We start from the raw sequence: 56105 nt of genomic DNA, 5'->3' as shown, positions 1-56105 counted from the left end.
CCTTGGGGGGTCCAGTTCAACACTTCGGCGTGTTCAAAGTAGAAGCGTTTTTGCACCAGCGGGTATAGCGCCTTGAACAGGCTTTCCTTGACCGAAAACGTCAAGGTGACCAGCAGCGCAATCTGATCTGCAGGCCCGGCGGCCATACGCACAAGCTCATCGGGAGTAAGGATTTCCTTGGCCAGGCGCCTGGCGCGTTCGAGACTGAGCAGGGTTTCCAGGTCGATGCCCAGGGCCTGCCAGTCACGTTTAAAGGCTACCAGTGCCCCGGCGCGGCCGTTACTGTGGGTGATGGCGCCGCTGATATGGTCTGGCCACACGGGCGCGCGGTCTTCACCCAGGCCGGGAGCCACGCAAGTGCCATCCAGTTGCCGCAGCGCTGCGCGGGCGCACAGGCGCCCGGCCAGAAATTCGGCTTGGCGTTTGGCCACTGAGCGTTGAATACTCGCAGGCATATCGATTGCACTGCGGGCAAAGTCGTCGTCTTCAAGCTGTGCCGGGATAAAGTCTGTGCTCAGCCACACACTGGCGGGCAGGACCTCTGGCAAGGGCCAGTCGTCACGCAATGGCGTGCAGCAGGCAGGCAGGGCGGGGAGTCGGTTCATGCCGGGCATTGTGCCGGGGCTTGGCCCGGCTGTGCAATTGTTCAGAGTATGTTCAGGGCACACAACTTACTGTGTGGCTAGGCTGTATGGGACACACGTCCTTCGAGACGCGGATTGGCTTGGGAGAGCGCGATGAAATTGCTGGTGGTTGAAGATGAGGCGTTGCTGCGCCATCACTTGCAAACCCGTCTGACAGAAAGTGGCCATGTGGTCGAAGCGGTGGCCAATGCCGAAGAGGCGCTGTACCAGACCGAACAGTTCAATCATGACCTGGCGATGATTGACCTGGGTTTGCCGGGGCTAGGTGGCCTGGAACTGATTCGCCAGTTGCGTGCCCGGGGCAAGACGTTTCCGATCCTGATTCTCACCGCCCGTGGCAATTGGCAGGACAAGGTCGAAGGGCTGGCAGCGGGCGCTGACGACTATGTGGTCAAGCCCTTTCAGTTCGAAGAGCTGGATGCGCGGCTCAATGCCTTGCTGCGCCGCTCCAGTGGCTTTATCCAGCCGACGATAGTGGCGGGGGCGCTGGTGCTCGACATCAACCGCAAGCAGGCGGTGCTCGACGGCGAGCCGCTGGCGCTGACCGCTTATGAATACCGGATTCTTGAATACCTGATGCGCCATCACCAGCAAGTGGTGGCCAAGGACCGACTGATGGAACAGCTGTACCCGGATGACGAGGAGCGTGATCCGAATGTGATCGAGGTGCTGGTCGGGCGCCTGCGACGCAAGCTGGAGGGGGCAAACGGCTTTAAGCCAATCGATACGGTGCGCGGCCTGGGGTACTTGTTTACTGAGCGCTGCCGATGATTCGTTCGCTTCGCGTTCGATTGATGCTGGCGGCAACCCTGTTGGCCGTGTTGTTTATGCTGGCGCTGTTGCCGGCGATGCAGGGAGCGTTCAGTCTGGCGCTCAAGGACGCCATAGAGCAGCGCCTGGCGTCAGATGTCACCACGCTGATTTCAGCGGCAAAGATGGAAAAGAACCGCCTCAAGATGCCGGCGTTGCTGCCCGATGAGCAGTTCGATCTGCCGGACAGTCGCCTGCTGGGTTATATCTATGACCGCGACGGGCACCTGGTGTGGCGCTCGCGGGCCACTCAGGAAGAAACCATCAATTACCGGCCGCGCTATGACGGGCGCGGCAACGAGTTTGCAAGTATTCGCGAAGATAACGGCGAAGAGTTTTTTGTCTACGACGTAGAGGTCAAGTTGCTCGGTGGCAAAAGTGCTGCCTTCAGCTTTGTCGCCCTGCAACCGATGCGCGAATACAACCGCACACTGGAAGGCCTGCGGGAAAATCTTTATCTGGGGTTCGGCGCAGCTTTGATTGTGCTGCTGGCATTGCTATGGATTGGTCTGACGTGGGGGTTACGTGCCTTGCGACGTTTGAGTCAGGAACTGGATGAAATCGAAACCGGCGAGCGCGACAGCCTCAGCGAGCAGCACCCGCGTGAGCTGCTGCGCCTGACCGGCTCGTTGAACCGCTTGCTGCAAAGCGAGCGCGAACAGCGCTCACGTTATCGCGATTCTCTTGATGACCTGGCCCACAGCCTGAAAACCCCGCTGGCGGTATTGCAGGGCGTGAGCGAAAGCATGGCCCAGCGCCCGGCTGACCGTGAACAGGCCTGGGTCCTGCAAAGCCAGATCGAGCGCATGAACCAGCAAATCGGCTATCAGTTGCAGCGTGCCAGCTTGCGCAAGAGTGGTCTGGTACGTCACCAGGTCGAACTGCTGCCGGTGGTACAGAGCTTGTGCAATACGCTGGACAAGGTCTATCGCGACAAGGGGGTCAAGGTCAGCTACGACATCCCTGAGCTGAGCCATGTGCCGATCGAGCAGAATGCCTTGTTGGAATTACTGGGCAACTTGCTGGAAAACGCCTACAGGCTGTGCTTGAGCCAGGTACGTATCAGCCTGCACCGTAACGTTCACGGCATTGAGGTCTGCGTCGAAGATGACGGTCCTGGAGTGCCGCCGGATCAGCGTGCGCGCATCCTGCAGCGCGGCGAACGGCTTGACCGCCAGCATCCGGGGCAGGGCATTGGTCTGGCGGTGGTCAAGGACATCATTGAAAGCTATGACGCCACCTTGACCCTGGAAGATTCCTCGTTGGGCGGCGCGGCGTTCAGGATTTATTTCCCGGCGGGCTAATCGACGAACCCTGGTAGCTGCTACGGGAGTACGTGGGGTTCAGGCGGATATCCGCCACCTTCTGCGTTTCAACACGCCCAATGGGCGGAATTCCGCCAAACCCTGACCTGCAAAATATATAAGAATTTTCCTTCAAACTCAGGCGCCATAGGCTATTGCGCGGCATTTGCGCAATGTGGCCCACGGCTTGCAATAAGTGCGAGAGGGCTGCCGTAAGAGCAGCCCCAAAAACAAATCCCTCCAAGTACAGGAGGGTTCGCGCTTTAGGTGTCACCAGTCTCAGACGGAATGATGATTGAGTGATGCACTTGAGGAACTTTGCAATGACGACTCGTCAGCCACTGTACAAATCCCTGTATGTGCAAGTAATCGTAGCGATCGCTATCGGTATCTTGTTGGGCCATTACTACCCGGAAACCGGTGTTGCCCTCAAGCCGTTGGGTGATGGCTTTATCAAACTGATCAAGATGGTCATCGCGCCCATTATTTTCTGTACGGTGGTGAGCGGTATTGCCGGCATGCAGAGCATGAAATCGGTCGGCAAGACCGGCGGCTATGCCTTGCTCTACTTCGAAGTCGTGTCGACTATCGCGCTGTTGATCGGCCTGGTCGTGGTTAACGTGGTTCAGCCTGGCGCAGGCATGCATATTGACGTGTCGACCCTGGATGCCAGCAAAATTGCCGGTTACGTGTCGGCAGGTGCAGACCAGAGCATCGTAGGCTTTATCCTCAACGTGATCCCGTCGACCATTGTTGGCGCCTTCGCCAATGGCGATATCCTGCAAGTGCTGATGTTCTCGGTGATTTTCGGTTTCGCCCTGCATCGCCTGGGTGCCTACGGCAAGCCGGTACTGGACTTTATCGATCGCTTCGCTCACGTGATGTTCAATATCATCAACATGATCATGAAGCTGGCGCCCCTCGGTGCGCTGGGCGCGATGGCCTTCACCATCGGCGCTTACGGCGTAGGCTCGCTGGTTCAGCTGGGTCAGTTGATGATCTGCTTCTACATCACTTGCGTGCTGTTCGTGCTGATCGTGCTGGGCGGTATTGCCCGCGCTCACGGTTTCAGCGTTTTGAAGCTGATCCGCTACATCCGTGAAGAGCTGCTGATCGTACTGGGTACGTCCTCGTCGGAATCGGCCCTGCCACGCATGCTGGTGAAAATGGAGCGCCTGGGCGCGAAGAAATCGGTAGTGGGTCTGGTGATCCCGACCGGTTACTCGTTCAACCTCGACGGTACTTCGATCTACCTGACCATGGCGGCCGTGTTTATCGCCCAGGCGACTGACACCCATATGGATATCACGCATCAGATCACTCTGTTGCTGGTGCTGTTGCTGTCGTCCAAAGGTGCTGCTGGCGTCACCGGTAGTGGTTTTATCGTACTGGCGGCAACCCTGTCGGCTGTAGGGCACTTGCCGGTAGCCGGTCTGGCGCTGATCCTGGGTATCGACCGCTTCATGTCCGAAGCCCGCGCCCTGACCAACCTGATCGGTAACGCGGTAGCAACCCTGGTGGTGGCCAAGTGGGTCAAGGAACTGGACACCGACACCCTGCAAACCGAGCTGAACTCTGGCGGCCGTCCGCTGGAGGATACCCGTCCGCAAGATGATCTGGGTGTGGCTGAAGGCCCGGCCCCGGTGTTGCTCAAGTAAGTTTGAGTGCATAAAAAAACCCGTCTTCGGACGGGTTTTTTTATGCCTGCTTATTCGACCCGGGTCAGGCCGCTGAACACCAGGGGGTTACGGCAGCGTCGACACAGGTAGCCGCGGCCTTGTTTGACCAAAGCGTGACGCTGGGCCGAAAACGGGAAGTCGCTGTCAGGGCAGGGGCAACGGTAGATATAGCGGGTGGCGCTGCGACGCTTGATGGCGTAGGTATGACAGCGATTGGGCGGCAGTTCGTACACCCCGCGCATGATTAATTGCCATTCTTCGCCGTGGGGCGAGATGCGCTCGCCAAACAGTTGATGGGCAACCAGGTGCGCCACTTCATGGGGGACGGTCTGCTTGAGGAAGTCTTCGCTGTTTTCACGGTACAGCTGCGGGTTGAAGCGCAGCAGGTTTTCATGCAAATGGGCGACCCCGGCTTTTTGCCCGCGCAGTTTGAAACTGACGACGGGGCGTTTGAAGGGGCGTTTGAAAAACACTTCGGCCTGTTGGAAACAGTCTTCGACGCGGGTATTGAGCAGCTCGGGCATGCGGTTCGGTTCTCCAGAGCCGGCGATTATGCCGCAAGCGCTGGGGTTGCGAACCTGTTGGCGCCCAATGGTCTTCATGAGCCCGTGGAAGCGAGCCTGATCGCGAACAGCAATCACGAGCAGGTTCGCTTCCACGGGTTGTGGCCTAGTTGGTGTAGATCGGCCCGACGCCCAGGCCCCAGACGATCACGGTGAAGGCCATGATCGCCACCAGCACCACCAGGCCCACCGCCAGCACCGAGCTGGAAAACAGGAAGCCTTCGTCCGGGTCGATGCTCATAAAGGTAGGCAGGCCCACGTACAGCAGGTACACCGTGTAGCAAATGGCAGCGGTGCCCACCATCATGCCCAGCCACATATGCGGATACAGCGCCGCCAGCCCGCCGATAAACAGCGGGGTGGCCGTGTAGGTGGCAAAGGCCACGCATCGCGGCAGGCTGGGTTGTGCATCGTAGGTACGGGCCATCCAGTGAATGAATGCGCCCATCACGGCCACGCCCACCAGCATGGCGGCGTAGGACAGCAGGGTCATCCACAGGGCGCTGTCCAGAGTCAGCATCACCGGCGCGCGGTTACCGATTACCCAGCCGACCTGGGTAGTGCCAATAAATGCAGAAATGGCCGGAATCGCTGCCAGAATTAACGTGTGCGTGAAATACATATGGCCGATGCTTTCTTCGGCATCACCACGGATTTCGCGCCACTCTTTATCGGGGTGGGTGAAAAGGCCCACAACGTGATGGATCATGGCTGTCGCTCCTGTATAAGACGCATCGCCCCCAGTGGGACGCGTGCCGGTCGCGCAGCCAGAACGTATTGAGAAGCAGACAGGCGTGCGGCCTTGATGACAAGTATAGGAAACCTGCCGCCCCATAACCTCGGCTCCTTAGAGCTTATTGTGCTGTCAGAGGCGGTCTTATCGCATTGGCGTCTTTAGGCAGGCAAGGGGTTCGTTGACCGGGTATTTTTCGGTAAAATCCCCGGCTTTTGGTCTTAACTCGCGGAATTGAAGCGCTATGGGCACTCACTCGGTCTCTCAAATCAAACTCCAGAAACGCCTGCGTCGATTGACCGGTGAGGCAATTGCCGATTTCAACATGATCGAGCATGGCGACAAGGTGATGGTCTGCCTGTCGGGCGGCAAGGACAGCTACACCCTGCTTGATGTGTTGCTGCACCTGCAGAAAGTCGCGCCGATCCAGTTCGAGATCGTGGCCGTGAACATGGACCAGAAGCAGCCGGGTTTCCCCGAGGACGTGCTGCCGGCTTATCTAAAGTCGCTGGGTGTGGAATACCACATCGTTGAAAAAGACACTTACTCGGTGGTCAAGGAGCTGATCCCCGAAGGCAAGACCACCTGCTCGCTGTGTTCGCGCCTGCGTCGCGGCACCCTGTACACCTTTGCCGATGAAATCGGTGCGACCAAGATGGCACTTGGGCATCATCGCGATGATATCGTCGAAACCTTCTTCCTCAACATGTTCTTCAATGGCAGCCTCAAGGCGATGCCGCCCAAGCTGCGCTCCGATGACGGGCGCAATGTGGTGATTCGTCCGCTGGCGTACTGCAACGAGAAGGATATCCAGGCCTATTCCGACTGGCAGCAGTTCCCGATCATCCCGTGCAACCTCTGTGGCTCCCAGGAGAACCTGCAGCGCCAGGTGGTCAAGGACATGCTCCAGGAGTGGGACCGCAAGACGCCGGGCCGCACCGAGAGTATCTTTCGCAGCCTGCAGAACGTGATCCCGTCTCAGTTGGCGGACCGTAACCTGTTTGATTTCGCGAGCCTGAAGATCGACGAAAGCGCAACGCCGCGTTTCGTCAACCTGCTCAATCTGTAAATTGCCGAGAGGAGAGGGCATGCGCGACTACAAATGGCTGCACGAATACTGTCTGAACCGCTTTGGTTCGTCAGCCGCACTTGAAGCCCAATTGCCTGTCCCGAGAACTGCGGAACAGTTGCGCCATATCAGCGATGATCGCTACCTGTCGACCCTGGCCCTGCGGGTGTTCCGTGCCGGGCTCAAACACAGTGTGGTTGATGCCAAGTGGCCGGTATTTGAAGAGGTTTTTTTCGGTTTCGACCCGGAGAAAGTCGTGCTGATGGGCGCCGAGCATCTGGAGCGGTTGATGCAGGATGCGCGGATCATTCGCCATCTGGGCAAGCTTAAAAGCGTGCCGCGCAATGCCCAGATGGTGCTCGACATTGCCCACGAGCACGGCAGTTTTGGCGCGTTTATCGCCCAGTGGCCAGTGACTGATATCGTCGGTTTGTGGAAGTACCTGGCCAAACATGGGCATCAGTTGGGTGGTTTGTCGGCTCCACGCTTTTTGCGCATGGTTGGCAAGGACACCTTTGTGCCAAGTTATGACGTGGTGGCCGCGCTGAACGCGCAGAAGCTGGTGGACAAGGCACCTACCAGCCTGCGTGACCTGGCGATTGTGCAGAACGCCTTCAACCAGTGGCACGCCGAAAGTGGCCGGCCGATGTGCCAGCTGTCACAGATGCTGGCGTTTACGGTGAATCACTAAGCCGCCGAGCAACTTCAATTGTGGGAGCGAGCCTGCTCGCGAAGGCCGTTCGCGAGCAAGCCCGCTCCCACAACAGCTGCATCACTCGCCGCTCAGGCGTCGATCCAGCTGGTAGCGCCAGCGCACAAACAGCAATGCACTGACAAATACCGCCACGCTGGCGGCGATCTCCAGCAGGCCGAACACCTGGCGGTTCGGGTCGAATGCCGCCAGCGCGCCCTTGATCAGGTACAGGTTGACCACATAGCAGGTGAACGAGTGCCCACGGGGGCTGCCCATCAGCATACCGGGTACCACAAACATCAAGGGCACCAGCTCGATCAGCAGGATCACCCACGGGCGCGCGCCGTGCAGGTTGGCAAACATCAGGTAATAAACACACAGCAGGGCGATCAGGCCAAAGAAGCACGCCAGGCTCACTACCCGCATCAGCCTTACCCGCGGCTGCAGCCACTCGATGGGCGGCAGCACTTTTGGCTTTTTAGCCACGGTTGCTCTCCAGTTTGCGGGCAATGGTGGCCAAACGCTGACCCAAGGCCCGGCACAGGGCGATTTCGTGCTCGTCCAGCCCGCGCTTGCCGTCGGCACCTGCGTGATGGCTCGGGCCATAGGGCGTTCCGCCTGCCGTGGTGTGCAGCAGGGCCGATTCGCTGTAGGGCAGGCCGGTGACCAGCATGCCGTGGTGCATCAGTGGCAGCAGCATCGACAGCAAGGTACTTTCCTGGCCGCCGTGCAGGCTGGCAGTGGAGGTGAACACACCGGCCGGCTTGCCCACCAGCGCGCCGGTCAGCCACAGGTTGCTGGTGCCATCCAGGAAGTACTTGAGCGGTGCGGCCATGTTGCCGAAACGCGTCGGGCTGCCCAGGGCCAGCCCCGAGCAGTTTTTCAGGTCGTCGAGGCTGGCGTACATCGCGCCTTCGTCCGGAATGGCAGGGGCCACGGCTTCACATTCGGCAGAAATGGCTGGCACTGTGCGCAGGCGCGCCTCGAGGCCGCCCTGTTCGATGCCACGGGCAATTTGCCGGGCCATTTCGCTGGTCGAACCGTTGCGGCTGTAGAACAGAACCAGAATATAAGGCGCACTCACGACAGGATCTCCAGGACTTTTTCCGGTGGGCGACCAATCACGGCTTTGTCGCCTGCGACCAGGATCGGCCGCTCGATCAACTTGGGATGTGCAGCCATGGCGTCGATCAGCTGCGCGTCAGTGAGACCGCTGTCTGCCAGGTTGAGGGCCTTGTACTCGTCTTCGCCGCTGCGCAGCAATTGCCGTGCGCTGATGTTCAGCTTGGCCAGCAGATCGCGCAGTTGGGCGGCGCTCAGCGGCGTTTCGAGGTAGCGCACCACGGTAGGGGTCAGGCCGCGGGCTTCGAGGAGTTCGAGCGCACCGCGGGATTTCGAGCAGCGCGGGTTGTGATAAAGCGTCAGATCGGTCATGTGCGGGTCGCATCTTGCGTAAGGTGGCGGCTATTCTACCTGCCTGACGGGCGCGCCTGAACCGTATGCGGTAAATGGCCGCTCGCTGATGTATTTTTGTATGTATTTACCGGGAAGGATCAACGCATGTTTAAGCGACTCATGGCAGCAGTTACCGTCTGCGCCACATTATTGCTGGCCGGCTGCGGAAATGATTATGGGGTCGATCAGCACGGACAGAAGATCGCCTCGGAGCGTCTGGACAAGCAATGGAAGGTCATCAACTACTGGGCTGAGTGGTGTGGCCCGTGTCGTATCGAGATTCCTGAACTCAACTCGCTGGAAAAACAGCTGCAGGGGCAGTCGGTGGGGGTGTTTGGGGTCAACTACGATGGTTTGCAGGGTAAGGAACTGAGCGACGCGAGTACCGCGCTGGGCATCACCTTTACCGTGCTGGCGCAGGATCCGGCGGAGGTGTTCGATTTGCCACGCAGCGAAGCCTTGCCGGTGACTTATATCCTGGATGAGAAAGGCAAGGTGCGGGCAACGTTGATGGGCGAACAGACGGCGGCCGGGGTGCTGGCGAAGATCAAGGAATTGAGAGGGGCCTGAGTCGAAGCCATCGCGAACAAACCCGCTCCCACAGGCTGGCACCAGTCTGTGGGAGCGGGCTTGCTCGTGATTCAAGCGCCGCGGTATCAGCCTTCTTCAGGCCAAAGCCGCAGCGGCTTGCCCTGTTCAGGCCAGAATCGCACCTGCTCGATCGGCGATATGTCCCAGCGCTGTACGGTCTGCAAGGCCTCGAAGAATCGCTGCTCCTGCTCCATCAACGCCGGCGCACAGGCCTTGCGGGTGCTGCCTACGCCACCAAAGGTCAGCTTGTCGCCGTCGAGGGTGTAAGGTGCGAACCAATGGTTGCAACCGCCACTGCCATAGGCCCGACCAGCATCGTCCAAGGTGACGGTCAGGTGGCTGTTGTCGATCAGCGGTCGTTCGCCGATCCACTCCAGCACGTAGGTGTGGTTTTGCTGCAACTTCACCGGATCACCCGCACACCCCGTCAGGCTTGCGCCCAGTACGGCCAGCAGGATCAAGCGTTTCATTGCGCGGCCTTTTGGCATTGCGGGCACAGGTGCTTGCTGCCTTCAGTGCTCCAGCCCAGCTCGGCAATCCGCGCCGTGGCTGCGGGCTTTTGCGCCTTGGTGCCGAGTTTGGCGTCGACTGCGAACTCGAACTTCAGCTCTTTGGCGCAAGCATCGCAGTTGACCTGCCATTCATGAATCGCCAATTCACCGAACACCGGCCCTTTGGTGACGGCAACCCACTGGCCACGCGGGTTGATCAGGTGGCGCACCTTGTCGACGCTCAAACGCATGGACAAGGTCTTGCTGCCCTTGAGGGACACAATCAGCACGTCACCGGCTTGAATCGAGCCGCCGTTGCCGGTGACTTGATACAGGCCCGGCGCCAGAGCGCGGCATTCAATCAGGGTGTGCTGCGGGTTAAGCAGGCTGTAGCGGAAATCGTGTTCGACCATGGGTCCTCCAAGTAAGTCGCTATGCTAGCACGCAGGCATCAAAGTCCAGACTCAACCTTCGATCAGGTTTTGCGCCGTACCGTTTCTCCAGGCTGCGATATTGCTCAGGGTCGTGCTGGCAATTGCATTCAACGCCTCGCGGGTCAGAAACGCCTGATGGGCCGTGATGATCACATTGGGGAAAGTCAGCAGCCGGGCCAGCACGTCATCCTGCAAGGGCAGGTCGGAGCGGTCCTCGAAGAACAGTTGGGCCTCTTCTTCGTACACATCCAGCCCAAGATAGCCCAATTGTCCACTTTTCAGCGCCTCAATCAGCGCCGGCGTGTCGACCAGCGCCCCCCGTCCGGTGTTGATCAGCATGGCGCCGTGCATGAGGGTGGCCAGGCTGGTGGCGTTGATCAGGTGCTTGTTGTCTGCGGTCAACGGGCAGTGCAGGGAAATGATGTGCGAACCGGCCAGCAGTTCGGGCAGGCTGACGTAGCGAGCGCCCAGCGCCAGCAGCTCGGCGTTTGGATAAGGGTCGAAGCACAGCAGCTTGCAGCCGAAACCGGCCATGATCTTGCCGAACGTGGCGCCGATCTGGCCGGTGCCCACCACGCCCACGGTCTTGCCCACCAGATCGAAACCGGTCAGCCCGTGCAGAGTGAAGTCGCCTTCGCGGGTGCGGTTGTAGGCGCGGTGCAAGCGGCGGTTGAGCGCCAGGATAAGGGCCACGGCATGTTCGGCGACGGCGTGGGGGGAGTACGCGGGTACGCGCACCACACTCAGGCCCAGGCGTTTGGCGGCGGGCAGATCCACATGGTTGTAGCCGGCCGAGCGCAGGGCGATCAGGCGGGTGCGGCCAGCAGCCAGTTGCTCCAGCACCGGAGCGCTGAGGTCGTCGTTGATAAACGGACAGATCACTTCGTAGTCATGGGCCAGTGCTACGGTGTCCAGGGTCAGGCGCGCGGGCTGGAAATGCAGCTCGTTACCGTCGTCTTGTGCGGCCGCGATGAAACTGTCGCGGTCGTAGGTCTGGCTGCTGAAAAGAATCGTGCGCATGGGGTCTTCCTTGGTCTGTAACTACAAATCGGCTTTTGTGGGAGCGGGCTTGCTCGCGATGGCATCACGGCGGTTTACCTGACATACCGCGCCGCCCGAATCGCGAGCAAGCACGCTCCCACACCATGATTTTGCTATGCCGTACTTCGTGCCTCTTTGGCCAAACGGGTGATGGCCTGATCCAGCTCGTCGAGGGCGGCGTCGGCGTTGGGGCTGGTTTGCTTGAGCAGGGTCTCGCTGCGCTGGCAGGCCGCACGCAATTGCGGTACGCCGCAGTAACGGGTTGCGCCGTGCAAGCGGTGGACGCGCTCGATCAATGCGTTGTTGTCTCTGGCCTCACGGGCCTGGCGGATAGCGTCGCGGTCGGCTTCCAGCGAAGCCAGCAGCATGGCCAGCATGTCGATGGCCAGGTCCGCCTTGCCTGCCGCCAGTCGCAGCCCCTCATCGTGGTCGAGGACGAGCAGTTGCGTGGTGTGACGGGCCGGTTCGTGCGAGTTGTCGCTGGCCTGATTGCGCAAGGCCAAGCCCGTCCACTTCAACACCACTTGGGCCAACTGCCGTTCGCTGATCGGTTTGGTCAGGTAGTCGTCCATGCCGCTTTGCAGCAAGGCGCGTTTTTCGTTGGCCATGGCGTGGGCTGTGAGCGCAACGATCGGCAGCGGCGTACAGTGGCGCTCGCTTTCCCACTGGCGCAGGACTTCGGTGGTCTCGCGCCCGTCCATGCCGGGCATTTGCACATCCATCAGCACCAGATCGAAATCGTGTGCCTTGACCGCATCAATGGCGGCATAACCGCTGTCCGCTGCAGTCACCTTGGCGCCCATGCCTTCAAGCAGGGTTTGCACCAGCAGCAGATTGGCCGGGTTGTCATCCACACACAGAATGCGCGGCGCGCGGCTGGCCAGCGGTTCGCCGGGTTCGCTGCGGGTTTGTCGCGGGCTGACCAGGTCGGCCAGGGCCCGACGCAGTTTGCGGGTGCAGGCGGGTTTGGCCTGGAGCTGGCTGTGAGGGTTGTCCACCACCGCGTTGAACAGGCCCTGCTCGGTGGTCGGGCACAGAACCAGTACCTTGCAACCCAGGTGCTCGAGATCCCAGATGTGCTGGTTGAGACGCTCTGGCGGGGTGTCATTGGCCGTTACGCCCAGAACTGCCAGATCAATAGCCTGGGCGGTCTGGTGAGCGCCGGTCACACAATTGGTGAGGTTTTCCAGAGTAGTGCAGGGCGTGACTTCCAGGCCGCAGTCTTCCAGTTGATGGTGCAGGGCCTGGCGGGCCAGGTCGTGTTTTTCCAGGATGGCTACGCGCCGGCCCAGCAGCGGCGCGCCGGGCAAGTCTTCGACATCATCGCGAGCCTTGGGCAGCCTGACGCTGATCCAGAATACCGAGCCTTCGCCAGGGGTGCTTTCAACGCCGATTTCGCCGCCCATCTGTTCGACCAGTCGCTTGGAAATCACCAGCCCCAACCCGGTGCCGCCGGGCTGGCGAGACAGTGAGTTGTCAGCCTGGCTGAAAGCCTGGAACAGGGCGCGGATATCCTGGGCGGTCAGGCCGATGCCGGTGTCCTGCACGCTGATGCGCAGTTGCACACTGCCGTCGGTTTCATTTTCGTCCTGGTCTTCAAGCATGGCCCGCACCGCGATGGTGCCCTCGCGGGTGAACTTGATGGCGTTGTTGATCAGGTTGGTGAGGATTTGCTTGAGCCGCAGCGGGTCGCCGATCAGCGACAGCGGGGTGTCGCGATACACCAGGCTGACCAGTTCCAGGCCCTTGTCGTGGGCCGAAGGGGCGAGGATGGTCAGGGTGTCCTGCAGCAGGTCGCGCAAATTGAACGGAATGCTGTCGAGCACCAGCTTGCCGGCTTCGATTTTCGAAAAATCGAGAATCTCGTTAATGATGCCCAGCAGGTTGTCGGCCGATTTTTCGATGGTGTTCAGGTAGTCGAACTGGCGCGGGGTCAACTCGCTTTTTTGCAGCAGGTGGGTAAACCCGAGGATACCGTTGAGCGGGGTGCGGATTTCGTGGCTCATGTTGGCCAGAAACTCGGACTTTATACGGCTGGCCTCCAGGGCTTCCTTGCGGGCCAGATCGAGTTCAAGGTTCTGGATTTCGATGGTTTCGAGATTCTGGCGTACGTCTTCGGTGGCCTGGTCGACGCTGTGCTGCAGTTCCTCCTGGGCATTGTGCAGGGTTTCGGCCATGCGGTTGATGCCCGAGGCCAGTTCGTCAAGTTCGTGGCTGCCCAGTGGCGGCAGGCGGGTTTCCAGATGCCCGTCCTTGAGCTGGGCCACGGCTTGTTTGATTTGCCCCAGCGGTGCGTTGATGGTGCGGCTCATGCGCAAGGCCAGCAGGGTGGTCAGCACCAGCCCGGTGACGATCAGCAACAGGCTGGCAAACAGGTTGCGATAGCTGCGCAGCAGCATGCCGTTATGGGACAGCTCCAGTTCGACCCAGCCCAGCAGGCGATGGGCTTCGTTAGGGATCACATCCCCGGCCAGGTTGCGATGGCGGCCAAATACGGGCAATAAATAGCGCGTGGCATCGTTGTCGGTGCGCTGTTGCAGATGGGTACTGCTGCCCAGTGGAGCCTGATTGAGCATGATCGGCCCGGCATGGGCCAGCGGTTCGTGGTTGGCGTTGAGGAACGCCACGGCGCGCACATCCTGTTGTTCCAGAGATTCGGTGGCGATACGGGCCAGCAATGCGGTGTCGTGGCGCCCCATGGCGGGGGCGACCAGGGGGGCGAGTTGTTCGGCGATCATTTCCCCGCGCTGCAACAGTTGCGATTGCAGTTCGGACTGTTGCAGCCAGGTGAAATAGCCGCCGAGCACGCTTGCCATCAAACTGACGGGCAATAGCGTTAACAGCAATACGCGGCCTTTGATACCGAGGTTTTTAAGCACACAACTCTCCAGCCCTGCATTCTTTTAAGAGTGATCCGGGCTTCCCGCCCGGATCAGGTGGCAGTGTAGCCATATGGTGCCCGGCAAATCTTTGAAAATTTGCCATCAATTTCGGTTTATCAGACGGGGTAAAGCCCGTGCCGGTTGCCCGCAGGGGCTCAATCTTGAATAATCGCCGATTGAGAATTACTTGCAGACGCTAATGAATCCCGTAGCTGTTAGCCCCTCGCGCCTACTGACCATTGAAGACGACCCCGTACTGGGCGCCTATCTGCACGAGCAGCTGGGGCGTTGCGGGTTTGACGTTATCTGGTGCCAGAATGGCCTGGAAGGTCTGGCCCGTGCCCGCCAGGAGCACTTTGACGTGGTGCTGATGGATATCCTGCTGCCCGGCATGAATGGCTTGCAGGTGCTGACGCAACTGCGTCAGACCCACGCCTTGCCGGTGATCCTGATGTCGGCGCTGGGTGCCGAGGCCGACCGTATCAGCGGTTTCCAGCTGGGCGCCGATGATTATTTGCCCAAGCCGTTCAGCATGGCCGAACTGCGGGTGCGCATCCAGGCCATCTTGCGTCGCGTGGCCCTGGATCGCATGCCTGGCGCCCCAACGGTGCAGGAACTGCCACCGGCCGAGAGCGGTTTGCTGTTCGACGACGAGGCGTGCGATGTGCGCCGGGGCGAGCAATGGGCCGGGTTGACCCGCAGCGAGTTCCGTCTGCTCGATACCCTGCAACGCAATGCCGACGAAGTGTTGAGCAAGGCCTTTCTCTATCAGCAGGTCTTGCAGCGCGGATATGCAGCCCATGACCGCAGTCTGGACATGCATATCAGCCAGATCCGGCGAAAGCTCAAAACTATCGGCTATTACCAGCATGAAGTACGCACGGTGTGGGGCAAGGGCTATGTCCTTAGTGCCAGCGATGCCCCGTAAGGTGCCCGGCAAGAATTCGGTGTTCTGGAAGCTGGCGTGTTTGCTGGTGGTTTTCTGCTTGCTGATGATCTGGCTCAGTTGGTCCTGGGGTCGCTATATGGACAAGCGCACCGGCTTTTTGTCCGAGCAGGCCCACGGCACCCTGGTGCGCTATGCCGGTGAGGCCGAGCGCGCCTGGGAGAGCGGTCAGCAAGCCGGCGTCGACCAGTGGTTGCAGGGTATGGGGCACAGGGAGCCGGGCTGGGTCGGGGTGATTGGTCAGGACCTGCAGTCGCTGAGCAGCTACCCGCTGAGTGATCGAGAAAGTGAGCGGCTGACCTTTTTGCGCGGCCTGGACTGGCCCATCAGCCATATCAAGACGGCGCGTCCATGGATAAAGGTGCCCTTTCCCCGCGACCCGTCGGCGGGCAGCCTGGTGATCGAGTTGCCGCAACGCTTTATGCCCGGGAGCTCCCAGGTGATCTGGCGGATTGTCACCAACGGCGTAATTCCTGGCTTGTTGACCCTGTTGCTGTGCGTGGGCCTGTACCGCGTGCTGATCGTGCCGCTTAACCATCTTCGCGAACAGGCCAATGCCTGGCGGGCTGATCAACTGGGGGCGCGGCTATCGAGCCAGATCACCAGCCGCCAGGACGAACTGGGTGAGCTGGCGCGGGCGTTCGATCAGATGTCCGAGCGCTTGCAGAGTACGGTCTCGCAACAGCAGCAATTGCTCCGCGACTTGTCCCATGAGCTGCGCACGCCCTTGAGCCGTTTGCGGGTAGCCTGTGACAGCGAGCAGGGGGGCGAGGCCTTGCGTGAGCGTCTGGGCCGTGAAGTCGACGGCATGCAACGGCTGGTCGAAGATACCTTGCAACTGGCCTGGCTGGATGCCGAGCGCGGGCCGCTGCCGGTGGAAGACATTCAGGTGCAGGCGCTGTGGGAGATGCTCACCGAAAACGCCCGCTTTGAAAGTGGCTGGCCGCAATCGCGACTGCCTTGTCTGGTGGATGAGCATTGCTGGGTGCGCGGGCATCTCAACAGCCTGGCTCAAGCCATGGAAAATATCCTGCGCAATGCCATTCGCCATTCTCCACCCGAGGGTATCGTCAGTCTTGATGGCCGGCGCGAAGGCAATATGTGGCACCTGTGGCTCGATGACCAGGGCGCAGGTGTGGCACCTGAAGAACTGGAGCGGATCTTTGCGCCTTTTACCCGCCTTGATGGCTCGCGTCCCGGCGATGGCGGCTTTGGTCTGGGCCTGAGTATTGCGCGCAATGCCCTGCGGCTGCAGGGTGGCAGTTTGTGGGCAGAGAACCACGGCGGCGGGTTGCGGGTGCATGTTCGTTTGCTTGCCGGACATGCCGCTTAAACGCTCAGGCCGCGGCTGTACAGACATCCCTGTGGGAGCGGGCTTGCCCGCGATGGTATCAGTCCGTTTTACCTGACAGACCGCGGCGTCAGAATCGCGGGCAAGCCCGGCTCCCACAGGAATTATTGTGATGGGCTTGCGGCGCTTATAGCCTTTAACCATAAGCACCGTACTTTGCGTGATATGGGCTGTCGGCGTTTGTCGGTATGATGTGCGGCCCCGCGGTCTGGATTGCGAATACGCCATGACATTGCAGTACCCAACTATCGCCGATTGCGTCGGCAACACTCCTCTGGTGCGCTTGCAGCGCCTGGCTGGAAACACTACCAACACCTTGTTGCTCAAGCTCGAAGGGAACAACCCTGCAGGCTCGGTCAAGGACCGTCCGGCTCTGTCGATGATTGCCCGCGCCGAAGCGCGCGGCCAGATCCAGGCTGGCGATACCCTGATTGAAGCCACCTCGGGCAATACCGGGATTGCCCTGGCCATGGCCGCGGCGATCAAGGGCTACAAGATGATCCTGATCATGCCCGACAATTCCAGCGCCGAGCGCAAGGCTGCCATGACCGCCTACGGTGCCGAGCTGATCCTGGTCAGTCAGGAAGAGGGCATGGAAGGCGCCCGCGACCTGGCCGACAAGATGCAGGCCCAGGGCCTGGGCAAGGTGCTCGACCAGTTTGCCAACGGTGACAACCCCGAGGCTCACTACACCGGTACGGGCCCGGAAATCTGGCGTCAGACCAACGGTACCATCACCCACTTCATCAGTTCGATGGGTACTACCGGTACCATCATGGGCGTGTCGCGCTACCTCAAGGAGCAAAACCCGGGCGTGCAGATCGTCGGTTTGCAGCCGATGGAAGGCGCTGCCATTCCGGGCATCCGCCGCTGGCCGACCGAGTACTTGCCCAAGATCTACCAGGCCGACCGCGTAGACCGCATCGTCGACATGGCCCAGCGCGAAGCCGAAGACGTCACCCGCCGACTGGCCCGTGAAGAAGGCATTTTCTGTGGTGTGTCCTCGGGCGGGGCGGTGGCAGCGATGCTGCGCCTGAACCAGGAAGTCGAAAACGCGGTGATGGTCGCGATCATTTGTGACCGAGGCGACCGTTATCTGTCGACCGGCATTTACGATGCGCCCAACTGATGGCCAAGCAAGAGAGAGGCCTGCGCTTCCAGCCTGCTGGCGGCACCAAGGCTGCGCAAGTGCCTGCGGGCAAGAAACAGCGTTTGAATATCGAGCGCCTGGCCAACGACGGCCGCGGTATTGCCTTTATTGAAGGGCGTACCTGGTTTGTTTCGGGGGCTCTGGCCGGTGAAGAAGTCGAAGCCCGGGTGCTGGGTGCCCATGGCAAGGTCGTTGAAGCCCGTATCGAGCGTGTTTTCAAGGCCAGCGAGATCCGTCGCCAGGCACCCTGTGCCCATGCGGGCAAGTGCGGCGGCTGCAGCGTGCAGCATTTGCCCCATGAAGAGCAGCTTGCACTGAAACAGCGCATGCTCGCCGAGCAACTGTCCCGCGTGGCCGGTGTCGAACCTCAAGAGTGGGCAGCGCCGCTGACCGGTCCCGAGTTTGGCTACCGCCGCCGGGCACGTATCGCCGTGCGCTGGGATGCGCGGGCCAAGCACCTGGACGTGGGTTTCCGTGCTGCTGGCAGCCAGGACATCGTCGCCATCGATCACTGTTTGGTTCTGGTACAGGCTTTGCAACCTATCATGACCGGGCTGCCCGCCATGTTGCGTCAACTGGGCAACCCCAAGGCACTGGGCCACGTGGAGTTGTTCAGTGGTTCGGCGATTGCGGTTTTGCTGCGCCATATGGCGCCGCTGAGCGCTGCCGACATGCAGGTTCTTGAGGCATTTTGCATTACCCATAACGCCCAATTGTGGCTGCATGGCGAAGGCGAGCCACAGCCGGTCGATTTGACCCGGGCCTTGGGCTATCGTCTGGAAACATGGGATTTGCAGTTGGCGTATCGCCCCGGGGATTTTGTCCAGGTCAATGCCGGCGTCAACGAAGCCATGGTGGCTCAAGCCATAAAGTGGCTTGCGCCACAAGCTGACGAACGGATTCTTGACTTGTTCTGTGGGCTGGGTAACTTCGCATTACCACTGGCACAAAAAGCGCGTGAAGTCGTGGCTGTTGAAGGTGTTGCGACCATGGTCGAACGCGCCGCGCAAAACGCGGTCAGTAACAGCCTGCATAATGCAGTGTTTTTTCAGGCCGACCTGTCACAGCCGCTGGTGGATGCAACCTGGGCCAAAGCCGGCTTCAGTGCCGTACTGCTTGATCCGCCTCGCGACGGCGCTTATGAAGTGGTACGAAAGTTGTCTGGCCTGGGTGCCAAACGTTTGGTGTATGTGTCGTGCAACCCGGCCACCCTGGCGCGCGACACGGTTGAACTGATTAAACAGGGTTACCGGTTAAAACGTGCCGCAATCCTCGACATGTTCCCGCAAACAGCGCATGTCGAGGCGATGGCGTTATTTGAAGCAGACTAGGATGTCTGTCTATTTCAACGGGCCCGCAACCCGCGACGCTATGCCCTGTAGCGCGCGGTTGGGATCAGGGCCTGTGATTTCGGCGCATTGAACCTGCGCTGTAGGGAAGGTAAGCAAGATGGTACAGGTCAGAGCACACCAGCCGATCAACACCGACGGCAGTCTCAACCTCGAGGCATGGCTGGATCATGCGGTGAGTGTCGATGTGGCGCTGGACCGTGAAGCCTTGAAAGAAGCGTGTGAGTTTGCACGCGAGGCCGAGCAGCAAGCCAATGCGGCGAAAAACCTGTGGGCCGAGGGCACCTCAAGCTTTCGTACCGGGTTGGAAATCGCCGAGATATTGGCCGATCTGAAACTGGATCAGGATTCCCTGGTTGCCGCGATTCTCTATCGTTGCGTGCGCGAAGGGCAGGTGCTGTTGCCTGCCGTCAGCCAGCGCTTCGGTCCGGTGGTGGCCAAACTGATTGATGGTGTACTGCGCATGGCGGCCATCAGTGCCAGCCTCAGCCCCCGTCAATCGATGGTGCTGGGCACTCAGGGCCAGGTCGAAAACCTGCGCAAGATGCTGGTTGCCATGGTTGATGACGTGCGCGTGGCACTGATCAAGCTGGCTGAACGTACCTGCGCGATTCGCGCGGTCAAAAATGCCCCGGACGAGAAGCGCAACCGCGTCGCCCGCGAGGTGTTCGATATTTATGCGCCATTGGCGCACCGCCTGGGCATCGGCCACATCAAGTGGGAGCTGGAGGACCTGTCCTTCCGCTATCTGGAGCCCGAGCAGTACAAACAAATCGCCACCTTGCTGCATGAGCGCCGCCTCGACCGAGAGCGCTTTATCAGCGATGTGATGAACCAGTTGCGTACCGAGCTGGAAGCCACCGGCGTGACCGACGCCGACATCAGCGGCCGGGCCAAGCACATCTACTCGATCTGGCGCAAAATGCAGCGCAAGGGCCTGGCCTTCAGCCAGATCTATGACGTGCGTGCCGTACGGGTACTGGTGCCGGAAATGCGCGACTGCTATACCGCGCTGGGCATCGTCCACACCCTGTGGCGACATATTCCCAAGGAGTTTGACGACTATATCGCCAACCCCAAGGAGAACGGCTACCGCTCGCTGCATACTGCCGTGATCGGGCCTGAAGGCAAGGTCCTGGAAGTGCAGATTCGCACCCATGCCATGCACGAAGAGGCCGAGCTGGGGGTTTGCGCGCACTGGCGCTACAAGGGCACTGACGTCAAGGCCGGGTCCAACCAGTACGAAGAGAAAATCTCGTGGCTGCGCCAGGTGCTGGAGTGGCACGAAGAACTGGGCGATATCGGTGGCCTGGCCGATCAGCTGCGCGTCGATATCGAGCCGGACCGGGTGTATATCTTCACCCCCGACGGTCACGCCATCGACCTGCCCAAGGGGGCGACGCCGCTGGACTTTGCCTACCGGGTTCACACCGAGATCGGCCACAACTGCCGTGGTGCCAAGATCAACGGGCGCATCGTGCCGCTCAACTACAGTCTGCAGACCGGTGAGCAGGTCGAGATCATCACCAGCAAGCACGGTACGCCGAGCCGCGACTGGCTGAACCCGAACCTGGGCTATGTCACCACCTCGCGGGCGCGGGCGAAAATCGTCCACTGGTTCAAGTTGCAGGCGCGCGATCAGAACGTCGCTGCCGGCAAAACCATGCTCGAGCGCGAACTCGGCCGTTTGGGCCTGCCGGCGGTGGATTACGAGAAGCTCGCCGACAAGGCCAACATGCGAACCGCCGAGGACATGTACGCGGCGCTCGGGGCTGGCGACTTGCGCCTGGCGCAGTTGATCAACCTGGCCCAGCAACAGGTCGAGCCTGAGCGCGGCAGCGAGCAGATGGAGCTGATCCCGCGTAAGGCCACGGGCTACAAGCCGGGCAAGCGTGGAGACATCCAGATCGAAGGCGTCGGCAACCTGCTGACCCAGATGGCCGGGTGCTGTCAGCCGCTGCCGGGGGATGCGATTGTCGGTTACATCACCCAGGGCCGTGGCGTCAGCATTCACCGCCAGGACTGCGCCTCGGTGCTGCAACTGGGCAGTCGTGAGCCGGAGCGAATGATTCAGGTCAACTGGGGGCCGATCCCGGTCTCGACCTATCCGGTGGATATCGAAATCCGCGCCTACGATCGTTCGGGCTTGTTGCGTGATGTGTCGCAGGTGTTGCTCAACGAACGGATCAACGTGCTGGCGGTCAACACCCGCTCGAACAAGGAAAACAACACCGCGTTGATGACCTTGACCATCGAGATCCCGGGGCTGGATGCGCTGGGGCGTTTACTGGGGCGGATCTCGCAACTGCCGAACATCATCGAAACCCGCCGGATCGGGCGTAGTGAGCCGCGCTAATCCTTTGTGGTAGCGGGCTTGCTCGCGATTGCATCTCCTCGGTGAGTCAGCTGTACCGGGGTGTTCATATCGCGAGCAAACCCGCTCCCACAGGGTGTGGTTAGCGTGTGCCAAAGGATTACAGATGTACAACCTCGACGACCTGCTGCACCTCATGGCCCGCCTGCGTGACCCGCAGTACGGCTGCCCGTGGGATATCAAGCAAACGTACGCCACTATCGTGCCTTATACCCTCGAAGAGGCTTACGAGGTCGCTGACGCCATTGAGCAGGGTGACTTCGAGCACCTGCAGGGCGAACTCGGCGATTTGCTGTTTCAAGTGGTGTATTACAGCCAGCTGGCCCGGGAAGAAGGCCGTTTCGAGTTTGCCGGGGTGATCGACAGCATTACCCGCAAGCTGATCCGCCGTCACCCCCATGTCTTTCCCACCGGTGACCTGTATGCGCCGCTGGATGTGCCGCGCTTGAGCGAAGAACAGGTCAAGGTACGCTGGGATGAGATCAAGGCCGAGGAGCGCGCAGAAAAGTCTACCGCCCCCGAGCAGTTGTCCTTGCTTGACGATGTGCCCGTCGCCTTGCCTGCCCTGTCCCGCGCCGCCAAGCTGCAAAAGCGCGCCGCCCAGGTCGGTTTTGACTGGCCAGCGGCATTGCCGGTGCTGGACAAGGTGCGTGAAGAGCTGGATGAAGTGCTGGAGGCCATGGCCGACAACGATTCGGCGGCCATTCATGACGAAATCGGCGACCTGCTGTTTTCCGTGGTCAACCTGGCCCGTCATCTTAAAGTGGACCCGGAAACCGCCTTGCGTGGTGCCAATGCAAAATTTGATCGACGTTTCCGGTTTATCGAGCAGGCATTGCGCGATACCCTGCGTCCCATTGAAAGTTGCACCCTTGAAGACCTGGACGCCCTGTGGGGTGAAGCCAAGCGCCAGGAAAAGAATTTGCCCAGCTGCGGCTGAGTTTGCCTAAGTGAGTAAGTAGATGAGCATTTCCCTACGCGACCAGTTGCTCAAAGCCGGACTGGTCAACGAGAAGCAGGCCAAGCAGGCCGGCAAAGAAAAACAGAAACAACAGCGTCTGGCCCACAAAGGCCAGATCGAACTGGACGACACCCAGCAGCGTCTGGCTGCCGAAGCCAAGGCCGAGAAGGTCAAGCGCGACCAGGAACTGAACCGCCAGCAGCAGGAGAAGGTCGAGCAAAAAGCCCGTGCTGCGCAGATCAAGCAATTGATCGAAGTATCACGTCTGCCCAAGCTGACCACTGAGGACTACTACAACTTCGTTGATGACAAAAAGGTCAAGCGCCTGTCGGTCAACACCCTGATGCGCAACAAGCTGGCCAATGGCTCGCTGGCGATCGTGCAGCACCAGGGCGGCTACGAAGTCATCCCCCGTGAAGCTGCACTGAAGATCCAGGAGCGCGATCCGCGCCGGATCGTGCAGCTGAATATCCTGGTTGAGCCGAAAACCCCGGAAGAAGACGATCCGTACGCGGCCTATCAGATCCCTGATGACCTGATGTGGTAGTGCTGGCATAACCTGTGGGAGCGAGCCTGCTCGCGAAAGCGTTCGCTGCTCTTCGCGAGCAGGCTCGCTCCCACAGAGTGTTGCGTTGGCGCATAACAAAACAAACCCCGCTTCGGCGGGGTTTGTGTTTTTCAAGACAGTAGTTTCTTCTGCTCAGGCCTGGCGTTTCTGCGCTTCCAGCTTTTCCAGCTCAGCCTTGTAGCTGTGAGCGTCGCTTTCGCGGTGGAACATGCCTACCAGTATGTCTTCTTGATGCACATCCCATAGGTGTACGCCGTGGGCTACCAGTTGGTGGAACATACGTGAATCGTCGCGCTCAGTTACTTTGATAGTCATCTGCTTGCTCCAAATTCTGATGAGGGCCTGCGGCAAGGCGTCGCAGGACTTCTTTATAGAATCTGTTAGCTTCCTAAGTAAATAGCTGATTGTCGCGCTGTCATCTTGCAGAAAATCCTTAAACCCTGCAGCCCTTTAAGCACGGGGTGTTTACGGATTTGTTCAATAGTTTTATGAAAAATGTTTCATGTTTTTGGTGTGTTACAGACCAAAAAAACCTCGCCGAAGCGAGGTTTTTTTGAGGCTTGCAGCTAAAGGCTTGTCGCTTAGTTGCCCTTGACCGTTTTGCCATCCACCGTGCCGTCCAGCAGCATGATGTTGTATTCCTTGCCGTCTTTTTCGACCTGGCGCAGTTTGACCAGCAGCGAACCCCAGTTCTTGGCGAACCACATTTCAGTGATGCGCTTGTTCTGTGTCGGGTCGCGTACGCGCTCAACCTTGATTGCGTCGACCTTGCCAGCCTTGGTTTCAACCACTTCAGGGCCGATCACGCGAAAGTCATAGGTGTCGACGTCATTGCCATCAACCACCTGGTAGCTCATGGACTTTTTGCCGGCTTCTACGTCACGCTGCAGTGCCAGCTGGTAGGTGGACTTGTCGAGCATGCCGCTGAGCAAGGGTACTTTGACAGCGTCGCCCTGATCGGTGCCGGTGACCATCTTGGCCGCCCAGTCGAAATCCAGATCGATCTTCTTGGCTTTTCCCAGGCCGCCACGTTCAAAGTGGTAGGTCAGCGGGATCAGCGTGTTTTTCTCGATTTTGAGGGTGCTTTCTTCGTTCAGGCTGGCTACCAGCATTGAAGCCTTGAAATTCAAGGTCCAGATACCATTGTCACCCTTGGTCAGGCTGCGCTCGGCAGAACCGCTCATGGGCAGCTGTTTCCAGTCTGCGGTGTAGCTGGCCTTGAAAGGCTGAAGATCGGCCGCTTGGACTGCTGGAATAGCCAGCAGGCTAAGGGCGAGAAGCAGGGCACGACGCATAAGTTCTCCTAGGTTCGTATCAAGTGGCCGCTGGCCGCAAGTAATTGACCGTCCAATAATGCGCCTCGCTCGTCAAGTGACAAGCGACCTTCGGCAAACCAGCGCACTGCAAGCGGATAAATCCGGTGTTCCTGGGCGTGAACCCGTTGCGCCAGGCTATGTGGCGAGTCATCGGACTCTACCGGTATCACTGCCTGTACGACCAGAGGTCCGCCGTCGAGTTCCTCGGTCACAAAGTGCACGCTGCAGCCGTGCTCACCGTCTCCTGCTTCCAGCGCCCGCTGGTGCGTGTGCAAGCCCTTGTATTTGGGGAGCAGGGAAGGGTGGATATTCAGCAGGCGACCCTGATAGTGACGCACGAATTCTGCGCTGAGAATGCGCATGAACCCGGCCAGAACCACCAGTTTCGGTTTGAATTCGTCGATGACTTTGATCAATGCAGCATCGAAGGCCTCGCGGCCCTCGAATGCCTTGTGATCCAGTACGCGGGTATCGATACCCGCGTCTTTGGCGCGTTGCAGGCCGTAGGCATCTGCGCGGTTGGAGATCACCGCGCGGATTGATGCCGGGCTGGCCTTGACGTCATCGCTGTCGATCAAGGCCTGCAAGTTGCTGCCGGTGCCGGAAAGCAGCACCACTACATCACAGGTATCAGGCATTAGTGCGCCTTGATGTTTTGCAGCTCAACTTGCGCAGCGCCTTCAGCGGCGGTTGCGATCTGACCGATGACCCAAGGCTGCTCGCCCGCTTCACGCAGTACGTTCAGCGCAGTTTCAACGTCAGCCTGAGCTACGCAGATGACCATGCCAACGCCGCAGTTCAGCACGCGGTGCATTTCGTGCTCGTCCACGTTGCCTTTTTCCTGCAGCCAGTCGAAGACGGCAGGGCGCTGCCAGCTGGCAACGTCAACCACCGCTTGTGCACCTTTTGGCAGTACGCGCGGGATGTTGTCGAGCAGGCCGCCACCGGTGATGTGGGCCATGGCCTTGACTACGCCGGTTTCCTTGATCAGCTTGAGCAGCGGCTTGACGTAGATGCGGGTCGGCGCCATCAGCAGGTCGGTCAGTGGCTTGCCGTCGAGCTGGATGTTTTCGATGTCGGCACCCGACACTTCGATGATCTTGCGGATCAGCGAGTAGCCGTTGGAGTGCGGGCCCGAGGACGGCAAGGCGAGCAGGGCGTCGCCGGCAGCGACCTTGGAACCGTCGATGATCTCGGATTTTTCTACAACGCCAACGCAGAAGCCGGCCAGGTCGTAGTCTTCGCCTTCGTACATGCCTGGCATTTCAGCGGTTTCGCCGCCAACCAGCGAGCAACCGGACAGTTCGCAGCCAGCGCCGATACCGGTCACCACCTGGGTCGCGGTTTCAACGTTGAGCTTGCCGGTGGCGTAGTAGTCAAGGAAGAACAGAGGCTCGGCGCCGCATACGATCAGGTCGTTGACGCACATGGCAACCAGGTCGATACCGATGCTGTCGTGCTTGTTCAGGTTCAGGGCCAGGCGCAGCTTGGTGCCGACGCCGTCAGTGCCGGAAACCAGAACAGGCTGCTTGTAGCCAGCCGGAATTTCGCAGAGGGCGCCAAAACCGCCGAGGCCGCCCATCACTTCCGGGCGTGCAGTGCGCTTGGCCACGCTCTTGATGCGTTCGACCAATGCTTCACCGGCGTCGATGTCTACACCGGCGTCTTTGTAGCTCAGGGATGGTTGCTTGCTCATAATCCAGGCCTTTAGGGGGGATTCGGGGGTATCGACCGAGTTCAGGGGGCAGGCTTGCAAGTGCTCAAGGATTGCACCAGAGCATTTGCAGGGTGCCCGGCTGTTGGCGGTCTGCGAAGGCGCGCGATTTTATCAGGCTTGAAGGGCAGCGGCCATCCTCGGGCCGACAGGCAGGGTTATATCTGGCGAAAAAAACCTTTTTTAGTCGTACTTGGGTCTGCGCACAGGCCTGTATAAGGTATAGAGAGGTTGTGTGACCGCGTGAAAACGCGAAACGGGCGTGAATGATTTGGCCGTGGCCGTGTCAGAAGTCTGTTCGAGTGTTTTTATGGCGTCCTTAATAGGCTGCTTTTTGTCATCGGGAATCTTTCATGCGTTTTAGCCAATTTTTAGCCGTGGGCTGTCTGTCTTTTTTCAGCCTGGCCAGTCATGCCGAAATCCTCACCGGTCTTTATCAGGTGCTCGAGCCAGTCACCACCCAGTCACCTGATGAGCGCACCCAGGCTACGCAAAAGGCCCTGGAAACCCTGGTGTTGCGTCTGACCGGAGATGCCGCGGCGATTAAGAGTCCGGCGCTGGAGGCGATTCGCAAAGATCCGCAGCAAATCATCAGTCGCTACGGCTATGACGCCGGCCCGCCGCAAAGCCTGCAAGTGGACTTCGATCCGGTGAGTACCGATCGTGCGTTGCATCAGGCCGGGCTGTCGCTGTGGGGCAGTAATCGCCCTGCGCTGCTGGGCTGGTGGCTGAATGACTCGGTCGAAGGTTCGAGCCTGGTGGGGGACGGTCAGTCAGTGGCCGAGCCGTTGCGTCGTGCCGCGCAGCATCGGGGTTTGCCATTGCGCTTGCCGTTGGCGGATTTGAGTGAACAGCTTGTGGGTACGGCTGAAAATCTTGAGGGCAGCAATCCTGCGCCTTTAAAAGACGCTTCCGAGCGTTATGGTGCGGACGCATTGCTGGCGGTGCATGCTCGTGAAGATGACGGGCAGTGGAGCGCCAAATGGCGTTTGTGGGTAGGTGATCAGCAGGAGCAGGGCAGCGCTCAGGCTCCTGATCAGGCAGCGCTGGCCGATGCCGTGATGCTTGCGGTCAGCCAGCGTCTGGCGCCGCGCTATGCGGTCAAGCCCGGGGTTTCTTCCGAGCAGTTGCTCGAAGTGCAAGGCATGACGTTGCAGCGATATGCGCAGCTGGGGCATTTGCTTGAGCCTTTTGGTGCGCAACTCAAGAGCGTTGACGGTGATCGTGTTGTGTACCTGGTAAACGGCAGCGCCGAGCAGTTGCGTTCGCAATTGGGGCTGGCGCAGTTGCAGGAAGTACCGGCGGGGCAAGTGCCTGTTGCGGCTGATGGGGGGCAGGCGTCAAGTGTTGCCTCAGGCCCTGCGGCGCAGTTGCGGTTTCGCTGGTAGGTTGATGTCTTCTTTATATAAGGATGGGGTGGCTCATGGCTGATTCGCGACGGTGGGTGTGGTGGGGCGTGGCGTTGGGATTCGCCCTGTTCGTGTATTTCCTGCATCCGATACTCACGCCTTTTCTGGTCGCCATCGTCCTGGCCTATATGTTCGACCCGGTGGTCGATCGACTGGAAAGGTTCGGACTTTCAAGAACCTGGGGTGTGGTTGCGGTCTTTACCGTGTTCACTGTCATTTTGATGACATTGCTGCTGGTACTGGTGCCGCTGCTGGCCAAGCAACTGTTGAAGCTCTATCAGTTGGCACCGCAGATCCTCGACTGGCTGCAGCACACGGCAATGCCGTGGGTGCAAGCCAAGTTCGGCTTGAGTGACAGTTTCTGGAAGTTCGACAAGATCAAGGCGGCGATCACCGAGCATATGGGGCAGGCGACTGACATTGTCGGAATCGTCCTGTCCAAGGCCACGGCTTCCAGTCTGGCGCTGATCGGCTTTTTGGCCAATCTGGTGTTGATTCCGGTGGTGGCGTTCTACCTGTTGCGTGATTGGAACATCATGATGGCCAAGATTCGCGGTCTGTTGCCGCGGGCTCGGGCAGATCAGATCGTGTCACTGGCCAAAGAGTGCCACGACGTGCTCGGCGCGTTTGTGCGCGGTCAGTTGCTGGTGATGCTGGCGCTGGGGGTGATCTACTCGGCGGGCCTGATGCTGGTCGGCCTCGAGCTGGGGTTGTTGATCGGCTTGATGGCGGGTATAGCGGCCATCGTGCCGTATATGGGCTTTATTGTCGGCATCGGTGCGGCGTTGGTTGCCGGGTTATTCCAGTTTGGCGGGGATCTGTACCCGATGCTCGGCATCGTGGCGGTGTTTATGATCGGCCAAGCCCTGGAGGGCACCGTGCTTACCCCGCTGCTGGTGGGTGACAAAATCGGTATGCACCCGGTGGCGGTGATCTTTGCGATTCTGGCTGGCGGTGAGCTGTTCGGTTTTACCGGTGTATTGCTGGCCTTGCCGGTAGCGGCCGTGATCATGGTGCTGGTGCGCCATGTGCAGGATTTGTATAAGGATTCCCAGGTCTATAAAGGCAGTGAGGATCCGCAGTTGTAGAGGGTGGGTTGTGAAGCGGCGGGGTTGTCGCGAGGCGGCCCGGCCTTCTTTGTGCGTTCGAGGCGGCTCGCAGGCGCCAGAAAAAGCCCAATCAATCCAAGACCTTAACGCAAACCTTTGATTTTGCTCGTGGTCTGTTACATTGTGTGCCCGGCGACACGGGTATAAACTTTTCAAACCTTACACAGAGGCCACTAACGGTTCGCTTGAACTGTTCAGTCAGCATGAAACCGATTCAGCTGCCCCTAGGTGTGCGTCTGCGTGATGACGCTACCTTCATAAACTACTATCCAGGCGCCAATGCCGCTGCACTCGGCTATGTCGAACGTCTGTGCGAAGCCGACGCCGGCTGGACAGAAAGCCTGATTTACCTGTGGGGCAAACATGGCGTAGGGCGTACGCACCTGCTGCAGGCCGCTTGCCTGCGCTTTGAGCAGATGGGCGAACCGGCGGTTTACCTGCCGCTGGCCGAGTTGCTGGATCGCGGCATAGAAATCCTCGATAACCTTGAGCAGTACGAGCTGGTTTGCCTGGATGACCTGCAGGCGGTGGCCGGGCGTGCTGATTGGGAAGAGGCGCTGTTCCATCTGTTCAACCGGCTGCGTGACAGCGGCCGGCGCCTGTTGATTGCAGCCTCCACCTCGCCTCGAGAATTGCCGATCAAACTGGCAGACCTCAAGTCCCGCCTGACCATGGCGCTGGTTTTCCAGATGCGCCCCCTGTCCGATGAGGACAAGCTGCGGGCTTTGCAGTTGCGTGCTTCACGCCGTGGCCTGCACCTGACTGACGAAGTCGGGCATTTCATTCTCACGCGCGGTACCCGCAGCATGAGTGCCTTGTTTGATTTGCTCGAGCGGCTCGATCAAGCGTCCTTGCAGGCGCAGCGCAAGCTGACCATTCCCTTCCTGAAAGAAACCCTTGGCTGGTAGCTCAGCCCTTCAAAAATAAGGGTTGTAGCCGGTTTTGACAGTTTCCAGGCGCCAAAAATCCTGCGCGGCCAAAGGGCTGTGGGCGCAAAATCTGTCGTCAGGGGTGTAAAGCCTTAGATGTCACGACAAAACCATCGAGTCACATTTAGATCGATTGAATTTGCAAATGAGGATCATAGAAGGCATAGTCGCGGCTACTTTTTCTAATAAGCCACGGTCGTGCCCATGCTAAAGCGCTTCGCACCCCTCGTGCCCCTCGCACTCGTTACCCTGTTGTTTGGTTGTGCTGCTCACACGCCAGTGTCGCAGCAAGTCGTCCAGGCTCAGGTTCAAAAGTCATCTTCGGTCTCGCAAACTTCCGCTCTTTATCAGGAAGAACTGGCAACCGAAAAAGAACTGGCTGAGTTTTCTGCCAACAGCAAGCCTTATGAATTGCCAGCTCTGGCTGACAGCATTCTAGAGCGCGGCATGTCCTTGATCGGTACCCGTTACCGTTTTGGTGGCACCTCCGAGGCAGGCTTCGATTGCAGCGGCTTTATCGGTTATCTGTTCAAGGAAGAGGCGGGCATGCAATTGCCGCGCTCAACCCGCGAAATGATCAACGTAAAAGCACCGCTGGTCGCACGGAATAATTTGAAACCGGGTGATTTGCTGTTCTTCAGCACCAATGGTCGTGGCCGTGTGAGCCATGCCGGGATTTACCTGGGTGATGACCAGTTTATTCACTCCAGCAGCCGCCGCAGCGGTGGTGTACGGATTGATAACCTGGGTGACAGCTACTGGAGCAAGACCTTTATTGAGGCCAAGCGCGCCCTGGCGATGGCCCCTGCGAGCGTCGTAGCCCGCAAGTAAAGTTAATGTGTTACTTGAAGTTCTGCAGCTAAGAGCTAGAATTAAGTCGCAATGTTAAATTTCTGAAGCCGCGAAGGTGCCCCCTCTCGCGGCTTTGGAGTTCGCGGCCTGAGTTGCCGTATCCAGAATCAGGAACATTCTGTTTATGTCGATCATGGCCCGCGTTGCTCTCCTCACTTTAGCAGCACTGCTCAGTGCCTGCGCCAGCCGCACCCCGCCAGCCCCCGTGGCACAAAAGCCGGTTGTGTTTATCACTCATCCCGAAGAAACCTCGCCGGTTGCCGCAGACGTGCTTTTTCGCGCCCTTGGCCTGGTAGGCACGCCTTATCGCTGGGGCGGCAATACCCCGGATTCGGGGTTTGATTGCAGTGGCCTGATCAAGTACGTGTACAACGACGCCGCGGGTATTTCGTTGCCGCGCACCACGCGCGAGATGATCGTGATGCGTGCGCAGAGCATCGGCCAGGACAAGCTGCAAACCGGTGACCTGCTGTTCTTTGCAACCAATGGTGGCTCCCAGGTCAGTCACGCCGGGATCTACGTAGGCGAAGGGCGCTTTGTCCATGCGCCGGCCACGGGCGGTACGGTTAAGCTGGACAGCCTGAACAAGGCCTACTGGCAGAGGGCTTATCTGAATGCCAAGCGCGTGTTGCCGACCGAGCAGCATTTGGCACGTTTGCCCTAAAGCCCCTCACCCCAACCCTCTCCCTCCGGGGAGGGCTAGGGTGAGGGCGGCTCTTGATTAGAAAGCCTATTTTCCCGACACCCGCCAAACCTTGTTGCCTACATCATCGGCCACCAACAAGTCCCCTTGCTTGTCGATCACCACGCCCACTGGCCGGCCCATGGCTTTTTCGTCGGCGTTAATAAAGCCGGTCAGCACATCGATCGGCATGCCCTCGGGTTTGCCGCCCGCAAAAGGCACGAAAATCACTTTGTAACCACTGTGGGGTTTGCGGTTCCAGGAGCCGTGCTGGCCGATAAAGGCACCCTGGGTAAAGCCGGGTAAATGGCTGCCTTCGGCAAACGTCAGCCCCAAAGACGCCGTGTGTGGCCCAACGGCGTAATCCGGGGCAATGGCCTTGGCCACCAGTTCAGGGTTTTGTGGGTTGACCCGCACATCCACATGCTGGCCGTAATAGCTGTAGGGCCAGCCATAGAAGCCGCCATCCTGGACTGATGTGATGTAGTCGGGCACCAGGTCACTGCCGATTTCGTCGCGCTCATTAACTGCTGTCCAGAGTTTGCCGGAGGTGGGCTCCCAGTCCATGCCATTAGGGTTGCGCAGGCCCGACGCAAAAATGCGGTGGCTGCCGGTGGCCGGATCGACTTCCCAGATCGCGGCGCGACCTTGCTCCTTGTCCATGCCATTTTCGCCCACATTGCTGTTGGATCCGACGGTCACATATAACTTGGTGCCGTCCTTGCTGGCGATCACGTTTTTGGTCCAATGGTGGTTCAGAGGCCCGCCGGGTAAGTCCACCACCTTGACCGGTTTGGCGCTGATGCTGTTTTCACCGGCTTGATAGGGGAAGCGCAACAGCTTGTCGGCATCTGCCACATACAGATCGTTACCCACCAGCGTCATGCCAAAGGGAGAGTTCAGGTTCTCAATAAACACGGTGCGGGTTTCGGCGACGCCATCGTGGTCCGCGTCGCGCAGCAGGGTAATCCGGTTTGCACTTGGCACTCCGGCCCCGGCGCGGGACATAACCTTGTCTGCGATCCAGCCCTTGATGCCCTTGCTGTCATCCGGCTTGGGCGGCGAATTGGATTCGGCCACCAGCACGTCGCCGTTGGGCAGTACATAGAGCCAGCGCGGGTGGTCGAGGTTCTGGGCGAAAGCGGCGACGTGCAAGCCGTGGGCAGCCACTGGGGTGGCATTATCGGGCCAGCCGATGGCGGGGGCGATATTGACCGTTGGAATCAGGGTTTTATTGGGTTCGGGAAGCTTGGGTGATGGGCCGGTACCCTCACTGACTTGCAGGGTCGAGCTTTCGCCGCAAGCGACCAATCCTGCGGCAAGAACAATAACAACGGCGTGCTGGCGCTTGAGCATGTGGTTCTCCATAAGATCTTGTCTGGTAGTAGAGAAGCGTAGCTGTTTAAAGGTTCAGCCCGGGCGCCGGATAAAGCCTTTAGGCGCCGGCTTTAATTGACGCTCCACCCCCAACCCTCTAACCTTCGCGGCTTGTTTCAGGTGCTCTGTGGCCATGGGTCGACAGAGTGAAACAGGGAAGCCGGTGAGGGCGTGTTGGACCTACACAACCGCCACGATCCCGGCGCTGCCCCCGCAACGGTAAACGAGTCAAAGCCACGCTCAGTGCCACTGTGTTTTTTGCACGGGAAGGCGCGTGGACAAGGGTGCACCCTACAGGTGCCGCCCGCTTGTGAGCCCGGAGACCGGCCTGATCCATCCACCACTCTCGCGGCGGGCGATGCAGTGTGTTTTTTTAATTTCCCCCGCCTCCCGTTTGCATCATCGAACCCAACGGAGAGTTGCCATGAATGAATCCCCCGAACGCGACGAACGCCATCAGGCGCGCATGCTGCGCAAAAAAGCGGTTATGGACGAGCGCATTGCCAGCTCGCCCAATGAATGCGGACTGCTGCTGGTATTGACCGGCAATGGCAAAGGCAAGAGCAGTTCTGCGTTTGGCATGCTGGCCCGGGCCATGGGCCACGGCATGCAGTGCGGCGTGGTGCAGTTCATCAAGGGGCGCAACAGCACCGGTGAGGAGATTTTCTTCCGCCGTTTTCCCGAGCAGGTGCGCTACCACGTGATGGGTGAAGGCTTTACCTGGGAAACCCAGGACCGCCAGCGCGATATCGCCGCCGCCGAAGCCGCGTGGGAAGTGTCCCGCGAGATGCTGCGCGATCCGTCCATTGGACTGGTGGTGCTCGATGAGCTGAATATCGCGCTCAAGCACGGCTACCTCGATCTGGAACAGGTGCTCGCCGACCTGCAAGCCCGTCCGCCCATGCAGCATGTGCTGGTCACCGGCCGTGGCGCCAAACCTGAATTGATTGATCTGGCTGATACCGTGACTGAGATGGCGGTGGTCAAACACGCTTTCCAGGCCGGGATCAAAGCCCAGAAAGGCATCGAATTGTGAGTGTTGAAGTATGAGAGCGTCACGTCATTGCCCGGCGGTGCTGATCGCCGCGCCGGCTTCCGGTCAGGGCAAGACCACGGTTACAGCGGCTTTGGCCCGGTTGCATCGCAATCAGGGGCGCAAGGTGCGGGTATTCAAGTGCGGCCCGGATTTTCTCGACCCCATGATCCTGGAGCGCGCCAGCGGTGCGCCGGTGTATCAGGTGGATTTGTGGATGGTGGGCGCCGAGGAAAGCCGTCGCCTGCTGTGGGAAGCCGCCGGTGAGGCGGACCTGATTTTGATTGAAGGTGTGATGGGGCTGTTTGACGGCACGCCTTCCAGCGCCGATCTGGCACGGCATTTTGGCGTGCCGGTGTTGGGGGTGATTGATGGCACTGCCATGGCCCAAACCTTTGGTGCGCTGGCCCTTGGTTTGGCGCGCTATCAGCCGGATCTGCCGTTTGCCGGGGTGCTGGCCAATCGAGTTGGCACCGTACGCCATGCACAGTTGCTCGAAGGCAGCCTGACCGAAGGCTTGCGCTGGTACGGCGCGCTGTCCCGCGAAACCGGCATCGAACTGCCAAGCCGTCATCTGGGACTGGTGCAGGCCAGCGAGCTGAATGATCTGGATGCGCGCCTGGATGCGGCTGCCAATGCCCTGGCCAGCACCTGTGAGGTAGCGCTGCCACCGCCGGTTGAGTTCGCTGCGCCTGAGCCCGTGGCAGTCGAGCTGCTGCTGGCAGGTGTGCGAATTGCCGTGGCCCGCGACGAAGCTTTTGCCTTCACTTATGGCGCCAGCCTCGCGTTATTACGTGATATGGGCGCCGAACTGCTGTTTTTCTCACCGATCCGTGACAGTCAGCTGCCTGAAGCAGACAGCCTGTATTTGCCCGGTGGTTACCCTGAACTGCATCACCTTGAGCTGTCGCGCAACGTGCCGATGCTCATGGCGATTCGCGCACACCACAGGGCCGGTAAACCGCTGCTGGCCGAGTGCGGTGGCATGCTTTACCTGCTCGATGCCCTGACCGATGTCGAGGGCCAGCGCGCCGAACTGGTTGGCTTGCTGGCAGGGGAGGCGACGATGCAAAAGCGCCTGGCTGCCCTGGCGCTGCAAGCTGTGGACATGCCTGAAGGGCTGTTGCGCGGCCACACCTACCACCACTCGCTGACCAGTACCGAACTTGAGCCTGTTGCTCGCGGCCTGAGCCCCAATGGCGGGCGCGGCGCCGAAGCGGTGTATCGCGAAGGGCGAATGACCGCTTCTTATGTACACTTTTACTTCCCGTCCAATCCTCAGGCCATTGCCGCGTTGTTTGCGCCATGTGCCGTGAAGGTGCCATGAGCGATAACGCATTCAGCCCGCAAGAACGCGCCGCCGTGTACCGCGCCATCGCCGAGCGTCGTGATATGCGCCACTTCAGTGGTGGCACTGTGGCACCCGAGTTGTTGTCGCGTTTGCTGGAAGCGGCGCATCAAGCCCCGAGCGTGGGCTTGATGCAGCCGTGGCGGTTTATCCGCATCACTGACCGCGAGCTGCGCGGCAAGATCCAGGGTCTGGTGGAAGAAGAGCGGGTACGCACCGCGGATGCCCTGGGCCAGCGCTCCGATGAATTCATGACGCTCAAGGTCGAAGGTATCAACGATTGCGCCGAGGTGCTGGTGGCTGCGTTGATGGATGACCGCGAAAAGCACATTTTTGGTCGCCGTACGCTGCCGGAAATGGACATGGCGTCCTTGTCCTGTGCCATTCAAAACCTGTGGCTGGCGGCCCGGGTCGAAGGGCTGGGCATGGGCTGGGTGTCATTGTTCGAACCGCAGGCACTGGCTGATCTGCTGGGGTTGCCTGCCGGGGCCAAGCCGCTCGCTGTACTGTGCCTGGGCCCGGTCGAGGCGTTTTATCCAGCGCCGATGCTGGTCCTGGAAGGGTGGGCGCAAGCGCGTCCGCTCAGTGAACTGGTGTACGAGAATTATTGGGGAGTGAGTCCATGAGTGTGGCGTTGCTGTGCGTTGCCGGGGTGGCGCTGGATGCGTTGCTCGGCGAGCCCAAACGCTGGCATCCGCTGGTTGCCTTTGGCCGTATGGCCGAGCGTATTGAGCAGCGTTTCAATTCCGGCGGCCGTGGCTGGCGCAGTCATGGTGTTACGGCCTGGGTACTGGCAGTGCTGCCGCTGACGATCCTGGCCACGGCCCTGTCCTGGCTGCCTTATATTGGCTGGCTGGTGGACATTGCGGCGCTGTATTGCGCACTGGGTATGCGCAGCCTCGGTGAGCACGTACAACCAGTAGCCGAGGCATTGCGCGCCAATAATCTGGATGAGGCGCGCACGCGGGTGGGTTATCTGGTCAGCCGTCAGACCAGTGAGCTGGATTCTACCGAAGTGGCCCGTGCCGCCACCGAGTCGGTGCTGGAAAACGGCAGCGATGCTGTATTTGCCGCGATTTTCTGGTTTGTGGTCGCGGGTGCGCCAGGGGTGGTGCTCTATCGTTTGAGTAATACCCTGGATGCCATGTGGGGCTATCGCAACGAACGCTTTGAGCGTTTTGGCTGGGCTGCGGCGCGGATCGACGATGTTCTTAACTATATTCCTGCAAGGTTGGTTGCGTTGACCTATGCCGCTTTGGGTAAAACCCGACTGGCCCTGAAGAGCTGGCGCAAGCAGGCACCGCTATGGGACAGCCCCAATGCCGGCCCGGTCATGGCTGCTGGTGCCGGAGCGCTGGGTGTTGAGTTGGGTGGCCCGGCGATTTATCACGGCGAACTGCATGAGCGCCCGCAATTGGGCGAAGGTGCACCGGCAGACGCCGAGTCGATCGGCCGTGGCTGGCAACTGGTGCAGCGTGGCGTATGGCTGTGGCTGCTGATCCTGTGTGTCTGGAGTGAATTCTATGCTTGAGCACGGTGGGCGTTTGCGCAAGGCGGCGTTGCACTACGGCATTGCCGAAGCGGACTGGCTGGACCTGTCCACCGGCCTGGCGCCCTGGCCCTTTGCTATCCCCCAGGTGCCCGAACGTGCCTGGGCGCGCTTGCCTGAGGCCGATGACGGCCTTGAGCAAGCGGCCTGCGCCTATTACGGCGCGCCGCATGTCCTGGCGGTACCGGGTTCACAGTGTGCCATTCAGTTGCTGCCGCGTTTGCGCCGTAGCGGCAAGGTTGGCGTGCTGTCGCCGTGTTACGCCGAGCATGCCCATGCGTGGCGGCGCAGCGGGCATATCGTGCGGGAAATCATGGAGCAGGAAATCGACTTCTACATCGACACACTGGATGTGCTGGTGGTGGTCAACCCCAACAATCCCACGGGCTTGAGTCTGACCCCGGAGCGCCTGCTGGAGTGGCATGCGCGGCTGATGCAGCGCGGCGGCTGGCTGGTGGTGGACGAAGCCTTTATGGACAACACGCCGCAACTGAGCCTGGCCGCGCATACCCAGCGTACCGGGTTGATCGTATTGCGCTCTTTCGGCAAGTTTTTTGGCCTGGCGGGCGTTCGGCTGGGTTTTGTGCTGGCTGAACTCAAGTTACTCAAGTTGCTGGCCGAGCAAGTCGGTCCCTGGGCGGTCAGCGGCCCGACGCGGATTGTCGGCCAGGCCTGCCTGCTCGACTCCGAGGCCCAAGCTCGTCAGCGCGAACGCAGCGAACTGGCCAGCGGGCGTCTGGAACGTCTGTTGGGCTTGCATGATCTGTCGCCGCAAGGGGGCTGTGCGCTGTTCCAGTGGTTGATCACCTCCCATGCCGATAGCCTTTACGAGTTTATGGCGCACCGCGGCATTTTGCTGCGCCTGTTTACCCACAACAGCAGCGTGCGTTTTGGCCTGCCAGCCGAAGAAGCTGACTGGCTGCGCCTGGAGCAGGCTCTGGCGGCGTACACCAAGGAATCCTTATGAGTACGTTGATGGTGCAGGGCACCACGTCCGATGCCGGTAAAAGCACCCTGGTGACGGCCCTGTGCCGCTGGCTGACCCGTCAGGGCGTGGCGGTGGTGCCGTTCAAACCACAAAATATGGCGCTCAACAGTGCCGTGACTGCAGAAGGCGGTGAAATCGGTCGCGCCCAGGCAGTACAGGCACAGGCAGCCGGGCTGGCACCGCACACGGACATGAACCCGGTGCTGCTCAAGCCCAATAGCGACACCGGAGCCCAGGTAATCATTCATGGTCGTGCTGTCACCAGCATGAATGCCGTGGCGTATCACGATTACAAGGCCATCGCCATGCAGGCCGTTCTGGCTTCGCACCAGCGTTTGAGTGCGGCGTACCCGGTGGTGATGGTAGAAGGGGCCGGTTCGCCGGCCGAGATCAATCTACGGGCCGGTGATATCGCCAACATGGGCTTTGCCGAAGCGGTGGACTGCCCGGTGGTGCTGATCGCCGATATCAATCGTGGTGGCGTGTTTGCTCATCTGGTCGGTACTCTGGAATTGCTCTCGGACACCGAGCAGGCGCGGGTCAAGGGCTTTATCATCAACCGCTTTCGCGGCGATATTGCGCTGCTCCAGCCCGGCCTCGACTGGCTGGAGCAGCGCACCGGCAAACCGGTGATCGGTGTGCTGCCCTATGTTATGGACTTGCACCTCGAGGCCGAAGACGGCATCGACCAGCGCCAGACCGACAAGGCCGACCAGGTGCTCAAGGTGGTGGTGCCGGTGCTGCCGCGCATCAGCAACCACACCGACTTCGACCCGCTGCGCCTGCACCCGCAAGTGGACTTGCAGTTTGTCGGGCCGGGGCAGCCCATCCCGCCTGCCGACCTGATCATCCTGCCCGGTTCCAAAAGCGTGCGCAGTGATCTGGCCTATTTACGCGCCAATGGCTGGGACACGGTCATCAGCCGTCACTTGCGCTATGGCGGCAAGCTGCTGGGCATTTGCGGCGGTTTGCAGATGCTTGGTGAGCAGGTGCACGACCCGCTGGGCCTTGAAGGCACTGCGGGCAGCAGTGCCGGGCTGGGCTTGCTGGCATTCAGTACCGAACTGGCTGCCGAAAAACAGTTACGCAATGTGCGCGGGCACCTGGCCCTGGAAAACGCCGAGGTCATGGGTTACGAAATCCACGCGGGCGTGACGACGGGGGCTGCTCTGGAGCAACCGGCAGTGCATCTGGATGACGGACGCCGTGAGGGTGCACAAAGCGCGGACGGGCAGATTCTCGGTACTTACCTGCATGGCCTGTTCGAATCCCCTGCCGCTTGCAGCGCGTTGTTGCGCTGGGCCGGTTTGCAGGATGTGCAGGCCGTGGACTACCACGCCCTGCGCGAGCGGGATATCGAGCGGCTGGCGGATCTGGTGGAAAACCACCTGGATACGGCGTACTTGCGCGAACTGTGCGGAATTTGAATCGTGTGGGAGCGAGCCTGCTCGCGAACAATGCCACTTCGCGAGCAGGCTCTCTGCCACAGTGGACTTGCCGCATTTCCAGAGGTTATTTGACATGCTGCAACTGATTTTGGGTGGCGCCCGTTCGGGCAAGAGCCGTCTGGCTGAAAAGCTCGCGGCCGAGTCTGGCTGTGCTGTTACCTATATCGCCACCAGCCAGCCGCTGGACGGCGAGATGAATGAGCGCGTGCGTCATCATCGCGAACGCCGCCCTGAACATTGGGCGCTGATTGAAGAACCGGTCGAATTGGCCCGCGTACTGCGCGACAACGCGCGCGCCGATGCTTGCCTGCTGGTTGATTGCCTGACGCTATGGCTGACCAACCTGCTGATGCTTGAAGACCTTCAGCGCCTGAACGCCGAGCGTGATGCGCTGCTGGAATGCCTGGCTGAGCTGCCGGGCGAAATCCTGTTTGTCAGCAACGAAACCGGAATGGGTGTCGTACCGCTGGGCGAATTGACTCGCCGCTATGTCGATGAAGCCGGTTGGTTGCATCAAGCCCTGGCCGAGCGCTGTCAGCGAGTCGTGTTGACAGTGGCTGGCCTGCCCCTGACGTTGAAAGGAACTGCACTATGAGCACCCCCTGGTGGCTGAAGCCCTGCAACCCCGTTGATCGTGACATGCAAGCTGCTGCGGGCGAGCATCAGCAACAACTGACCAAACCCGCGGGCTCGCTAGGTCAACTTGAGGCGCTGGCAGTGCAACTGGCCGGGTTGCAAGGGCGGCTCAAGCCCCGTGTCGATCAACTTTGGATCGGCATTTTCGCCGGCGATCACGGCGTGGTTGCCGAGGGTGTCTCGGCTTATCCGCAGGCGGTGACCGGGCAAATGCTGCATAACTTTGTCAGCGGCGGCGCGGCGATCAGCGTGTTGGCCCGTCAGTTGGGTGCGCAACTGGATGTCGTGGACCTGGGTACGGTCACGCCGATGCTGGAGCTGGCCGGGGTGCGGCACCTGCAGTTGGGTGCGGGTACGGCCAATTTCGTCCAGGCCCCGGCGATGTCTGACAGCCAAGGTTTGAGAGCCCTGCAGGCCGGGCGCGACAGCGTGCTGCGGGCGCAGGTGGCAGGCAGTGAAGTGTTTATTGGCGGTGAAATGGGCATCGGTAACACGGCGTCCGCGAGTGCGGTGGCCAGTGCGTTGCTCGCTTGTCCGGCTTCGCTGTTGACCGGGCCGGGTACTGGCCTGGATGCGGCGGGAGTGAGCCACAAGGCACGGGTGATTGAGCGGGCGCTGGCGTTTCACGAGGGGCATCTCGGTGATCCGCTGCAGACCCTGTTTCGTCTGGGTGGCTTTGAAATTGCAGCCCTGGTCGGTGCTTATGTGGCCTGCGCTCAGGAGGGGATTGTAGCGGTGGTCGATGGCTTTATCTGCACCGTTGCGGCCATGGTCGCCGTGCGCCTGAATCCACAGTGTCGTGAGTGGCTGGTGTTCAGCCATCGCGGGGCAGAGCAGGGCCATCGTCATGTGCTCGAGAGCCTGCAGGCCGAGCCACTGCTTGATCTGGGATTGCGCCTGGGCGAGGGCAGCGGTGCTGCGTTGGCGGTGCCATTGATGCGCCTGGCCTGCGACCTGCACGGGCATATGGCGACGTTTGCCCAAGCCGCAGTGGCAGATCGCCCGGCATGACCGTACAGCTGGATTTGCTGCGTCATGGCGAAACCGAGCTGGGAGGCGGTTTGCGCGGCAGCCTGGACGACGCCTTGACGGCTCTGGGCTGGACGCAAATGCGTGATGCGGTCCAGGGCAAAGGGCCGTGGGATCGTATCGTCAGCTCGCCGTTGCAGCGTTGTGCATTGTTTGCCCGGGAGTTGAGCGTGCAGCTCGATATTCCCGTGTCTTTCGACAAAGATCTGCAAGAGCTGCATTTTGGTGCGTGGGAAGGGCGCAGTGCTGCGGCGCTGATGGAAACCGACGAGCAGGCCCTGGGCTTGTTCTGGGCTGACCCCTATGCTTTTACTCCGCCCGAGGGTGAGCCAGTGCTGGCGTTTTCGGCGCGGGTGTTGGCTGCCGTCAGCCGTTTGCAGCAACAGTTCGCCGGTGAGCGTTTGCTGGTGGTTTGCCATGGTGGGGTAATGAAACTGTTGCTGGCCCGGGCTCGTGGCTTGCCCCGTGAGCATCTGTTGCAAGTGCCTGTGGGCCACGGCGCGCTCATTGGTTTGCGGGTCGGTGCGGATGATCAGTTGCTCGAGGTTGGCGAGTGATGTTGCCGTTCTGGATTGCCCTGCAGTTTTTAAGCAGCTTGCCGATTCGCTTGCCCGGGATGCCCCAGCCTCAAGAACTGGGGCGCTCTTTGTTGTTTTACCCGCTGGTGGGATTGTTGTTCGGCCTGCTGCTGTACGGCGTTAGCGGGCTGCTGTCCGATGCGCCGTTGATGTTGCACGCCGCCTTGTTGCTGACCCTTTGGGTGTTGCTCAGTGGCGGTTTGCACCTGGACGGCCTGGCTGACAGTGCAGATGCCTGGTTAGGCGGTTTTGGTGATCGTGAGCGTACGCTGACCATCATGAAAGACCCGCGCAGCGGGCCGATTGCGGTGGTTGTGCTGGTGCTGGTGCTGTTGCTCAAGTTTTGTGCGCTGCTGGCGTTGCTGGAGCAGGGCAACGGTACTGCCTTGCTGATTGTCCCTTTGATCGGGCGCAGTGCTTTGCTGGCAGTATTCCTGACTACGCCCTATGTGCGCGCGGGTGGCTTGGGGCAGGCGCTGGCTGATCATCTGCCACGCAGGGCAGGCTGGTGGGTGCTGGGGCTTAGTGCCCTGGTTTGTGTACTGTTGGCCGGTTATTCGGGGTGGTGGGCGCTTAGCCTGGCAGCACTGGGGTTCGTTTGGTTGCGCAGGGTGATGATCCGTCGTTTGGGCGGCACTACTGGTGACACTGCCGGGGCGCTGCTGGAATTGCTCGAAGTGCTGGTGCTGGTAGGATTGGCGCTGATCTGACGGTGCACGTGCCCGCTCCCACAAAAAACCGGGCGGGTGGCGTTACATAAATCTTGATTGTCTTTTATTGCGGGTATATACATACAAAATGTTACCAACCCAGTGTTTATGTACCAATCTGCGACGTGCTGCACGTGGCGTGAGCAGGCATTACGACGGCGCTCTCGATGGCTTCGGGATCAACGTCGCCCAGTATTCCTTGCTGTGCAATCTCAAGCGGCTCGATCAACCGAGCATTTCCACCCTGGCAGAAGCCATGGGGCTGGATCGCAGTACCTTGGGGCGTAATGTGCGGGTGCTTGAGGGCGCCGGGTTGCTGAAGATGACTGAGGGCGCAGACCAGCGTAACCGGCTGGTGTGCCTGACTCGGGCAGGTGAGGACTGCCTTGCGGCTGCCTTGCCGGCCTGGGAGGCCGCCCAGCAGCGCTTGATGGACCGTTTGGGCGAAACCAGGCGTGCGCAGCTGTTGCAACTGTTGGATGAGCTGGCGGGTAAAGACTGAAACTCAGTCGTTGGACTTTAAATGGGTATATACCCGCTTCCGGAGAATAATAATGACAACGGTGTGGCGCAACAGCGCTTGGGTTCTTCTTGGCAGTGCGCTCATTCTGGCATTGTCGTTGGGTGTCAGGCATGGCTTCGGGTTGTTTCTGCCGCCCATGAGCGCGCAGTTTGGCTGGGGGCGCGAGGTGTTTGCATTTGCCATCGCCCTGCAAAATCTGATCTGGGGCTTGGCACAGCCCTTTACCGGGGCGTTGGCTGATCGCTTTGGCGCGGCGAAAGTGGTGATCGTTGGCGGCGTGCTGTATGCCGTAGGGCTGTTGCTGATGGGGTTGGCAGACTCGCCGCTGTCGCTGTCGTTGAGTGCGGGGTTGCTGATTGGTATCGGCCTGTCGGGCACATCGTTCTCGGTAATTCTGGGGGTGGTTGGCCGTGCCCTGCCTGCAGAAAAACGCAGCATGGGCATGGGCATCGCCAGTGCCGCAGGGTCTTTCGGTCAATTTGCCATGTTGCCCGGCACCCTGGGCCTGATTGGCTGGCTCGGCTGGTCGACGGCGCTTTTGGTGTTGGGCGTGCTGGTGGCGATGATTGTGCCATTAGTGGGCATGCTCAAGGATCGTCCGCTGCCAAGCCTGGGCGGCGAGCAAACCCTCAGGGAGGCCCTGCGTGAGGCCTGCTCGCATTCGGGCTTCTGGCTGCTGGCGTTGGGTTTTTTTGTTTGCGGCTTTCAGGTGGTGTTTATCGGTGTCCACCTGCCAGCCTATCTGGTGGATCAGCATTTGCCGGCGACAGTTGGCACCACGGTGCTGGCGCTGATCGGTCTGTTTAATATCTTCGGTACTTACACGGCTGGCTGGCTCGGCGGGCGCATGTCCAAGCCGCGCTTGCTGACGGCCTTGTACCTGGCGCGGGCGGTAGTGATCGTATTGTTTTTGTGGGCGCCGATCACACAACTCAGCGCTTACCTGTTTGGCATGGCCATGGGCTTTTTGTGGTTGTCGACGGTACCGCTGACCAATGGCACGGTGGCGACCCTGTTTGGCGTGCGTAACCTGTCGATGCTGGGCGGGATCGTATTTCTCTTCCATCAGCTGGGGGCTTTTCTGGGCGGCTGGCTGGGTGGCGTGGTCTATGATCAGACCGGCAGCTATGATCTGATCTGGCAAGTCTCGATTTTGTTGAGCCTGTTGGCGGCTGCCTTGAACTGGCCCGTGCGCGAGCGCCCGGTGGCCCGTTTGCAGGCGCAAGGGAGTTTAGGATGAGTGCAAGCTGGATCTGGTTGGGTGCAGTCAGTGCCGGTGCCTTGTTGCTGGCTCTTGTCTGGTGGGGCTGGCATCAGGGTGGGCTGGCCTTGATGCAGTTGGGTATGGGTGCTTGCTAGTGTAGCGGCGGATGAGTAAGTTCTGAGCTTGCCTCTTTCTCAAGGACACCGATGATGCTTAAGCGCTGGATTGCGATGCCTGTATTGCTGTTGGCCTGCGCCGGTTCGGTCTGGGCGGCGGATTGCCCGCCTTTACTGGAGGGCTCGTTGCCCAAGTTGCGGGCCAAGGAATCGATTGATCTGTGCCAGCGCTTTGCCGGTAAACCGCTGTTGATCGTCAATACCGCGAGTTTTTGCGGATTTGCTCCGCAGTTCAAGGGGCTTGAGGCGTTGAACCAGCGCTACAAGGGCCAGGGGCTGGAGCTGATCGGCGTGCCTTCAGACGACTTCAAGCAAGAGGCCAAGGATGGTGAGGAGACGGCCAAGGTCTGCTACGTCAATTACGGCGTGACCTTTACCATGATCGATCCTCAGCATGTGCGCGGGCCTGATGCCGCGCACCTGTTCAAGGTACTGGCCGAGCAGAGTAACGCGCCGAAGTGGAACTTCTACAAGTATGTGGTGGATCGCCAGGGCAATGTGATTGCCAGCTTCTCCAGTTTAACCAAGCCCGACAGTCCTGAATTGATCGAGGCCATCGACAAGGCCATTGCTTCAAGGCCTTGAATCGAAGCCATTAAAAATCCCCGCCTCGGTAACGAGAGCGGGGATTTTTTTGATTCAGCTGGCGAGGGGATTAGCCTCGCGGAGAATCAGAACTTGTAGGTTGCACCTACAGCAAAACCGTTAGCGCTGTTTTCATATTTGGAGCTGTAGTAACTACCGATCTGAGGTTTGGCGTCATCAACCTTGACGGACTCTTCCTTGAGGTAGGAATAAGCCACGTCAATGTTCAGGTTGTCATTGACGGCATAACCGGCACCCAAGCTGAAAATTGTACGGTCGCCGGTAGGGATACGTGGCGAGCGATTTTCATTGTTGGTAGGCGACTGGTCCCAGGTCAGACCGGTACGCAGTACCCACTGCTTGTTCAACTGGTACGAAGTACCGATGGCGTATGCCCAGGTATCGTGCCAGTTCTGCTCTTCCTTGATGGTGCTGAACAGTGCGGGCGATGCGGCGCCGCCGGCAGCGGCAGTTACGCCTTCGTTCTCTACGGTGATGTCTTTCAGGCGGCTCCAGCGAGTCCAGGTAGTACCTGCATAAACCTTCCACGCGTCATTGATTTCTTGTGTAACCGACAGGTCCCAGGATTCAGGGGTGTCGATTTTCAGCGAGGCGTCATAACGGTTGCTTTTCAGGCGGGCAGCCGTGAACGGGTCGCTGCTGGCCGTGACGTTAGTGTGGCCTTCGAGCTTGTATTTAACCTTGGAGTGGTAAGTCAAACCAACGCGAGTGGTATCGGTAGCCTGTACCAATACACCAACGTTAAAGCCCAGAGCGGTATCGTCGCCCTTGATTTTTACATTGCTGTCGCCTGCCCCGGCCAGTGGGTTCGGGGTCAGTCTGACTTCGGACTCGAGTGTACCGGCGATGCGGTTAATGGTCGGGCCAAAGCCGATCGATACCTTGTCGTTGAATGCATAGCTGACGGTAGGTTGCAGGGTTACAACTTTTACTTCGCTTTTGCTGCCGAAGCCGCGGCCCTGGAAGCTGCTTTCGTAGTCGGTCACAAGGCCGAACGGAGCATAAACACCGAAGCCTACGGCCCACTCGTCATTGAGCTTGTTGGTGTAAAAGCCCATAGGGACGGCAGTAAATGGAACCATGTCGCCTTTATTGGTACCCGAGATGCTGCCACGGGCATCCTTGATATCGGTCGAAGCATCAATAACAGCGATACCGCCTGTTACTTGCTGGCCGCTGAGGCGGGACATACCGGCAGGGTTACCGAAAACGGTACTTGCATCGTCGGCAGAAGATGAACGACCTGCGAAGCCGGTCCCCATACCGCTGACGCTTTGTTCGTTGAGTGCGAAGCCGCTAGCGAAAATCTGGCTGGAAGCCAAAGTGACGGCGAGGCCAAGTGTGGTCTTGAGCATTACTTTTTTCATTATTAGAACTCCTTATGATCACCGGACGAAAACTACCAACATTTTTGTGGTTGCGCTATAGGCTAAATCGAAGAAGATAGCGATGTTTTGTAGGACAATCCGACCGGTTTTAAATCATTTACACGTTGTTATAGTAGGTGGGAATCTCAAGCAATCTGGTTGAGAGGTGAGACGCAGCTGTGCCAGGCGTGGGCAAAATCGCGCAAACGTCCATGTGGTTCAAAGGCTTGGCGCCAGATCCTTGCCATGCCCAATAAATCGTCAGCCGCGGGGACAACGACTTTGTGTTGCTCTATCAACAGCCAGGCAATGGCGGTGGCGTAGCGCAAATTAACCGTGAGCTCGATATGAGGGCTGCACAAAAACGCATGCTGACTGGCCAGCCCGCGAACCAGGCTCGCCAGATCCGGGTCGTGGGCCAGGTATTGGTCCCACAGGTCCGCATGGCGTATCTCACGTATGCAATAAAGGCCGTGACCGTGGCGATCGTGCAGGGCCGAGCCCAGGTGCGACTGGCTGGCCGCAATACCTAGCAACAAAGCTTCTGCATCCGGGTTGTCTTGCCCCAGATACAGAAGCGTTGGCCGGATCACGTAATGGCTCAACTCTCTGGCAGCGATACCCATAAAGTCCTCGAGGCCTGAAAATGACCAGCGAGGCCCATGCGCTTGGCAGCAGTGGATCGGAAGGGGTCGCTGGAAGCGGATCATGCCGCTTGAGTTGAAGTGTAGTGTCAGATTCTCGCTGTAAAGTTATGTTTTTAAAACATTTTAAGCTTCGGTCAGCGGGCTATATATCCGCAAGTAATTAAACAATGCCGGATATTTCTTAAAGTGCAGGCAATAAAAAGCCCTGCTAATCAGGCAGGGCTTGATGTGTAGCGCTCAAGCTGTCAGGCAATCAGGGCCTGACGGGTACGCTCGATCACAGCTTGCAGAGGTTCTGCGCTGGAATACTGGTCGGGGTACAGGCGTTCGCTGTGACGGGCAATACCGTGTTCGTTGACCAGGGTGAAACTGAAGCATCCTTTGCGAGCGGCCATAATCAGGCAGTTCATTGGGGCAAAGGCGTTGGTTAGGGTGCGAATGGCATCCTGAGTATGGATTTGAGTAGACATAGTTATTAGGTGTTCCTACAAATGACACGGAATCTGATCCGTGCTGCGTTAAAACGTTCCAGTGACGTCGAGCCATTCTTTGGCTGGACGAAGAACCTGACTGGAACAAAGCCGCCAGTTGGAGCGCATTAAGTATGTGGCGCTTGGGCTGGCAGGTAGGTACTTAGGAGGGCAGGCAGTCACAACAGGAGCTAAGGTTCCGTGCTCCGGGTGAAGATCCTGATCAATTTGCAGGTTGGTTCGGTCAGAGTAAAAGAACTTCGCGATACCCTGTGCGTTTGTGCAGAGGCCGTATCGTCGCAAGATTTACCTGGAAACCATCGAGGGGGTCGATCCCGTTTGTTCAGCTTACGTTCGCTTTTTGCGAGGTGCTGGAGGGATTTGTTCGGCCCGAATTGACTTTCAGCTTGGTACTAACGCTGCGGATACTAACGGGTTGAATTTTTAAACGCAAGTATGCTAGCAAAAATACTTTATGTGGCCATGCCGCAACCTCAGGTTGGCGTGTGGCGCTGACTAGTACATTTCAGCGGTTTCGCCAGTAGCGCCGTGTGTGTGTTCTGTCGGCAACAAGCCCCTTGAATGAAGCGCCGCAGCGGTGCGTCAGCGTGCAAGCCGTGCCCGGTAAAGGCCCGGTTTTTTGCTCTGAATGTGAGCTTGTGCACATTAACAGTGCTGGTGGCAAAATCAGCGCAGATACCCGTGTTTTGCTCTTGCTAGCCTGCCTTGTAAATTTAAGTCAATGAAAAACATCGTTTTTTTTAATTGGTGAAAAAATCGACAGTTTGACCTGAGGCCGCGCGGGGTGGGCGTTTGCGGGGGTTAAAGCAAGGTTGTCCACTGACTTATCCACAGGATCTGTGGATTGTCCAAAGCGCTTGCTCTAGATCAAGGGTATCGACTTTTTTGGGCTTTACCCGGACGAAAAAAGGAGTAGAGTGGCGCGCCTTCTGTTCTGCCCTACAGTGTCGTATGAAGTTCCGCACCGCTACTTCCTCTGTTGCTCGTCCCAATACATCCACTGAAGCACCCAAACGCTTTTCTTTGCGGGTCGCGATCTGGCTGCTGGATAACCCGCGCCTGAGCGCCAGCCCCAGCGTCAAACACGTGGCCGGTCATTTGCTCAAGCAACCTGCCCGCCAGGGCGTGGTGCTGGCGCAAAGCCGTTTGGGCCAGTTGATGTGCCGTGAATGCGGCAGCGCCCGCGATCAGCGCATTGGCCACGAACTGTTGCGTCAGGCCGCTCGCGCCGGTGATCGTCTGGCCCAGCAGGAATTGAACAAGACCCAAGACTGAGCTGTCTTCGGCGCGGCCTGTTGGTTAACCTTGTTCTTTTACCTCGTGCGGAGGGTTTATGGCCCTGGATCTAAGCAGCCTGTTGCTTGGCCTGGCAGCAGCGGGCGTGCCGTTGCTGGCGTTAATCTGGCAGTTGCAACGCAAACTCGGCAGCCATCCCGCTGAGCTGGCGTTGCTCAACGAGCGTTTGAATACGGCGCAGTTGGCCCAGGAAGGTCTGGGCGCCCAGCTGGATGCCTGTCGCGACGAGGTCAGTGACCTGGGTCAGGCCAATGCCGCCAAGCAGGCCGAGCTGGCAGCATTGAGCCGCGAAGTAGAGCTCTTGCAGGTGGAGCGCGACAATGGGCGCGACGCCGCCCATGCCTGGAACCTGGAGCGCAACCAGAAAGAAGTCGAACTGCGGCGCCTGGATGCCCATGCGTCTGGGCTGGCTGCAGAGTTGCGTGAACAGCAAGACAGCCATCAGCAACGACTGAACGACCTGCAGGGTTCCCGGGACGAGCTGCGGGCCCAGTTTGCCGAGCTGGCGGGCAAGATCTTTGATGAGCGCGAGCAGCGTTTCGCCGAAACCAGCAATGAGCGCCTCGGGCAGTTGCTCGATCCGCTTAAAGAACGCATTCAGTCGTTTGAAAAGCGCGTCGAAGAAAGCTATCAGCAGGAATCGCGGGAGCGCTTTTCCCTCGGCAAAGAACTGGAGCGCCTGCAACAGTTGAATTTGCGCCTGAGCGATGAGGCGACCAACCTGACTCGCGCCCTCAAAGGCCAGAAGACCCAGGGTAACTGGGGTGAGTTGATTCTGGAGCGGGTGCTGGAGCACGCGGGGCTTGAGAAGGGCCGCGAGTACCAGACTCAGGTCAGCCTCAAGGGGCCGGACGGAGAGCGTTTCCAGCCAGACGTATTGATCATGTTGCCCGGTGACAAGCAGGTGGTGGTCGACTCCAAGGTCAGCCTGACGGCTTATCAGCAATATGTGGGGGCTGACGACGACGTGATCGGGCAGGCGGCGCTCAAGCAGCATGTGCTATCGCTGCGCAATCATGTGAAAGGGTTGGCCAGCAAGGACTACAAGCGTCTGGAGGGGTTGCACAGCCTGGATTTCGTGTTGTTGTTCGTGCCCATCGAAGCGGCTTTTTCGGCGGCGTTGCAGGCCGAGCCCAACTTGTTTCAGGAAGCATTTGACCGTCATATCGTGATCGTCAGCCCAACCACGCTGCTGGCCACCTTGCGGGTAATCGACAGCCTCTGGAAACAAGAGCGCCAAGGCCAGAACGCCCGCGAAATTGCCGAGCGTGCCGGTTGGCTGTACGACAAGTTTGTTTTGTTTATTCAGGATCTGGATGAAGTGGGCAATCGCCTGCAGCAGCTGGACAAGGCCTACAGCTCAGCTCGCAATAAGCTGACGGAAGGCCGCGGCAATCTGGTCAGCCGCAGCGAACAGCTCAAGCTGCTGGGGGCCCGGGCCAGCAAGAGCCTGCCAGCCGACCTGCTGGAGCGGGCCATGACCGACGAAGAGGGTGTCGCCCACCCGGCGGAATAAGCGGTGTGCATGGCTTTGTGGGGGCGGGCTTGCTGCGATGGCATCAACCAGGCTCTGCAAGTAAACCGAGTTGGCACTATCGCGAGCAAGCCCGCTCCCACAAGGGCGCTCAGCTAGAGCGGCACATGCCTGCTCAGCAGCGCCCGCAGCACGGCGGGCTTGACCGGCTTGGGCAGATACTCAAGACCGGCCGCATGCACCTCGGCGATCATCTCGGGGCGGCCATCGGCGCTGATGACCACGCCCGGTACAGGCTCGCCCAACTGGGCTCTTAGCCAGCGCATCAGCTCTGTCCCGACCTCGCCATCATCCAGATGGTAATCAACCAGTACCAACTGCGGCCGCACGCCTTCATTAAGCAACGCCGCGCATTCTTCGCGGTTGCGCGCTGTCCAGACCTGGCAGCCCCAGCGTGTCAGCAGGCTTTGCATGCCGATCAGGATGCTGTCTTCATTGTCGATACACAGCACTCGGGCGCCTGTTAGCGGTTGGCCATTCTGCTCCGCGACCACCGGCTGCGGTGCAGCCTGGCTCTTTGCCATCGGCACGCGCACGCTGAATACGCTGCCAAAGCCGGGCCATGAGCGCACTTGCAGGCTGTGCCCAAGTACGTGGCACAAGCCGTCGGCGATGGCCAGGCCCAGGCCCAGGCCTTTTTCGGCGCGGGTCTGGTGGCTGTCGAGGCGTTTGAATTCTTCAAAAATGACCTGCAGTTTGTCTTCCGGGATGCCCGGGCCACGGTCCCACACCTCAAGGCATAGCTCACTGCCGCGTCGGCGCACGCCCAGCAATACCGGGCCCTTGGCGTAGCGGAAGGCATTGGTGAGGAAATTTTGCAGGATCCGGCGCAGCAGTTTGATATCACTGTTGACCCGCACGCGGCTACCGTGAACCCGGAAGCTCAGGCCCTGTTCCTGGGCCTGTGCAGTGAACTCATTGCCCAGGGTTTCGAACAGGTCATTTATGGCAAAAGGCTTGATGTCGGGCGTGATCTTGCCGTTTTCCAGGCGGGAAATATCCAGCAGGTCGCTGATCAGGTCTTCAGCCGAACGCAGTGAGCTGTCCAGATGCTGCACCAGCTTGCGGGCTTCGGCGCTCAAGCCTTCCTCTTGATGAGAAAGAGCAGACGAGAACAGGCGTGCCGCGTTCATGGGCTGCATCAGGTCATGGCTGACTGCTGCCAGAAAACGGGTTTTCGACTGGCTGGCTGTTTCAGCCACGCCTTTGGCTTCGGTTAACGCCTGATTCAACTGCGACAGTTCAAAGGTGCGCTCGGCAACACGTTGCTCCAGGCCTTCATTGGCTTCGGTCAGGGCCTGTTCAGCTTCGCGGAACGCGGTGATGTCGGTGAAGCTCATGACGAAACCGCCGCCGGGCATCGGATTGCCGATCAGCTCGATGACGCGGCCATTGGGGAACAGGCGCTCGGAGGTATGCGCCCGACCCTGGCGCATCCAGTGCAGGCGCCGGGCCACATGCACTTCGGCTTCGCCGGGGCCGCACAGGCCGCGTTCAGCGTTGTGGCGGATAATGTCAGCAATCGGGCGCCCCACGCTGATCAACCCCTCCGGGTAGTCGAACAATTCCAGATAACGTCGGTTCCAGGCCACCAGCTTAAGTGACTGGTCGACCACGCTGATGCCCTGGGTGATGTTTTCAATGGCGCCCTGGAGCAAGGCGCGGTTGAACTGCAGTACTTCGGACGCTTCGTCGGCAATCCGCACCACGTCTTCCAGCTGCATTTCCCGGCCTTCAATCGCCGCTTTTACTACCGCACGGGTAGAGGACGCGCCGAGCACACCGGCCAGTAGCCGTTCGGTGTGGGCGATCCATTCGCCATTGGCGTTCTGGTTAGGGTTAAAGCCCTTGCCCTGACGGTAGGCGAAGCGAATAAAGCTCTGGTGCGCGCGTTCTTCGCCGACAAAGCGTGCGGCGAGGGCCAGCAGGTCATTGATCTGTACCGACAGCATCGAACGACCGCTGGGGTGGCTGCTCAGCTCCTGGCCGATAAAACGTCCGGCCTGCCAGTGTTCTGACACGCGGGTTCGCGACAGCACCGAAACCCAGGCAAACAGGGTGAAGTTGCCTGCCAGTGACAGCACTACACCCTGTGTCAGCGGGGTGATCGAAAGGCCCAGCGGGTTACTGTGCAGCCACGCCAGCCCAGGGAAGTGGCTCAGGTGCCAGCCAAAGCTGTGGGCGATGATCGGCAGTACCAGGGTGTAAAACCAGATAAAGGTGCCCGTCGCCAGTCCGGCGAAAACCCCCCGGCGGTTGGCCTGCTTCCAGTACAGGGCGCCGAGCATGGCCGGCGCCAGTTGGGTGACGGCAGCGAAGGCAATCTGGCCAATGGTGGCCAGGCTGGCGGTCGAGCCCAGCAGGCGGTAGCTGACATAGGCCAGCAGCAGAATCACCACAATCGACACGCGCCGCACCGAAAGCATCCAGTGGCGGAACACCTCGAACGGGCGCTCGGCGTTTTTGTGGCGCAACAGCCATGGCAGCAGCATGTCGTTGGAAACCATGGTCGACAGCGCCACGCTGGCCACGATGACCATGCCGGTGGCCGCCGATGCACCGCCGATAAAAGCCAGCAAGGCCAGCGCCGGGTGGGCCTGGGCCAGGGGCAGGCTGATCACGAATGAATCCGGTAATACCGAGCTTGGCAGCAACATTTGCCCGGCCAGGGCGATGGGCACTACAAACAGCCCGGCCAGAATCAGATAGGCCGGGAACACCCATTTGGCCAGTTGCAAGTCCTGGGGTTCGATGTTTTCCACCACGGTAACGTGGAACTGACGGGGCAGGCAGATAATCGCCATCATGGCCACGCCAGTCTGGACGATCATCGAGGGCCAATTGACGGTTTCTTTCCAGTACTCCTCAAGCCGCGGTGCGAGCATGGCTTGATTGAACAGATCGTCGAAGCCGTCATACAGCCCATAGGTTACGAAAGCGCCGACGGCGAGAAAGGCGAACAGCTTGACCAGCGACTCAAAGGCAATCGCCAGCACCATGCCGCGGTGGTGCTCGGTGGCATCGAGGTTGCGGGTGCCGAAGAGGATGGTGAACAGCGCCAGCACCAGGGTCACGATCAGCGCCGTGTCCTCGACCCTCGAGCCGGTTGCATCGGCGCCGGCGCCGATCAGCAGGTTGACCCCCAGCACAATGCCTTTGAGCTGCAGGGCGATATAGGGCAGTACGCCCACCAAGCAGATCAATGCCACCACAATGGCCAATGACTGGGACTTGCCGTAGCGGGCGGCAATAAAGTCGGCAATCGAGGTGATGTTCTCCTGTTTGCTGATCATCACCATCTTTTGCAGCACCCAGGGCGCGCATACCAGCAGCAGTACCGGCCCCAGGTAAATCGGCAGGAATGCCCAGAGTTGTTCGGCGGCCTGACCAACGGCGCCGAAGAACGTCCAACTGGTGCAGTACACCGCCAGCGACAGGCTATACACCCACGCGCGAACCCGCGGCGGCAGTGGTTTGCTGCGCCGGTCACCATAAAAGGCAATGGCAAACATAATGGCCATATAGGCCAGGGCAACGGCGGCAATCAGCCCGCTGGACAACGACATGGACGCTCCTGAAGGTATAAGGCCGCAAGCAATCCCGCTTGAGACAGCTAGTCTCGCATGATGTTCGGAGCGCGTCAGTGTCGACCATGGTCTGAGCGCGGCCTGGTGTCGCAGGGTTTGAAGTTGGTCGATATGATCTTATATAGGTGTAGTAGATAACAGTTAGAGAAATTACCCGTTATATAGATATTCGATTTGGTTCTACTCTAATTGCACCTCAAACGAGGCTCAGGAGGAACCCATGACTTGCCCAAACAAAGCCAAAGCCGCTTTTCGGCCATTTAGCCACTTGCAGCACCCCCGCGAAGTGATCCGCCAGTTCACCCCGAACTGGTTTGCCGCGACCATGGGTACGGGGGTTTTGGCCTTGGCACTGGCTCAATTACCGGTGCATATTCCCGGTGTACATGCCTTTGCCGAAGGGTTGTGGTTGTTCAATATCGGTCTGTTTATTCTATTCAGCGTGCTTTATGGCGCGCGCTGGATGTTGTATTTCGACGAGGCGCAGCGCATTTTCGGGCACTCCACGGTGTCGATGTTTTTTGGCACCATTCCCATGGGCCTGGCGACCATCATCAACGGCTTTCTGGTGTTCGGCGTGCCGCGCTGGGGCGAAGGCATGGTGCAGGTGGCCGAAGTGCTGTGGTGGATCGATGTGGCCATGGCGCTGGGCTGTGGCGTGCTGATCCCCTACCTGATGTTTACCCGTCAGGATCACAGCATCGACCAAATGACTGCTGTCTGGCTGCTGCCGGTGGTGGCCGCTGAGGTTGCGGCAGCCAGTGGCGGTCTCTTGGCACCGTATCTGAGCGATACCGTCACGCAGTTTCATGTGCTGATTACCAGCTATGTACTGTGGGCGTTTTCGGTGCCGGTGGCATTCAGCATCCTGACCATTTTGATCCTGCGCATGGCGCTGCATAAACTGCCCCACGAGAGCATGGCTGCATCCAGCTGGCTGGCGTTAGGCCCTATCGGTACGGGTGCACTGGGCCTGCTGTTGCTGGGTGCCGATGCCCCGGAAATTTTTGCGGCCAATGGTCTGGCACGAATCGGTGAGATTGTCGAAGGCCTGGGCCTGATCAGCGGGGTGATTCTGTGGGGTGTGGGCTTGTGGTGGATTGTGATGGCGGCATTGATCACTATTCGCTACTTCCGCTCGGGCATCCCGTTCAACCTGGGCTGGTGGGGCTTCACCTTCCCGCTGGGGGTGTACTCGCTGGCCACCCTGCGCCTGGGCAGCATGCTGCACCTGAGCTTCTTTGATGTAGCCGGTTGCATCCTGGTGCTGGCACTGGCGCTGATGTGGCTGTTGGTCGGCAAGCGCACCGTGCAAGGGGCTTATCGCGGCGAGTTGTTTGTCTCGCCCTGCATTGCCGGGTTGAAGAAGTAAAACGTACCCTCGGGTTCTGTGCGCCTTTGCACAGAACCCGAGCAAGGTTGTGCCCTGAGTGTTACAACGGCCCTCCAAAGAAAAAGCCCTTCAGCGCAACGTGAGTACATGGATGATGAGTCACCCCTCGCAATTCAGCTTGCTAGGCAAGCGCCGCTTCCTGCCTTTTTTCGTGACCCAGGCCCTGGGCGCGCTCAATGACAACCTGTTCAAGCAATCGCTGATTCTGGCCATCCTTTATAAGCTCAATATCGAAGGTGACCGGGGTATCTGGGTCAATCTGTGCGCGTTGCTGTTTATCGTGCCTTTTTTCCTGTTCTCGGCCCTGGCCGGTCAGTTTGGTGAAAAGTACGCCAAGGACCGTCTGATTCGTCTGATTAAGCTGGGCGAAATCGCCATCATGGTGGTTGCAGCCATTGGCTTTGCATTCGACCACCTGGCATTGATGCTGGTCGCATTGTTCGCGATGGGCACCCATTCGGCGCTGTTCGGCCCGGTCAAGTACTCGATACTGCCGCAGACCCTGCGGCCAGAAGAGCTGGTGGGTGGTAATGGCCTGGTGGAAATGGGCACTTTTCTGGCGATTCTGGCGGGCACCATTGGCGCCGGGATCATGCTGTCCTCCGGCAATTACACGGTTATCGTTTCGCTGGTGATTATCGCGGTCGCAGTGCTGGGGTACCTGGCCAGTCGCGCCATTCCGTCTGCGCCGGCAGATACGCCGCAGTTGCGGCTGAACTGGAATATTTTCAGCGAATCCTGGGCCACTCTGCGCCTGGGTCTGAATCAGACGCCTGCGGTATCCCGTTCCGTGGTGGGCAATTCGTGGTTCTGGTTTGTTGGTGCGATCTACCTGACGCAGATCCCGGCCTACGCCAAGGACTGGCTGTCTGGCGACGAGACCGTTGTGACGTTGATCCTTACAGTGTTCTCAGTGGGTATCGCACTGGGGTCGTTGTTGTGCGAGAAACTGTCGGGGCGCAAGGTCGAAATTGGGCTGGTGCCCTTTGGTTCGTTTGGCCTGACCGTATTTGGCCTGTTGCTGTGGTGGCATTCGGGGCAGATGCCGCAAAACATCCAGGCCAACGACTGGCTGGGCGTGCTGGGTTTCAGCCAGGCCTGGTGGGTGCTGCTGGATATTCTTGGGGTCGGCGTGTTTGGCGGCTTCTATATAGTGCCGTTGTATGCGCTGATCCAGTCGCGCACCTCGGAGAGCGAGCGGGCGCGGGTGATCGCGGCCAACAATATCCTCAATGCGCTGTTTATGGTGGTGTCGGCACTGGTCACCATCCTGTTGCTCAGCGTGGCCGGGCTGACGATCCCCGAGTTGTTTCTGGTGGTGTCGTTGATGAATATTGCGGTCAACGCCTACATCTTCAAAATCGTGCCTGAATTCAGCATGCGCTTCTTGATCTGGCTGCTGGGCCATTCCATGTACCGCGTGCAGCACAAGCACCTGGAGCTGATCCCGGATGAGGGTGCGGCGTTGCTGGTGTGTAACCATGT

Annotated in this window: 55 protein-coding genes and 1 riboswitch (1 of these 56 running past the window's edge); of the genes, 36 read left to right on the top strand and 19 right to left on the bottom strand. The window is 59.5% G+C overall.

The features are described 5' to 3' along the window. A protein-coding gene (locus tag QN377_RS11140; RefSeq protein ID WP_095003055.1) for a 4'-phosphopantetheinyl transferase family protein crosses the window boundary here: on the bottom strand, window positions 1-605 show its 5' portion. Its footprint begins 121 nt before the window's first position; only the first 605 of its 726 coding nucleotides appear in the window; it begins with the start codon at window positions 603-605; its stop codon lies beyond the left edge, outside the window. Between the two features lie 132 nt (window positions 606-737). Here QN377_RS11140 and QN377_RS11135 point away from each other — a divergent pair, with 132 nt between their 5' ends. The 3 genes from QN377_RS11135 to QN377_RS11125 all read left to right on the top strand — a co-directional run bounded on the left by QN377_RS11135 (window position 738) and on the right by QN377_RS11125 (window position 4416). Further along, complete coding sequence (locus QN377_RS11135; protein ID WP_322213354.1) at window positions 738-1415, top strand: response regulator; 678 nt, start codon at window positions 738-740, stop codon at window positions 1413-1415. After that, complete coding sequence (locus QN377_RS11130) at window positions 1412-2758, top strand: ATP-binding protein (protein WP_095019415.1); 1347 nt, start codon at window positions 1412-1414, stop codon at window positions 2756-2758. The genes QN377_RS11135 and QN377_RS11130 overlap by 4 nt, the downstream gene beginning before the upstream one ends. Window positions 2759-3081: 323 nt before the next feature. Further along, the gene (locus QN377_RS11125) at window positions 3082-4416 is read left to right on the top strand and encodes a dicarboxylate/amino acid:cation symporter (RefSeq protein ID WP_095003057.1); all 1335 of its coding nucleotides are present in this window, start codon (window positions 3082-3084) and stop codon (window positions 4414-4416) included. 50 nt (window positions 4417-4466) lie between these two features. Here QN377_RS11125 and QN377_RS11120 read toward each other — a convergent pair whose 3' ends face one another. Together QN377_RS11120 and QN377_RS11115 are read right to left on the bottom strand one after the other, a co-directional pair. Further along, window positions 4467-4961, bottom strand: coding sequence for a SprT family zinc-dependent metalloprotease (locus tag QN377_RS11120; RefSeq protein WP_095019416.1), 495 nt, complete (start codon window positions 4959-4961; stop codon window positions 4467-4469). Window positions 4962-5106: 145 nt separating this feature from the next. Further along, window positions 5107-5709, bottom strand: a complete 603-nt coding sequence (locus QN377_RS11115; RefSeq protein WP_095003059.1) for a Yip1 family protein — start codon at window positions 5707-5709, stop codon at window positions 5107-5109. A 268-nt stretch (window positions 5710-5977) separates the two neighbouring features. Here QN377_RS11115 and ttcA point away from each other — a divergent pair, with 268 nt between their 5' ends. Continuing rightward, window positions 5978-6802 carry a tRNA 2-thiocytidine(32) synthetase TtcA gene (gene ttcA, locus QN377_RS11110; protein WP_095003060.1) on the top strand — a complete coding sequence of 275 codons (825 nt, stop codon included), beginning with the start codon at window positions 5978-5980 and terminating at the stop codon, window positions 6800-6802. A 19-nt stretch (window positions 6803-6821) separates the two neighbouring features. Next, window positions 6822-7493, top strand: a complete 672-nt coding sequence (locus QN377_RS11105; protein WP_095003061.1) for a DNA-3-methyladenine glycosylase I — start codon at window positions 6822-6824, stop codon at window positions 7491-7493. 81 nt (window positions 7494-7574) lie between these two features. Here QN377_RS11105 and QN377_RS11100 read toward each other — a convergent pair whose 3' ends face one another. From QN377_RS11100 to arsC, 3 genes are read right to left on the bottom strand one after another with little or no spacing between them, the layout of a single operon-like run. Continuing rightward, window positions 7575-7982, bottom strand: a complete 408-nt coding sequence (locus QN377_RS11100; RefSeq protein ID WP_095003062.1) for a DUF2069 domain-containing protein — start codon at window positions 7980-7982, stop codon at window positions 7575-7577. Further along, complete coding sequence (wrbA, locus tag QN377_RS11095; protein WP_095003063.1) at window positions 7975-8580, bottom strand: NAD(P)H:quinone oxidoreductase; 606 nt, start codon at window positions 8578-8580, stop codon at window positions 7975-7977. Before wrbA ends, QN377_RS11100 begins: the two co-directional genes overlap by 8 nt. After that, on the bottom strand, window positions 8577-8930 hold the full coding sequence (gene arsC / locus QN377_RS11090) for an arsenate reductase (glutaredoxin) (RefSeq protein ID WP_095019417.1): 354 nt from the start codon (window positions 8928-8930) through the stop codon (window positions 8577-8579). The genes wrbA and arsC overlap by 4 nt, the downstream gene beginning before the upstream one ends. Before the next feature lie 126 nt (window positions 8931-9056). Between arsC and QN377_RS11085 the strand changes: the two genes are divergently transcribed. Then, window positions 9057-9521, top strand: a complete 465-nt coding sequence (locus tag QN377_RS11085; RefSeq protein ID WP_095003065.1) for a TlpA family protein disulfide reductase — start codon at window positions 9057-9059, stop codon at window positions 9519-9521. Window positions 9522-9607: 86 nt separating this feature from the next. On the opposite strand, the gene QN377_RS11080 is transcribed toward QN377_RS11085, so the two are convergent. The 4 genes from QN377_RS11080 to QN377_RS11065 all read right to left on the bottom strand — a co-directional run bounded on the left by QN377_RS11080 (window position 9608) and on the right by QN377_RS11065 (window position 14387). Further along, window positions 9608-10012, bottom strand: a complete 405-nt coding sequence (locus QN377_RS11080) for an META domain-containing protein (protein ID WP_095003066.1) — start codon at window positions 10010-10012, stop codon at window positions 9608-9610. Then, on the bottom strand, window positions 10009-10446 hold the full coding sequence (locus QN377_RS11075) for a hypothetical protein (protein WP_095003067.1): 438 nt from the start codon (window positions 10444-10446) through the stop codon (window positions 10009-10011). Before QN377_RS11075 ends, QN377_RS11080 begins: the two co-directional genes overlap by 4 nt. A 51-nt stretch (window positions 10447-10497) precedes the next feature. Beyond that, the gene (locus tag QN377_RS11070) at window positions 10498-11487 is read right to left on the bottom strand and encodes a 2-hydroxyacid dehydrogenase (protein ID WP_095003068.1); all 990 of its coding nucleotides are present in this window, start codon (window positions 11485-11487) and stop codon (window positions 10498-10500) included. Between the two features lie 134 nt (window positions 11488-11621). Beyond that, on the bottom strand, window positions 11622-14387 hold the full coding sequence (locus QN377_RS11065) for a response regulator (RefSeq protein WP_095019418.1): 2766 nt from the start codon (window positions 14385-14387) through the stop codon (window positions 11622-11624). A gap of 202 nt (window positions 14388-14589) precedes the next feature. Here QN377_RS11065 and QN377_RS11060 point away from each other — a divergent pair, with 202 nt between their 5' ends. The 7 genes from QN377_RS11060 (at window position 14590) to QN377_RS11030 (ending at window position 23068) form a co-directional block, all read left to right on the top strand. After that, window positions 14590-15318, top strand: coding sequence for a response regulator transcription factor (locus QN377_RS11060; RefSeq protein ID WP_095019419.1), 729 nt, complete (start codon window positions 14590-14592; stop codon window positions 15316-15318). Continuing rightward, the gene (locus QN377_RS11055; protein ID WP_095019420.1) at window positions 15308-16669 is read left to right on the top strand and encodes a sensor histidine kinase; all 1362 of its coding nucleotides are present in this window, start codon (window positions 15308-15310) and stop codon (window positions 16667-16669) included. The genes QN377_RS11060 and QN377_RS11055 overlap by 11 nt, the downstream gene beginning before the upstream one ends. 244 nt (window positions 16670-16913) lie before the next feature. Then, a complete protein-coding gene (cysM, locus tag QN377_RS11050) occupies window positions 16914-17816 on the top strand; it encodes a cysteine synthase CysM (protein ID WP_095003072.1) in 903 nt (300 codons plus the stop codon). After that, window positions 17816-19168 (top strand): 23S rRNA (uracil(1939)-C(5))-methyltransferase RlmD, encoded by a 1353-nt coding sequence (gene rlmD / locus QN377_RS11045; protein WP_322213353.1) that lies wholly within the window; start codon window positions 17816-17818, stop codon window positions 19166-19168. The genes cysM and rlmD overlap by 1 nt, the downstream gene beginning before the upstream one ends. Before the next feature lie 118 nt (window positions 19169-19286). Further along, entirely contained in the window at window positions 19287-21542 is a 2256-nt protein-coding gene (gene relA, locus QN377_RS11040; protein ID WP_095003074.1) for a GTP diphosphokinase, read from the top strand. A gap of 124 nt (window positions 21543-21666) precedes the next feature. Further along, the gene (gene mazG / locus QN377_RS11035; RefSeq protein WP_095003075.1) at window positions 21667-22500 is read left to right on the top strand and encodes a nucleoside triphosphate pyrophosphohydrolase; all 834 of its coding nucleotides are present in this window, start codon (window positions 21667-21669) and stop codon (window positions 22498-22500) included. Window positions 22501-22522: 22 nt separating this feature from the next. After that, window positions 22523-23068 (top strand): DUF2058 domain-containing protein, encoded by a 546-nt coding sequence (locus tag QN377_RS11030; protein ID WP_019827734.1) that lies wholly within the window; start codon window positions 22523-22525, stop codon window positions 23066-23068. A 153-nt stretch (window positions 23069-23221) separates the two neighbouring features. Here the strand turns inward: QN377_RS11030 and QN377_RS11025 are convergent, their stop codons facing one another. The 4 genes from QN377_RS11025 to purM form a co-directional block, all read right to left on the bottom strand. Next, window positions 23222-23404 carry a hypothetical protein gene (locus QN377_RS11025; protein WP_016779856.1) on the bottom strand — a complete coding sequence of 61 codons (183 nt, stop codon included), beginning with the start codon at window positions 23402-23404 and terminating at the stop codon, window positions 23222-23224. 266 nt (window positions 23405-23670) lie between these two features. After that, on the bottom strand, window positions 23671-24384 hold the full coding sequence (locus tag QN377_RS11020) for a DUF3108 domain-containing protein (RefSeq protein WP_095019423.1): 714 nt from the start codon (window positions 24382-24384) through the stop codon (window positions 23671-23673). An 8-nt stretch (window positions 24385-24392) separates the two neighbouring features. Beyond that, the gene (gene purN / locus QN377_RS11015) at window positions 24393-25043 is read right to left on the bottom strand and encodes a phosphoribosylglycinamide formyltransferase (RefSeq protein ID WP_095019424.1); all 651 of its coding nucleotides are present in this window, start codon (window positions 25041-25043) and stop codon (window positions 24393-24395) included. Further along, window positions 25043-26101 (bottom strand): phosphoribosylformylglycinamidine cyclo-ligase, encoded by a 1059-nt coding sequence (gene purM / locus QN377_RS11010; protein ID WP_016779859.1) that lies wholly within the window; start codon window positions 26099-26101, stop codon window positions 25043-25045. The genes purN and purM overlap by 1 nt, the downstream gene beginning before the upstream one ends. Window positions 26102-26472: 371 nt before the next feature. Here purM and QN377_RS11005 point away from each other — a divergent pair, with 371 nt between their 5' ends. From QN377_RS11005 to QN377_RS10985, 5 genes are all read left to right on the top strand, one after another. Further along, entirely contained in the window at window positions 26473-27507 is a 1035-nt protein-coding gene (locus QN377_RS11005) for a DUF2066 domain-containing protein (protein ID WP_095003078.1), read from the top strand. Between the two features lie 35 nt (window positions 27508-27542). Continuing rightward, complete coding sequence (locus QN377_RS11000) at window positions 27543-28616, top strand: AI-2E family transporter (RefSeq protein WP_095003079.1); 1074 nt, start codon at window positions 27543-27545, stop codon at window positions 28614-28616. A 224-nt stretch (window positions 28617-28840) separates the two neighbouring features. Then, entirely contained in the window at window positions 28841-29545 is a 705-nt protein-coding gene (hda, locus tag QN377_RS10995) for a DnaA regulatory inactivator Hda (protein ID WP_016779862.1), read from the top strand. A 225-nt stretch (window positions 29546-29770) separates the two neighbouring features. After that, window positions 29771-30397, top strand: coding sequence for a C40 family peptidase (locus QN377_RS10990; RefSeq protein WP_095003080.1), 627 nt, complete (start codon window positions 29771-29773; stop codon window positions 30395-30397). Window positions 30398-30542: 145 nt separating this feature from the next. Next, the gene (locus QN377_RS10985; RefSeq protein WP_095019425.1) at window positions 30543-31082 is read left to right on the top strand and encodes a C40 family peptidase; all 540 of its coding nucleotides are present in this window, start codon (window positions 30543-30545) and stop codon (window positions 31080-31082) included. A 66-nt stretch (window positions 31083-31148) separates the two neighbouring features. On the opposite strand, the gene QN377_RS10980 is transcribed toward QN377_RS10985, so the two are convergent. Continuing rightward, entirely contained in the window at window positions 31149-32456 is a 1308-nt protein-coding gene (locus QN377_RS10980) for a sorbosone dehydrogenase family protein (protein WP_322213352.1), read from the bottom strand. A 122-nt stretch (window positions 32457-32578) separates the two neighbouring features. Continuing rightward, window positions 32579-32824, top strand: a riboswitch (cobalamin riboswitch). 77 nt (window positions 32825-32901) lie between these two features. Between QN377_RS10980 and cobO the strand changes: the two genes are divergently transcribed. The 14 genes from cobO to QN377_RS10910 all read left to right on the top strand — a co-directional run bounded on the left by cobO (window position 32902) and on the right by QN377_RS10910 (window position 44284). After that, window positions 32902-33513: a cob(I)yrinic acid a,c-diamide adenosyltransferase gene (cobO, locus tag QN377_RS10975; RefSeq protein WP_095003083.1), complete on the top strand. Its 612-nt coding sequence runs from the start codon at window positions 32902-32904 to the stop codon at window positions 33511-33513. Between the two features lie 10 nt (window positions 33514-33523). Then, window positions 33524-34837 carry a cobyrinate a,c-diamide synthase gene (locus QN377_RS10970; protein WP_322213351.1) on the top strand — a complete coding sequence of 438 codons (1314 nt, stop codon included), beginning with the start codon at window positions 33524-33526 and terminating at the stop codon, window positions 34835-34837. Beyond that, complete coding sequence (gene bluB, locus QN377_RS10965) at window positions 34834-35484, top strand: 5,6-dimethylbenzimidazole synthase (RefSeq protein WP_095003085.1); 651 nt, start codon at window positions 34834-34836, stop codon at window positions 35482-35484. The genes QN377_RS10970 and bluB overlap by 4 nt, the downstream gene beginning before the upstream one ends. Continuing rightward, window positions 35481-36389, top strand: a complete 909-nt coding sequence (gene cbiB / locus QN377_RS10960; RefSeq protein ID WP_095019427.1) for an adenosylcobinamide-phosphate synthase CbiB — start codon at window positions 35481-35483, stop codon at window positions 36387-36389. The genes bluB and cbiB overlap by 4 nt, the downstream gene beginning before the upstream one ends. After that, the gene (gene cobD / locus QN377_RS10955) at window positions 36382-37374 is read left to right on the top strand and encodes a threonine-phosphate decarboxylase CobD (protein WP_322213348.1); all 993 of its coding nucleotides are present in this window, start codon (window positions 36382-36384) and stop codon (window positions 37372-37374) included. Before cbiB ends, cobD begins: the two co-directional genes overlap by 8 nt. Then, window positions 37371-38822 carry a cobyric acid synthase gene (locus tag QN377_RS10950; protein ID WP_095019428.1) on the top strand — a complete coding sequence of 484 codons (1452 nt, stop codon included), beginning with the start codon at window positions 37371-37373 and terminating at the stop codon, window positions 38820-38822. The genes cobD and QN377_RS10950 overlap by 4 nt, the downstream gene beginning before the upstream one ends. 94 nt (window positions 38823-38916) lie before the next feature. Continuing rightward, entirely contained in the window at window positions 38917-39438 is a 522-nt protein-coding gene (gene cobU, locus QN377_RS10945) for a bifunctional adenosylcobinamide kinase/adenosylcobinamide-phosphate guanylyltransferase (protein ID WP_095003089.1), read from the top strand. Next, window positions 39435-40490, top strand: a complete 1056-nt coding sequence (gene cobT, locus QN377_RS10940; protein WP_322213344.1) for a nicotinate-nucleotide--dimethylbenzimidazole phosphoribosyltransferase — start codon at window positions 39435-39437, stop codon at window positions 40488-40490. Before cobU ends, cobT begins: the two co-directional genes overlap by 4 nt. After that, entirely contained in the window at window positions 40487-41065 is a 579-nt protein-coding gene (gene cobC / locus QN377_RS10935; protein WP_095019430.1) for an alpha-ribazole phosphatase family protein, read from the top strand. Before cobT ends, cobC begins: the two co-directional genes overlap by 4 nt. Beyond that, window positions 41065-41796, top strand: a complete 732-nt coding sequence (locus tag QN377_RS10930) for an adenosylcobinamide-GDP ribazoletransferase (RefSeq protein ID WP_095019431.1) — start codon at window positions 41065-41067, stop codon at window positions 41794-41796. The genes cobC and QN377_RS10930 overlap by 1 nt, the downstream gene beginning before the upstream one ends. Before the next feature lie 88 nt (window positions 41797-41884). Beyond that, window positions 41885-42298 (top strand): MarR family winged helix-turn-helix transcriptional regulator, encoded by a 414-nt coding sequence (locus tag QN377_RS10925; RefSeq protein WP_095003093.1) that lies wholly within the window; start codon window positions 41885-41887, stop codon window positions 42296-42298. A gap of 52 nt (window positions 42299-42350) precedes the next feature. After that, window positions 42351-43559, top strand: a complete 1209-nt coding sequence (locus QN377_RS10920) for an MFS transporter (RefSeq protein ID WP_095003094.1) — start codon at window positions 42351-42353, stop codon at window positions 43557-43559. Next, complete coding sequence (locus QN377_RS10915; protein ID WP_254925250.1) at window positions 43556-43678, top strand: hypothetical protein; 123 nt, start codon at window positions 43556-43558, stop codon at window positions 43676-43678. The genes QN377_RS10920 and QN377_RS10915 overlap by 4 nt, the downstream gene beginning before the upstream one ends. A 54-nt stretch (window positions 43679-43732) precedes the next feature. Further along, entirely contained in the window at window positions 43733-44284 is a 552-nt protein-coding gene (locus QN377_RS10910) for a glutathione peroxidase (protein WP_165446506.1), read from the top strand. A gap of 86 nt (window positions 44285-44370) precedes the next feature. Here the strand turns inward: QN377_RS10910 and QN377_RS10905 are convergent, their stop codons facing one another. The 3 genes from QN377_RS10905 to QN377_RS10895 form a co-directional block, all read right to left on the bottom strand. Beyond that, window positions 44371-45672 carry an OmpP1/FadL family transporter gene (locus QN377_RS10905; protein ID WP_095003096.1) on the bottom strand — a complete coding sequence of 434 codons (1302 nt, stop codon included), beginning with the start codon at window positions 45670-45672 and terminating at the stop codon, window positions 44371-44373. Window positions 45673-45818: 146 nt separating this feature from the next. Then, the gene (locus QN377_RS10900) at window positions 45819-46298 is read right to left on the bottom strand and encodes a hypothetical protein (protein WP_095003097.1); all 480 of its coding nucleotides are present in this window, start codon (window positions 46296-46298) and stop codon (window positions 45819-45821) included. Window positions 46299-46564: 266 nt separating this feature from the next. Next, the gene (locus QN377_RS10895) at window positions 46565-46789 is read right to left on the bottom strand and encodes a hypothetical protein (RefSeq protein WP_019407963.1); all 225 of its coding nucleotides are present in this window, start codon (window positions 46787-46789) and stop codon (window positions 46565-46567) included. Between the two features lie 972 nt (window positions 46790-47761). Here QN377_RS10895 and QN377_RS10890 point away from each other — a divergent pair. Both QN377_RS10890 and rmuC read left to right on the top strand, forming a co-directional pair. Continuing rightward, entirely contained in the window at window positions 47762-48085 is a 324-nt protein-coding gene (locus tag QN377_RS10890) for a hypothetical protein (protein WP_095003098.1), read from the top strand. Window positions 48086-48257: 172 nt separating this feature from the next. After that, window positions 48258-49622: a DNA recombination protein RmuC gene (gene rmuC, locus QN377_RS10885; RefSeq protein WP_165446514.1), complete on the top strand. Its 1365-nt coding sequence runs from the start codon at window positions 48258-48260 to the stop codon at window positions 49620-49622. 113 nt (window positions 49623-49735) lie between these two features. Here rmuC and QN377_RS10880 read toward each other — a convergent pair whose 3' ends face one another. Next, on the bottom strand, window positions 49736-53206 hold the full coding sequence (locus tag QN377_RS10880; RefSeq protein ID WP_095003100.1) for a PAS domain-containing hybrid sensor histidine kinase/response regulator: 3471 nt from the start codon (window positions 53204-53206) through the stop codon (window positions 49736-49738). Window positions 53207-53447: 241 nt separating this feature from the next. On the opposite strand from QN377_RS10880, the gene QN377_RS10875 reads away from it, so the two are divergent. Together QN377_RS10875 and QN377_RS10870 are read left to right on the top strand one after the other, a co-directional pair. Further along, a complete protein-coding gene (locus tag QN377_RS10875) occupies window positions 53448-54599 on the top strand; it encodes a TDT family transporter (RefSeq protein WP_169916890.1) in 1152 nt (383 codons plus the stop codon). A 115-nt stretch (window positions 54600-54714) separates the two neighbouring features. After that, a partial coding sequence (locus QN377_RS10870) for an MFS transporter (RefSeq protein WP_323567624.1) occupies window positions 54715-56105 on the top strand: 1391 nt, incomplete at its 3' end.

It is taken from the genome of Pseudomonas sp. CCC4.1 (assembly GCF_035019225.1).
Lineage (GTDB): Bacteria > Pseudomonadota > Gammaproteobacteria > Pseudomonadales > Pseudomonadaceae > Aquipseudomonas > Aquipseudomonas bubulae.
This window is presented reverse-complemented; position numbering and strand designations above follow the sequence as displayed.

Coding starts and splice junctions, on each gene's coding strand:
- QN377_RS11135 (WP_322213354.1), top strand. CDS start 738: ATGAAATTGCTGGTGGTTGAAGATGAGGCGTTGCTGCGCCATCACTTG.
- QN377_RS11130 (WP_095019415.1), top strand. CDS start 1,412: ATGATTCGTTCGCTTCGCGTTCGATTGATGCTGGCGGCAACCCTGTTG.
- QN377_RS11125 (WP_095003057.1), top strand. CDS start 3,082: ATGACGACTCGTCAGCCACTGTACAAATCCCTGTATGTGCAAGTAATC.
- QN377_RS11120 (WP_095019416.1), bottom strand. CDS start 4,961: ATGCCCGAGCTGCTCAATACCCGCGTCGAAGACTGTTTCCAACAGGCC.
- QN377_RS11115 (WP_095003059.1), bottom strand. CDS start 5,709: ATGATCCATCACGTTGTGGGCCTTTTCACCCACCCCGATAAAGAGTGG.
- ttcA (WP_095003060.1), top strand. CDS start 5,978: ATGGGCACTCACTCGGTCTCTCAAATCAAACTCCAGAAACGCCTGCGT.
- QN377_RS11105 (WP_095003061.1), top strand. CDS start 6,822: ATGCGCGACTACAAATGGCTGCACGAATACTGTCTGAACCGCTTTGGT.
- arsC (WP_095019417.1), bottom strand. CDS start 8,930: ATGACCGATCTGACGCTTTATCACAACCCGCGCTGCTCGAAATCCCGC.
- QN377_RS11085 (WP_095003065.1), top strand. CDS start 9,057: ATGTTTAAGCGACTCATGGCAGCAGTTACCGTCTGCGCCACATTATTG.
- QN377_RS11080 (WP_095003066.1), bottom strand. CDS start 10,012: ATGAAACGCTTGATCCTGCTGGCCGTACTGGGCGCAAGCCTGACGGGG.
- QN377_RS11075 (WP_095003067.1), bottom strand. CDS start 10,446: ATGGTCGAACACGATTTCCGCTACAGCCTGCTTAACCCGCAGCACACC.
- QN377_RS11070 (WP_095003068.1), bottom strand. CDS start 11,487: ATGCGCACGATTCTTTTCAGCAGCCAGACCTACGACCGCGACAGTTTC.
- QN377_RS11060 (WP_095019419.1), top strand. CDS start 14,590: ATGAATCCCGTAGCTGTTAGCCCCTCGCGCCTACTGACCATTGAAGAC.
- QN377_RS11055 (WP_095019420.1), top strand. CDS start 15,308: ATGCCCCGTAAGGTGCCCGGCAAGAATTCGGTGTTCTGGAAGCTGGCG.
- cysM (WP_095003072.1), top strand. CDS start 16,914: ATGACATTGCAGTACCCAACTATCGCCGATTGCGTCGGCAACACTCCT.
- rlmD (WP_322213353.1), top strand. CDS start 17,816: ATGGCCAAGCAAGAGAGAGGCCTGCGCTTCCAGCCTGCTGGCGGCACC.
- relA (WP_095003074.1), top strand. CDS start 19,287: ATGGTACAGGTCAGAGCACACCAGCCGATCAACACCGACGGCAGTCTC.
- mazG (WP_095003075.1), top strand. CDS start 21,667: ATGTACAACCTCGACGACCTGCTGCACCTCATGGCCCGCCTGCGTGAC.
- QN377_RS11030 (WP_019827734.1), top strand. CDS start 22,523: ATGAGCATTTCCCTACGCGACCAGTTGCTCAAAGCCGGACTGGTCAAC.
- QN377_RS11025 (WP_016779856.1), bottom strand. CDS start 23,404: ATGACTATCAAAGTAACTGAGCGCGACGATTCACGTATGTTCCACCAA.
- QN377_RS11020 (WP_095019423.1), bottom strand. CDS start 24,384: ATGCGTCGTGCCCTGCTTCTCGCCCTTAGCCTGCTGGCTATTCCAGCA.
- purN (WP_095019424.1), bottom strand. CDS start 25,043: ATGCCTGATACCTGTGATGTAGTGGTGCTGCTTTCCGGCACCGGCAGC.
- purM (WP_016779859.1), bottom strand. CDS start 26,101: ATGAGCAAGCAACCATCCCTGAGCTACAAAGACGCCGGTGTAGACATC.
- QN377_RS11005 (WP_095003078.1), top strand. CDS start 26,473: ATGCGTTTTAGCCAATTTTTAGCCGTGGGCTGTCTGTCTTTTTTCAGC.
- QN377_RS11000 (WP_095003079.1), top strand. CDS start 27,543: ATGGCTGATTCGCGACGGTGGGTGTGGTGGGGCGTGGCGTTGGGATTC.
- hda (WP_016779862.1), top strand. CDS start 28,841: ATGAAACCGATTCAGCTGCCCCTAGGTGTGCGTCTGCGTGATGACGCT.
- QN377_RS10990 (WP_095003080.1), top strand. CDS start 29,771: ATGCTAAAGCGCTTCGCACCCCTCGTGCCCCTCGCACTCGTTACCCTG.
- QN377_RS10985 (WP_095019425.1), top strand. CDS start 30,543: ATGTCGATCATGGCCCGCGTTGCTCTCCTCACTTTAGCAGCACTGCTC.
- QN377_RS10980 (WP_322213352.1), bottom strand. CDS start 32,456: ATGCTCAAGCGCCAGCACGCCGTTGTTATTGTTCTTGCCGCAGGATTG.
- cobO (WP_095003083.1), top strand. CDS start 32,902: ATGAATGAATCCCCCGAACGCGACGAACGCCATCAGGCGCGCATGCTG.
- QN377_RS10970 (WP_322213351.1), top strand. CDS start 33,524: ATGAGAGCGTCACGTCATTGCCCGGCGGTGCTGATCGCCGCGCCGGCT.
- bluB (WP_095003085.1), top strand. CDS start 34,834: ATGAGCGATAACGCATTCAGCCCGCAAGAACGCGCCGCCGTGTACCGC.
- cbiB (WP_095019427.1), top strand. CDS start 35,481: ATGAGTGTGGCGTTGCTGTGCGTTGCCGGGGTGGCGCTGGATGCGTTG.
- cobD (WP_322213348.1), top strand. CDS start 36,382: ATGCTTGAGCACGGTGGGCGTTTGCGCAAGGCGGCGTTGCACTACGGC.
- QN377_RS10950 (WP_095019428.1), top strand. CDS start 37,371: ATGAGTACGTTGATGGTGCAGGGCACCACGTCCGATGCCGGTAAAAGC.
- cobU (WP_095003089.1), top strand. CDS start 38,917: ATGCTGCAACTGATTTTGGGTGGCGCCCGTTCGGGCAAGAGCCGTCTG.
- cobT (WP_322213344.1), top strand. CDS start 39,435: ATGAGCACCCCCTGGTGGCTGAAGCCCTGCAACCCCGTTGATCGTGAC.
- cobC (WP_095019430.1), top strand. CDS start 40,487: ATGACCGTACAGCTGGATTTGCTGCGTCATGGCGAAACCGAGCTGGGA.
- QN377_RS10930 (WP_095019431.1), top strand. CDS start 41,065: ATGTTGCCGTTCTGGATTGCCCTGCAGTTTTTAAGCAGCTTGCCGATT.
- QN377_RS10925 (WP_095003093.1), top strand. CDS start 41,885: ATGTTACCAACCCAGTGTTTATGTACCAATCTGCGACGTGCTGCACGT.
- QN377_RS10920 (WP_095003094.1), top strand. CDS start 42,351: ATGACAACGGTGTGGCGCAACAGCGCTTGGGTTCTTCTTGGCAGTGCG.
- QN377_RS10915 (WP_254925250.1), top strand. CDS start 43,556: ATGAGTGCAAGCTGGATCTGGTTGGGTGCAGTCAGTGCCGGTGCCTTG.
- QN377_RS10910 (WP_165446506.1), top strand. CDS start 43,733: ATGCTTAAGCGCTGGATTGCGATGCCTGTATTGCTGTTGGCCTGCGCC.
- QN377_RS10905 (WP_095003096.1), bottom strand. CDS start 45,672: ATGAAAAAAGTAATGCTCAAGACCACACTTGGCCTCGCCGTCACTTTG.
- QN377_RS10900 (WP_095003097.1), bottom strand. CDS start 46,298: ATGGGTATCGCTGCCAGAGAGTTGAGCCATTACGTGATCCGGCCAACG.
- QN377_RS10895 (WP_019407963.1), bottom strand. CDS start 46,789: ATGTCTACTCAAATCCATACTCAGGATGCCATTCGCACCCTAACCAAC.
- QN377_RS10890 (WP_095003098.1), top strand. CDS start 47,762: ATGAAGTTCCGCACCGCTACTTCCTCTGTTGCTCGTCCCAATACATCC.
- QN377_RS10880 (WP_095003100.1), bottom strand. CDS start 53,206: ATGTCGTTGTCCAGCGGGCTGATTGCCGCCGTTGCCCTGGCCTATATG.
- QN377_RS10875 (WP_169916890.1), top strand. CDS start 53,448: ATGACTTGCCCAAACAAAGCCAAAGCCGCTTTTCGGCCATTTAGCCAC.